This is a genomic window from Apibacter adventoris, from assembly GCF_002964975.1.
Taxonomy (GTDB): Bacteria; Bacteroidota; Bacteroidia; order Flavobacteriales; family Weeksellaceae; genus Apibacter; species Apibacter adventoris.
The window spans coordinates 57,672-115,342 of record NZ_PSZM01000045.1 but is presented as its reverse complement, the minus strand read 5'-3'; the positions used below and the strand labels follow the sequence as shown (position 1 = coordinate 115,342).

Genomic DNA, 57,671 nt, shown 5'->3' with positions numbered 1-57,671 from the left:
TCCGGTTTCATCCAAAACAAAAGCACCATGCACTATATCTCTGTTTTTTTGTAATAAAGATTTTAATATTTCTTTATCGTCGTTATGTAAGGTGAATATGTATTGTTCTAAAACGACTATAGGTGGAGCAATTCCTATTATGAGGTTTTTAATGCCATCTTCTTCATTTTCAATACAAAATATACTTTGTTTTTCATCTTTATAGGAAATTGTATGTCCCAGTTCGGAAATGAAATTTTCTATTTTTTTGAAATACATGCGAGTGAGTTTTAGTTATCTCAAATATATGTAATATATTTGCTAATAGTTTTAGCAAATATAGCTAAATATTTTTTAATTGCAAAAAAATTTAGCATTTTTATGAGCAAAGTAGGAAGGAATATAAAAAAAATTAGAAGCGTTAAAGGTTTAAGCCAGCAAGCATTTGCAGATATATTTAGTCTTACAAGGGGAAATATCAGTTCTTATGAGGAATTGAGGGCAGAACCTAAAATCGAAATTATTGTTAATATTGCTAAATATTTTGGCATTCCATTAAATGATTTTATTTTAAAAGATTTATCTGTAAATGAATTATTGCATTTTGATACCAGCTTAGTACTGGATATGGAAAAATTGAAGAAAAAGGATAGGTTTGTAGAGATTCCGTATGTTTCTTCAGTAAATTTTAATGATTATATCAGTAATTTTCTTGAACCTGAATTTTTAGAGACTTTGCCTAAAATTAGTATACCTAATAGTTCGCCATTTAATCTCTTAGCTATAGAAGTTGATAATTCTCAAAATTTTCCGGAAGGATTTACTTATAAAAATGGAGATGTACTTATTTTTGAATCCGTCAGTAAAGAAAATATTCATAGAATATTAGGAAGGTTTGGTATTATGGTTAATAGAGAAGGAATGAGGATGGGAATTTTCGAGAAAAAAGAAGAGAATATGGTTTTAGCCTTAAATGAACTTGTTTTTTACTCATTCACTTTAGATTCTGACTTTAGATATTGGGTATTAAGAGCTTTGTATTCACAAGAAGTTTAAAAATCCGGTAAGTAGAAAATGAATAAATTATTACCGGATTTATGAGGATATTTATCTCTGAGAATAAAAAATTAAAGAAGCTTTTTTTATGGTATGTTGCTGTAAATAGAATCCGACTAAAGCAGGTGAGGCATCTTTATCTAAATCTAAGTGTGGAATATTTAAAGCATATACAGTAATAATGTATTGATGTGGATGATCTCCTATTGGCGGGCAAGGTCCCCCAAAACCATAGGTGCCAAAGTCTGTTTTACTTTGGATAGCCTCAGTTGGAGCAAGATGGCTTGAAATATCTCCTGCATTTGCTTTCAATTCCTTTATTTTAGATGGAATATTAAACACAATCCAATGCCACCATCCGCTTCCGGTAGGAGCATCAGGGTCGTAGATGGTTATTGCAAAACTTTGTGTATTTAGAGGAATATTTTCCCAAGATAACTGGGGTGAAATATTTTTTCCATTACATCCCATTCCGTTAAACATTAGGTTATTTTCTGCTTGTCCCTGGATAGTCTTGCTCTTTAATGTAAAATTTTGTGCCTGTATTGAACAGTATACACATGTCATTAGGATTAAAAATACTTTTTCCATATTTCTGTTTTTATTTTCAACAAAATTAAGGTTATACTCGGGAATAAGATTATTTTTAAGATTTTATTTTTTATCCTGAACTTTTAAATCTAAGAATTGATATTATAACTATGTTCCTTAGGCGAATTTTCGAAATATTTTTTTAAACCTTACTTAAAAATGGTAAATGTAGGTATTGAAATTCTCCAATTCTATTTTTAAAAGTATATAATATCTCAATATTTTATATCAGATTTATTTAATTTTCAGATACAGCTTGGTTTTATTTAAGAATTTTCATTATAAATTAAAAAATTAATCTTCAGAAAAATCTACAATTAGTTTGCGGTATTTTTGGAGCAATTTAGATTTAGAAAGCATTCCTAAATATTTAGAATTATCTATAACTGGAAGATACCAAGCATCCGTTTTATCAAAAACTTTAAATATTGACTCATTATCCTGATTAAGAGATATAGTTGCCGGAGGAGGAATCACCAAATCTGCTACACGTAGATTTTCATATTTAGATTTATCTAATAAAATATCTAAAATATCATCTATTTGTATAATTCCTACAAATTCTCCGGTGTTTTTTTCTACTACAAATAGATTTTTATTAGAATTAGGTAAAACGGTTTTTACTAATTCGCTCAAAGTAAGAGTAAGTGGAATAGTTGTAAAACTTTGATCTATCAAATCATAAATATTTAATCTTCTTATAGCTTCTTTATCTTTATTATGGGTGATGAGTTGATTATTTTTCCTTAAAGAGTAGGTATATACAGAATATTTGTCGAATTTATATTTTACTAAATATGCAATAGTAGAGACAACAATGAGAGGAAATAATAGAGTATAACCTCCGGTTATTTCTGCAATCAAAAAAATCGAGGTAAAAGGAGCATGCATAATTCCTGACATAACGCCAGCCATACCTACCAAAGTAAAGTTATGTTCGGAAAGTTTAAACCACTGAAGTAAATTTATGATTTTTGCAAAAATGTAACCTAAAATTCCTCCTGTAAATAATGCTGGGGCAAAAACGCCACCTATTCCCCCGGAAGCAGTGGTTAAACTGCTCGCTATGACTTTAATAAATAATAAAATTAATAAGAAACAAATTAAGGAAAAGGAATTATCATCTAAACTGAAAAATATAGAATTACTCATAATTGTATTGGGATAATTTCCCATAAGGTGTTGTAATCCTACATAACCCTCTCCGAATAAAGGAGGCAATATAAAAATCAAAATACCTAAACCAAGCCCCCCTAAACAAGCCTTGAAATAAATATTTTTTTGTTCTGATAGTTTTTTTTCAATTACCCGGTTAATTTTTACAAAATATAAAGAAAACAAACCGCAAAATATTCCTAAAACTATATAAAATGGAATTTTAGTTTTGTCAAATGGTTCGAAAACTGCAAAATAAAAAGATATTTTATCTCCCATAAAAAAATAAGATATTAATGCTCCTGTAGTTGATGATATTAAAATGGGTATTAAAGACCACATACTTAAATCAAGCATAATTACTTCTAAAGAAAAAATGATGGCAGCAATGGGAGCTTTGAAGATTCCTGCAATAGCTGCTGAACAGCCACAGGCAATAAAAAGAGTTCTTAATTTAAGTGTAAGGTTTAATTGCTGAGCAATATTAGAACCTATTGCAGCACCTGTATAAACTATAGGAGCTTCTAATCCTACAGACCCTCCAAACCCCACGGTTAAACTACTGGAAATTATAGAACTGTATGTATTCTGTTTTTCAATTTTACTTCTATTTTTTGAAATTGCATATAAAACTTTTGCTACTCCGTGGCTAATATCATTTTTTACAAAATATTTTATAAAAAGTATAGTTAATAGAATTCCTATAGCCGGAAAAAAAATTGTCCAATAATTAAAACGAATTTTACTGTTATGATATACTAGTTCTTCCGTTAGTGTAACCATATTTTTAATAACAACGGCACTTATACCTCCTATAATTCCTATGAGAGTACTTGTTAGGTATATAAAAATTTGTGGATTCTGATAACGAAATTTCCGAATGAATATATAGAGTTTTATTTTACTTTTTTTTAACATGATATTATTTAATAATCATTTTTCATTCGCTTCCGCAGAGGATTTATAAAAAAAATTGTATCCTATTATTTTTTTGTAAATAATATAAATTATAACTAAAGAAAAAGGAATCGTAAATATAAAAGCGTATATACTCATAAGAAGGGTTCCTAAGAAATTTCCTGTTAAAAAAATAATAAAAGTAAGGAAAAACATTTTCCCAAAATTAATATAAGCAATTTTTGTACTATACTTAATAGCTTTAAATGCAGATATATTATGTATAGCAACAAAAGCTCCTGCTAATGTAAAAGCGGGAGCAAAAAATATCATAGGAATATACATAAAAATAATACTGCAAATCATAATTATAAGGTATATGGTATTTAATACAATTAAATTTAAAAATCTTTTACCTTCAAACCCAGATATAAGATCATTAAAAGAGGCTTTTCCAAAATTATCATATTTATAAGCGCAATATATAACTCCGGAATATAAAGGAGAAATTAATATTTTTATAACTAATAAGATAAGGAATCTAATTATTATATAAGGATTTGAGAAATAATTGTAATAAATATTCCATATCTCTTTTGAAGAATTAATATTATTATAATAAGTGTTTTTTAATGGAATATTTTTTAAAGCTATTAAAAATTCATTATCTATTGAAGAGATGTTCCAATAATTATTACAAAGTAACATTCCTAAAGAAATTAAACTAAATGTAAACAACATGGAAAATATTCCTAAAAATAGAATTTTAGACCAAATTTGAAAAGATTCAGTTAAAATATCTTTTACAGGAAAAGAAAAATTTTTTGGTTTTAACTTTTGTACACAATTTTCAAGAGTATTCATAAATTAATTACATTCAAATTGCTAAAATACATAATTTATTCTTTCATATTTTCAGGATACTTAAGTTTTTAATGTATAAAGAATTATCATATTTTTATTTAAATTAATTAAAAAAAGAAATAGAGATTTTAATAATTTGAAAATAAATTATATATCTAAATCCTTTAGGAAAAGGATTATTTTTCGTAAAAATAAAATAAAAATATATATTTTTGTAAGTTTAATTTCATAATTATGTCAAAAGAAAAAAATTTAATAAAAGAAGCTCTAGAATATCATAGTTCAAAACCAGAAGGAAAAATTGAAGTTATACCCACTAAACCCCATTCTACGCAAAGAGATTTATCTTTAGCATATTCACCAGGCGTAGCAGAGCCTTGCATAGAAATTAATAAAAAACCGGCAGATAGTTATAAATATACTTCTAAAGGAAATTTAGTGGCCGTAATTTCTAACGGAACAGCAGTTCTAGGTTTGGGAAATATAGGTGCAGAAGCATCTAAACCGGTTATGGAAGGAAAAGGACTTTTATTTAAAATATTTGCAGGAATAAATGTTTTTGATATAGAAGTAAATGAAACAGATCCAAATAAATTTATTGAAATTGTAAAATCTATAGCTCCTACATTTGGAGGAATTAATTTAGAAGATATTAAAGCTCCGGAAGCTTTTGAAATAGAGAAAAGATTAAAAGCTGAGCTAGACATTCCGGTAATGCATGATGACCAACATGGAACAGCAATTATTTCTGCAGCAGCACTTTTAAATGCATTAGAATTATCTTCTAAAGATATATCAAAGGTAAAAATAGTTGTTAGCGGAGCAGGAGCAGCTGCCATTTCATGTACTCGCTTATATAAAGCTTTAGGGGCTAGTCCTGAAAATATTTTAATGTGCGATAGTAAAGGAGTTATTTATAAAGGAAGAACAGATATAAATGAGGAAAAAAAAGAGTTTGCAGTAGAAACATCTGATCGAACATTGGAAGATGCGATGAAAGACAGTGATGTGTTTATTGGTCTTTCTAAAGGAAATATAGTTTCACCGGCTATGTTGATGTCCATGAACGCTAATCCAATTGTTTTTGCGATGGCTAATCCAACACCGGAAATTGATTATAATTTAGCAATTAAGACTCGGAAAGATGTCATTATGGCTACAGGTAGAAGTGATTATCCTAATCAGGTAAATAATGTATTAGGTTTTCCATACATTTTTAGAGGAGCATTGGATGTTAGGGCAAAAGATATAAATTCAGAAATGCAGTTGGCTGCTGTAAGAGCATTAGCCGATTTAGCAAAAGAAAGCGTTCCGGAACAAGTGAGCTTGGCTTATAATGTAAAGAATATGAAATTTGGAAGAGATTATATTATTCCTAAACCTTTTGATAATCGATTAATAACAAGGGTTTCAATGGCTGTAGCTAAAGCAGCTATGGAAACTGGAGTTGCTCAAAAACAAATTACTGATTGGAAAGCATATGAAGAAGAATTGTTAGATAGAATGGAAGGTGCAGATCAAAAATTAATGAGATTGATGCAAACCCGTGCTAAAGCAAATCCGAAAAAATTATTATTAAATAATGCTGAAGAATATAATGTTTTGAAAGCTGCTCAAATCCTTGCAGAAGAAGGTATTGCTAAGCCCATATTATTAGGGAAAAGATCTAAAATAGAAGCTACTAAAAAAGAATATAACTTAGAATTTGATCTTCCTATTCTCGATATGGATGATATAGAAAATAAGGAAAAATTTGAAAAATATGCTCAATACCTTTATAATAAAAGACAAAGGAATGGAATAAGCTCTATCTATCATGCTAATAGATTATTGAAAAGTAGAGATTATTATGGTCCTTTAGCTGTAGAAATGGGTGATGCAGATGCATTACTTACAGGTTTTTCAAAAAGTTATAAAAGTTCCTTGCAGCCAATTTTAGAAGTCATTGACAAAGATAAAGATTCTAAAAAGGTTGCATCATCTATGATTTTAATAACAAAGAAAGGTCCTATATTCATAGCAGATACATCTATTAATGTAGAACCTAATTCAGAAGATTTAGTTGAGATTACCCAGCTTACGGCTAAATTAGCTAAAGCTTTAGCTATTAAACCAAGAGTCGCTTTATTATCCTATGAAAATTTTTCTAATTGTTCACCCATTTCAAAAAAAGTAGCTAAAGCTGTAGAAATTTTACATGAAACGGAACCTAATTTAATAGTTGATGGAGAAATGCAACCAGATTTTGCTTTAGATGAAGAATTATTAAATGCATTTCCATTTTCTAAAATTGGAAATAAAACAGCAAATATTTTAATTTTTCCGGATCTAACTTCTGCTAATTTAAGCTATAAACTAGTTAAAGGATTAAAATATGCTCAGGTAATAGGTCCTGTATTAATGGGATTAAGCCAGCCCATTCATATTATGAGCATGCGCTCAAGCGTAGAAGAAATTATAAGTATAGCAACTATTGCAGTATTAGATGCTCAAATAAGGAAATAATAAGATAACTTCTTATATCTAAACTTTTGTAATAATGATTAATCATCTGTCTGGAATCATTTTTGAAATTTCACCTTCTAGCGTTGTTATAGAATGCAACGGAGTTGGATATTTTGCAACCATAAGTATTCAAACTTATACTGACATCCAGAAATTAAAACAAACTCTTTTATTCGTACAGGAAATAATAAGAGAAGATGCTCATTTGTTGTTTGGCTTTTCAACTAAAGTAGAAAGAAACTTATTTAATTTTTTGATAAGCGTTAATGGGGTAGGTCCTGCTTCTGCAATTATGATGTTATCTTCTATGTCAGTTTCAGAAATTTTATCAGCAATTCAAAATGGAGATAATGTTTCTTTACAAAAAATAAAAGGCATAGGAGCTAAAACAGCGCAAAGAATTATTATTGATTTGAGAGATAAATTAATCACTTCTTTTAATATTTCAGAAATATTAGATGAAAATTTAAATAATAAAAATAAAAATGAAGCGTTAAGAGCATTAGAGGTTTTAGGTATATCCAAAAAAATTACAGAAAAAATAGTTGATAAAATTTTGGATTCCAACCCTGAAATAGAAGTAGAGCTCATAGTTAAAGAAGTTCTTAAAAAACTATAAACTTTTGTAAAATTGAAGAAAATTCATATTTGTTTACTGCTTATATTTATATTTATTTTTGGAAATAATATATTATTAGCACAGGAAAATAAAGAAGAGCAAGGGTTGACCCTAGATGATCCTGTTAAATATGAAGCATATTATGATTATAAAACAGGAACTTATATTTTGTATCCTAAAGTAGGCGGGGTAGTGGTAGGAACCCCTATAACTATGACAGCAGATGACTATACAAAATATGTGTTACAAAAAAAATTTGATGAATATTACAGAGAAAAATCCAGATTACAAGAAGAAACAAATAAGAAAAAATCAGATGCTACTAAAGAAAATAAAAGTTTTATTCCTGGTGTAACAATAAATTCAAAAGTTTTTGAAAAAATTTTTGGAGGGAATAGAATCGAAATGAAACCTTCTGGGTTTGCTTCATTTGATTTAGGTATTTTATATCAGAAAATTGATAATCCGCAAATTTTACCTCAAAATAGAAAAAACTTTACCATAGATTTACGTCAGAGAATACAGATGAGCCTTATGGGAAGTGTTGGAAAAAATATTCAGCTAGGGGTAAATTATGATACTCAAGCAGGTTTTGACTTTGAAAATAAAATTAAACTTGCTTGGAAACCTGGAGGAATAGATTTAAGCGGAGGTAACCAAGAGGCAACAGGAGGAGAAGATAATATAATAAAGAGTATTGAGTTTGGAAATGTTAGTATGCCACTAAGTACTAGTTTAATTACAGGAGCTCAATCTCTTTTTGGTATAAAAGGTGAATTTCAATTTGGAAAAACATATTTAACTACAGTCTTTTCAGAACAACAATCCGAAGCAAGGAATATTACTGTACAGGGTGGAGGAATTGTAAATACTTATAAATTAAAAGTTGCAGATTATGAAGATAATCAACATTATTTTCTTGCACACTATTTCAGAAATAATTATGATAATGCAGTAGAAAATTATCCGGTAATAAATTCTACTATCAATATAACACGGTTGGAAGTATGGAGGATAGATTTAGGAAACTCAAATCTACAGGATCAGCGGCCTATACTTGCTTTAAGAGATCTAGGTGAAGCAAAAGGATATACAACGCGACCGGACAATAATAATAAAGTAGATTTATCAAACCCAACATCTAAAAGTGTATATGCAGCAGTAGATGGCTTAGGTAACGTAGTAAGAGAATCATCGACTGTTTACAATGCAGTTAATGGAGTATCATTACCCAGTATAACTAGTACTACTTCTAATAATGAAGAAAATTATTTAAGTGGACAAAATTTTGCAGCCCATAAAAGAGTAAAAAAATTAGCAGAATCAGAATATTCTTTTAATTCCCAATTAGGGTATATATCTTTAAATCAGAAACTTAATAACGATCAATTACTTGCAGTTGCATTTCAATATACAGATTCCAAAACTCCCGGGACAATATATAAAGTTGGAGAATTTTCCAATGATAGATCTAATGTTTTAATAGTTAAGCTTTTAAAACCCAATGAAATAGTTTCCACCACTTCGCCAATGTGGGATTTAATGATGAAAAACATTTATTCTATCGAAGGATCTCAAATAAACTCTGAAGATTTTGTATTAAATGTAATGTATCAAGATCCCTCACAAGGAAAAATTAATTATTTACCAGATCCGAATGTAAAAGACAGATCATTAATACAAGTCCTAAACTGGGATAGATTAAATCAAAATAATGATGTCTCACCATCAGGTAAAGGAGATGGAATTTTTGACTTTGTAGATGGAATTACTATAAATCCGGAAAAAGGTAAATTAATATTTACAAAGGTAGAACCTTTTGGTGAGTATTTAGCAAGTAAATCTGTAGCTAATCAGTATATATTCAGAGATTTATATAAAAATTTAAAAAATAGTATTCAAGTAACTTCTAATCCCTTATCTGATAGATATATTATTGAAGGTAGGTTTAAAGGAACCATAGGTAACGGAATTTCCTTGGGAGCATTTAATGTACCCAAAGGGTCTGTAAAAGTAACAGCTAATGGACAGACTTTAATGGAAGGTGTAGATTATATAGTAGATTACCAAATGGGAATGGTGACTATTATTAATGAAACTTATAAAAGTTCAGGAGTACCTATCAATATAAGTCTTGAAAATCAGTTTGCTTTTAACATGCAGAAAAAAAGATTTATGGGTTTAAATGTAGAGCACAAATTTAGTGAAGAATTTGTGGTTGGGGCTACATTTTTAAATTATAAAGAAAGACCTTTAACCCAAAAAGTTCAATATGGGTCCGAACCGGTAAATAATTCAATGGTGGGGTTCAATATGATGTTAAATAAACAAGCTCCTTTTCTGACAAAGCTAGCAAACTGGATACCTGGAATAAAAACAGAGGCTGAATCCAATCTGAGTTTAAAGATAGAAGGAGCAGCTTTAATCCCAGGACAAAATAAAACGATTAATGATGAATCTTATATTGATGATTTCGAAACCACAGCTTCTAAAATAAGCTTAAAAGATCCCAATTATTGGGGGATTGCAAGTAGACCTGAGTTATATGGGGATTTTGATATTAAACCAGCAACAAATGATCCTTTGCAAAATGGCTATGGAAGAGGATTAACAAGTTGGTATAATATTGATCCACGTTTTTTTGGTATAGGAGGGGGAAAACCTTCAGGCATAGACAACAATACATTATCCCGTCACTTACAAAGAAGAGTAGAATATAAAGAATTATTTCCAAATAAAGATTATATTGCAGGAGAACAAGTATTTATGAATACTTTTGATGTATCTTTCTATCCTCAAGAAAGAGGACCTTATAACTTCAATGTAAATGAAAACTCACCTTCTTTCGAGATAAACAAGCGTTGGGGAGGGCTTATGAGACCTATTACAGTTACCAATTTTGTAGAGGCTAATATAGAATATTTAGAATTTTGGATGATGGACCCTTATGCAGATAGTTCTTCTCCTAGTTCCAATCCATTAGGTAATAATCCCGAATTGATTATTCAATTAGGAAATGTTTCAGAAGATGTATTAAAAGATGGGCAATTACTGTATGAAAATGGAATCACTGAGAATAAATCAGAATTGACCTCTACTATATGGGGATATCAACCTAAAAATTATCCCTTAGTATATGCCTTTGATACTGAGGGAGAAGCACGAAGAAAGCAAGATATAGGATATGATGGATTGTCTAGCATAGATGAAATTATGCATTTTGGATCCTATTTAAACATAAATGACTTACCTAATTTAGTAAATCCTATTACAGGAGAAACAGACCCTTCGGCAGATGATTTTGTATTTTATTTGAACAAAGGATGGGATTCAACCTCCAGTAAAGGTTCAATTATAGACCGTTACAAATATTATAGAAATTTGGAAGGTAATTCACCATCCAATTCATTAGATGCATCTTCGGCTGTACCTGATTCAGAAGATTTAAATAAAGATTATAACTTAGACGAAACAGAAAATTATAACCAATACCGATTATCTTTAACCAATACCGAATTACAAAACTCTACAAATTCATATATTGCTGATAGAAAAAAAGTAGAAGTATCTCTTCCCAATGGAAAAAAAGAAAATACGACCTGGTATTTAGTCAGAATTCCTGTTTCCAGTTTTGAAGCGGGTAAAGGTAAGACTGAAATTTTAAATAATGTACGATATATACGTATGTTGATGAGAGGGTTTACAAATACTGCTACCCTTCGTTTTGCAACTTTCGATTTAGTAAGAAGTGACTGGAGGAAATATGAAAGAAATATTTCTCCGTTACAAATCACGGGAAAGGATACCAATGAGGGAGGAACTCCCTTAACTCCTGTGAATAATATAGCATTAAGTGCAGTAAATTTAGAAGAAAATTCGACTTCAAATCCTCCTTATGTATTGCCTCCGGGAATTTCTAGAGAAATATTAGGAAATACTACAGGAACACAAATGCAGAATGAATCTTCTTTAAAATTAGAGATCACTGATTTAGATAATAAAGATCCGCGGGGTATTTATAAGAACATACATTTAGATATGAGAAGATATAAAAAAATGAAAATGTTTGTTCATGCTGAAAATCTTCAAAATCCATCAGATAATAAATTAGATGAAAACGCAAAATTTTTCATAAGAATAGGAAGTGATTTATCAGATAATTATTATGAATATGAAATACCTTTAAAATATACTTCCAATACAGCAAAATCACCTTTAGACATTTGGCCAATTGAGAATTTTGTAGAATTAGATCTTAAAGATTTAGTAGCTGCTAAAAATGAAAAAGATAAGCTCAATTCTTATAATAGTGATATTAGATATAGAAGTAATGTAACAGGAGATCCTAATAAAATTATTTATGTAAAAGGAAGACCTTCAATAGGAAATGTTTCTTCCATTATGATGGGGGTAAGAAATACAGATAATCTAACAGGAGCTAAAAAAAATATAATACTTTGGTTAAATGAATTACGTCTGACAGATATTGATAATGACGGTGGTTATGCAGCCAATGCAAGCATAAGTTTCAATTTAGCAGATTTTGCAGAGGTTACAGCTTCCGGAACCTATAAGTCAGTGGGTTTTGGAGCCTTAGATAGTAAACCTAGTGAAAGAAGTCAGGATGAGACTAAACAATACATGGTAAGTACTTCTGTAAATGTAGACAAAGTATTGCCAGAAAATTGGGGGATAAAAATTCCGGTAAGTGTAGGAATTTCAGAAACTTTCATAGATCCTAAGTATAATCCTTTAGATAATGATGTAAAATTTAAGAATGATCCGAGAAAAAATGAATTAAAAAAAATAGTTAGGACCTATTCCTCTCAAAAGAATTTTGCGGTAACTAATTTAAGAAAGGATAGAACAACCAATAAAAAACCTAGTTTTTATGATATAGAAAACTTATCTGTTTCTTTTGCTTATTCAGATGATTATTATAGAGATATTTATACTTCATATAGTATTAAACAAAATTTACAAGCCTCATTAGATTATAATTTTACTCCTAAGGGTAAATTTTATCAACCATTTAATGGTTGGCCTGCAGCACAAGATACGAGCAGATTTGCTAAGTATTTAAAACTACTTAAAGAAATTAACTTTAATCCAATACCTACAAAATTATCATTTAGAACAGAAATAGCCAGAACATATAATGAATTTCAATATAGAGATGTAGAAGCATATATAAATGGAAATCCGAGTAGTTATTTCCCTACCTATGCAAATAATTTCTTATTTGGATGGCAATATAATATAGGTTTTAATCTAACACGTTCTTTAAAACTTGATTTTACTACAGCAACTCGAACAATTTTGGATGATCCGGGAAATGGAATAGCAGATGATGGAATGATTTGGGACGGGCTTTTTAAATCAGGAAGACCCATAAATTATAATCAAAAGTTTCAGGCTAATTATAAAGTTCCTGTGCATTTTTTACCTTATATGGACTTTACGTCTGTGGAATTAGGATATACAGGGCAATATGATTGGCAGGCAAATTCAAACTCTTTAACCAATTATATAGATCCTAATACCCAATTAAGCAGAAGTTTAGGTAATACAGCTCAGAATTCCCAAACAATAACTGTTATTGGGAATGCAGATTTTAATAAACTATACAGTTACTTTACAGGATATAATAATTTTGAAGAAAGAAAACAAAAACGACAAAGAGAAATAGATTCCTTAAATCAAGCATACGAAGCTAATTTTACATTGAAAAAACCTAAAACGTTTAAAAAATATAACTTAAAGAACAAATTAAAACCTACCGATTATTTATGGATGGTTTTAGGAAGCATAAAAAGAGGTCAGGTTCAAGTAAATGAAAATAAAGGAACAATATTACCTGGATTTTTGCCCGAACCTAGTTTCTTTGGAGTAGGAAGTTATAGAGGCTCTTCTACTGGTCCTACTTTTGGGTTTCTCTTTGGTTCTCAATTTGATTTAAGAAATAAAGCTGTAACAGAAGGTTGGATTTCTACGGATGAATTAATGACAAGTCCTTATGTAAAAACTAATAATTCGCAATTAACGGCAAATCTTCAATTAGAACCAGTAGATCAATTACTGATTGATTTAAATATAATGAGAAATCATCAACAAACCCTTTCTCAATCAGGATTTAACTTAATAGATCCCATAACTAATCAGCGAAAAAATACATATGAAAATAGAACAGCCATGTTTAGTTCTACAGTAATATCTATTTCCACAGCTTTTAAATCAAAAGAATTTGTTTACAATAAAATGGTTCAAAATTCAAAAATTATATCAGAAAGGATAGCTATACGTCAAGGACAACCACTTATTGATGCAAATAATGACGGTTATATAGATGGTTATGGATTAACAAATTCAGAAGTATTAATTCCATCTTTTGTATCTGCTTTTACGGGGAAGAGTCCTGGAAGCCAAAAATTAGGTTATAAAAGAGGAATGCCTATACCAAATTGGAAAATTAGTTATGCAGGATTAAAAAATATTCCATTCATCAATTATTGGTTTAAAGATATCAGGATCAATCACGGTTACATATCCAACTATACTGTAAATGGAGTTCAGTCTAATCCGGATTATTTTGCACAAATCGATGGAGGATCAACTAATATGTTTGATGGTAATGGGAATCGCCTCAATTACAATAATTATGGAACTGTAGTGATGTCTGAAGGCTTTAGTCCGTTAATAGGAGCAGATGTTACCATGAGAAATAATATGCAAATTAGAATAGCATATAATAAAGATAGAGTATCTTCATTGGGGTTAACTAATTATACATTGCAAGAAGATTATGGAGATGAGGTAGTATTTGGACTTGGGTATATATTAAAAGATGTAAAATTAAAATTAAGATATAGAGGAGATTATAAAACTATAAAAGGCGATCTTAATATTAGAGGAGACGTATCAATCAGAGATAATAAAACTACAATACGAAGATTAGTAGAACTAGATTCCCAAGTAACTGGTGGGCAAAATTTAGTATCTGTAAAATTTTCTACAGACTATAACTTTAGCAAAAATTTTAATTTAAAATTCTTCTATGAACAAATGATTACAAAATATAAAATATCTACAGCTTATCCGCTTTCAACCATAAGAGCAGGATTAAGTGCTACATTTACTTTTGGAAATTAATTATATTTGTAGAGTAAAAAAAGAAATTATGGATATTCCAGTAAATTTATTGTATAGCACCGATCATGAATGGGTGAAGATAGAAGGTGATGTTGCTTATGTAGGAATTACAGATTATGCACAAAGAGAGTTAGGAGATATTGTATTTCTAGATGTTGAAACAGTAGGCGAAGATTTAAATTCTGGAGATATTTTTGGTAGCGTAGAAGCAGTAAAAACCGTTTCAGATCTTTTTTTGCCAATTAATGGAAAAATTTTAGAATTAAATCCTTTAGTTGCAACTTCTCCGGATTTGGTGAATACAGATCCTTATGGTAAAGGATGGATAGTTAAAGTTGAACTTAAAAATTTATCAACGACTCATTTATTAAATGCAGAAGAATATAAAAATCTGTTGGGATAAGTACAAATCAAAGATTAAATATTTATTTTTTGTTTATTTTATTATCCTAACATGGCTATTATTAAGAAAATCTGGAGGAGAAAATTATGTTGAAGTTTTTGGTATTAATTTGAAAACAATATATAATGATAAGATAGCTCATGCAAGTGCATTTTTATTATTAACTATTTTAGGTTTTTTATCATATATAAATGTTAGCCCCATAAAACTTATTTTTTTTATTACATTGTATGGTGTATTAATAGAAGTTTTGCAAGAATTTATGCATTTTGGGAGAACTTTTGAATTCTTCGATATTTTAGCAGATTTTACAGGTTCGGTATTAGGAGTCGTTGTATCCGGTTTTTTTATAAAAAAAGTGAAAATTAAACCTGATTAATCAAAAACAATTTTTTTGCATTGGAAGAATCTATAATTTTACAAATTTGATATTAGAATATGAAGAAGAAGCTAAAGATTCCAAAAATCAATTTAAAATATCAAACTTAAATAAATAAAAAGCTTTATTAGACTTTATTAATTCATTATAGAAATAAAAGATAAAATTAATTTCTTTTATATAAAAAAAACGTATATTAGCACATTGAGAATTTTATTATTCTTGTTTCTAATTTCATAAAACAAAATAGGTCTAAGTCTAGTTTATTTTCTCAAAAAAAACATATCAATTTTTTAATCTTTTATATGAACATTTTTATTTCAAACCTGAATTACAGGTTAACAAGTGATGACTTACAAGACTTATTTTCAAAGTACGGGGAAGTACAATCTGCTAAAATAATACAAGACAGAGAAACTGGGCGTTCCAGAGGATTTGGTTTTGTAGAGATGGCAGATGATGAAGCTAATAAAGCTATAGAAGAATTAAACCAGAAAGAATTTGATGGTAAAGTAATCAATGTATCTCAAGCTAGAGAAAGAGAAGAAAGACCTAGAAATAATTTTAGAAGAAATTATTAATAATTTTATAATTAAATTAGGTATAAGTAAAAAAGCTGAAGTTTAACTTCAGCTTTTTTACTTTAATTTAAATTATATTTAGAAAATAAATCATTTATAATTTAAGATCAATTCCCATATAATACATAGCAGGTATTGTTGGTGCATACACGTTAGATGTATCAAAATAAGAACCAAAAGGATTTTCAGCATCTATAATTGGATTTTTTTGTTTATAACTACCTAAATTTTCTACCCCTATATAAGCTCTTAACTTATCTGAGAAATGTCTTGAGATTTGTGCATTCATTAAAGCATAATTTGGGGAATAAAGTTTTCTTTGATATTCAACGGGATTATCATAAGTATCGGGCAATCTTTGCTCTCCAATATACTGTAAAGTAAAATCAAAAGTCCATTTTCTCTTTTTATCAGTTTCAGGAGTGGAGTAAGAAGCTGTAAATAATCCCCGGTTTTTAGCTGTAAATGGTACCTGTCTTTTGCCATCTGCATAATCAGCTTTAATATCATAATTCTTATAAGCGAGATGAAACTCTAAATTGGAAATAGGAAAAATGTCCCATACAACCTGAAAAGAATTGGAATAAGAATTTCCACCCATATTGTAAAACCATAATTCATGAGAAGATTTATTCAAATCAACCAAAACTTGTTTTTCAAAATCCGTTCTGTAGAAATCAACAGTAAAAGTATTCTTTATATTTCCAATTCTGAGATCTTGGATTAAACTGGCACCATAATTCCAGGCAATTTCAGGATCTAACCCATAAATATCACCTCCGTTAGATTTAATATGTACTTGTCTTGAAGAAGCAAAATACTGCATATTTTCAGCAAAAATATTAGCAGTTCGCATTCCCCTTCCAGCAGCAAGCCTTAAAGTAGTTTTAGGCAGAATGGAATATTTGATATTTAAACGAGGGAGAATCTGAGTTCCCACTAAGTTATGAATGTCTGTTCTTATACCAGCTACAATAGTTAAATTTTTAAAAGAAGTATTTGTATACTCTGCAAAAATACCAGGCACATTTTCTTTTCTTTTATAATTTGTATTTTCAAAATCCTCATTATAAGCATTATGTAGATAACTTGCTCCTATAGTGTATTTATGGTTAGTGTTTCCGATGATACTTTCAAAAAGTAAGTTGGTAAAAAACGAATTTTCGTTACCATTATATAGTCGTTGACCAAAATAACTGTCAATATTATGATGTATGAATTTAGTTTGTAAACCCATACTTTGATAAGGTTTATTTAAAAAAACGTATCCTGTTTTGTTCCATATCTCAAAATGAGTATTTTCAATTCCTAAGCCATAATAATTTTGAGTTAAACGATCGGTAGATTCTCTGAAATGTTTATTACCTCCGGTTTGTTTATCATACAAAGCCTGTATAGCAAAAATAGATCCCCATCCGTTCTTTTGTATTCCGTCATATCTTAAAATATTCATAGCATTTACCTGCTTGGAAAGAGGAATATCTAAAAAACCGTCATGATTCATATCTTCCTTGGATAATCTTCCATCCAAATGAACTAAAGAAGTATTGCTCCAGTTATTTTCTAATTGAGTTCCATTAACTAAATTAAATTCTAAACGAGCATTATCACTGGCATAAAAATTAAGATTAGTAAAATTCTTATCTTGAAATTTTACCAATTCCGTATTAATTTGTCCGGTTATAGCCTCATATCCGTTGTTTACAGTACTTCCTCCCTTAGTAAGTTGTATAGAATTAATCCAGGTACCGGGAAGGAAATTTATTCCGCTTGCAGATGTTAAGCCTCTTACTTCAGGCATATTTTCAACAGTTATAGAAGTATATTTCTGATCTAAACCTAACATTTTTATTTGCTTAGACCCGGTTACAGCATTATTGGTGGAAACATCTACGGTAGGATTGGTTTCAAAGCTTTCTGCCAGATTACAACATGCCGCTTTAAGTAATTCTGTTTTATTAATATTGTAAGTAAGGGCTGCTGAGTTTGCTTTAATTTTTACGGCCTGTGCTCTTTGCCTGATTATTACTTCTTCAATTTCTTTTACATTAGAATCTTTTTCAGGTTGGGGTTCCAAATAAATTTCGGCTATTTTATTTATATCATCAATTTTAATTTCCTGAGAAATAAACCCCTCTTTAGAGGCTATTATATTATAAAGTCCAGCGTGATACATTATTTCAAAATTTCCTAAACTATCTGTTAAAGTTTTCATTACAGGATGTTCCTTCCAAATAACTTCTGCTCCGTTAATTGGAATGATATTGCCACTTTCAGTAGCTGCTAGTAAACGACCTTTTAAAATTTGATGTTGAGAAAATACCAGAATTCCGGTAAATATTAATAAAAAAGTTAAATATATTTTCATCTTTATTTAAAATTTGAGTTATTAAAAAATTACAAGGTAATTTTTAGTTATTCAATAACTTGAATAACATAATAATAGATAAATTCATATAAGGTTTTTATATGAACAATCTTATAAAAATAAAAATGAAAAATTTAACAGTAATAGGTATAACGACAATAATATTGATATAGTTTTACCTTATCAGGAGGAGGTTTTGAATAAAGCTGCGGTATTTTTTTATCCTTTGTTAAAAAAGTATAATGTAAATCGAAATTAAATTCATTAAAAATTCCGTTAAAAGATAACAAAGAAATCTGTAAAGTTTTTTCAAAAGAGAAAAATGAATTATTATTATTAGATTTAATTAATACATCTTTACAACATTTATCTTTGCTAAATATAGGATAACTTTTTAAAGGAATAGAATTATTATAAAAATTAAATCTTTTAGTATTAATTGTATAGCCTATATTTTCTCCATTACACCAATTTTGGTAAATATGGATATTTTGATTCACTAATAGAATCAAAATAATTAAAAATATAGACAAACTTTTTTTCACATAACAAAAGTAAATAAATAATAAAAAACATTGTAAATATTTGAGAATCTATTTTTTATTTAACATATATGTAATTTTATATAGATACACAATATATCAAATAGTTTTAAAGAATTAAACAATAAAACTATAGACCTTAAAATAACATAAAGCTGAAAACAATAAAAGCTATAGAAATTAAATCCAATAATTTCATCAGTTTATATAGAAAACTTAATTCTTGTAAAAATAATTCAGTAAAATACTAAGAATTTAAATTTATAAATAAGTTATTAAAAAAAATAATATAAAAAAACTAAAAAGCATCATATAATTTAATCAGCTACGATTGATAAGCTTTATGAATTCATTTTGTCCTTTATCAGTTAAATATGGAAAAATAGAATATAAAAAAATTTCAGAATGTTTCTTTATATGATTATGTGTAATTCCTTTTTGAGAAATTTCAACTGAAGATAAATAAAAATCAAATAATATTTCCAAGCGTTTATATAGATATTCATATTCATTAGGAAGTTTTTCATTTTGTAAAATTTCTGCATCTAACAAACTATTATAAATTTGTAAAAATCTTTTTTTTCGGTTTTTAATAAGTCTTTTGTAATCATCAGAAATTTTTGGATTACTCCTGATTAAATACACAATATCTAAAAAAACAAAACGATAGGTATGAATATAAGTGAACACCTGATTCATTAATGTAAGGATAAAAGACAAATTAATCTCATCCGTATCTATTTTTTTAAAATCAGCACTGATATTAGTTGTTAACTGAAAATATAAAGTTTCTTCAATATCTTCTTTCTTTTTAAAATGATAAGTAAGGTTTCCCGGACTTATTGAAAGACATTTTGCGATTTTTCTTTGGCTTACTTTAGATATCCCGAATTCATTAAATAGTTGTAAACTTTTTTGTAATATTTTTTCTTTAGTATCCATCATAAAACAAAAATAAAAAAATTAGTACTAATGAACTAAATCTGTATAATTTTAGTACATTTGTACTAAAATGCAAATGAATGAAAGTAAAAAAAGAAATACCGTTTATATCTTCTTTGGCATTTCAAAGTCTGGATCATATAGATTTTAGTGATACATTTTCAATTACAAATCATAAAAATACTCTGAAAGAAATATCAATACTTATTTTTGGAACTTCTAAAAAATGGGTAAAAAAGTTATTTGATTTACGAAATTTTATTGTAAAAATAATAGGGATAAAAGAACAAAAACCTAAAGATTATAATAATGAATTTAAAGTAGGAGGATATATAGGTTTATTCAAAATTTATGATATTTCAAAAGATGAAATAATATTAGGGTTAAACGATTCTCATTTGAATTTTCGTGTTAGTGTTTATAATAATAAAAATATTAAGTATAATATAAAAATTACAACTTTAGTTAAATATAATAATACTAAGGGGAAAATATATATGAAATTGATTAAACCTTTTCATGAATGCGTAATAAAAAGCATGGTTAAACAAGCCTATAGTAAACCATAAGCAAACAATAATCTAGGGCAAAATAAGCTTAAAAGATATAAAATAATTTATAAATCCTTTATTAATTATTTATAAAGAAATCATAGTTGGATAATAATAAGAAAGATAACTGTGAAAAAGAGAAATTAGAATTGTTTCAGTTTTGTTTTCATATAACTATCTTTTAATAAGATATCAATATATTAAAACTAAAATTTTTTTCTATACAAAAAATACTTAGAAAATTAAAATATCAGAAATTATTAGTCTAAGTATAAACGTAAGGTAAAAATATGATTAAACAAAAAAATTAAAATTCCTATCTTTGAATTTGGTATGAAAGATTTATTTGAAGATTTAAACGAAGTTCAAAAGCAGGCGGTCAGTACAACCGAAGGACCTTTAATGATAATAGCTGGAGCCGGTTCTGGAAAAACAAGAGTGTTAACTTACCGTATAGCACATTTAATAGATAAAGGAATCGATTCATTTAACATTTTGGCTCTTACTTTTACCAATAAGGCGGCAAGAGAAATGAAAGAAAGAATTTCTTCATTGATAGGAGGAACAGAAGCTAAAAATTTATGGATGGGAACCTTCCACTCCGTTTTTGCAAGGATTCTTCGTGCAGAAGCACAAAAATTAGGATTTCCTAGTAACTTTACAATATATGATACCCAGGATAGTGTTAATGTTATCAAGAAAGTAATTGCTGAAATGCAGTTAGATACAGATATATATAAACCTAAACAAGTATTAGGAAGAATATCTACCTATAAAAATAATTTAATTACAGTTCGTTCTTATTTTAATAATCCAGAATTGATTGAAGCTGATGCTTCAGCAATGCGTCCTAAAACCGGAGAAATTTATAGAGCATATGTAGAAAGATGTTTTAAATCGGGGGCGATGGATTTTGATGATTTATTATTAAGAACCAATGAATTACTAACACGTTTTCCTGAAGTTTTGGCTAAGTATCAGGATCGATTTCGGTATATTATGGTAGATGAGTATCAAGACACAAATCATTCTCAGTATTTGATTGTAAAAGCATTAGCTTCACGATTTGAAAATATATGTGTAGTAGGAGATGATGCACAATCCATTTATGCTTTTAGAGGAGCGAATATAAAAAATATACTAAATTTTAAAAAAGACTATTCGGATGCAAAAGTCATTCCATTAGAACAAAATTATCGTTCAACCCAAATTATAGTAGAAGCGGCAAATACCGTAATTTCGCAAAATAAAGAACAATTAGATAAAAATGTATGGACAAGTAATCCACCCGGCGATAAAATTCCGGTATATAGAGCTCTTTCAGATGCAGATGAAGCCAATTATGTAGCAGCAGAAATTTTTAATCTTAAAGTATCACAACAAAAAAAGAATAAAAATTTTGCGGTTTTATATAGGACAAATGCCCAATCACGAGCAATAGAAGAAGCATTAAGAAAAAAAAATATAGGTTATAAAGTATACGGAGGTTTATCTTTTTATCAAAGAAAAGAAATTAAAGATTTATTAGCATATTTAAGAATATTGGTCAACCCCAAAGACCAGGAAGCACTTTTACGTATTATTAATTATCCGACAAGAGGAATAGGGGATACTACTGTAAATAAATTAATTGTAGGAGCAGATAAATTAGGAAAATCTTTAGATGAATTATTAGAAAACTTAGAACTGTACTTTCCATCTTTGGGATTAAATAAAGCTGCTTTTGATAAATTAATAAATTTCTGGACAATGATTCAGAGTTTTCAAGTTTTACTCAAAACTGAAGATGTTTATGAAGTAGCTATGAAAGTAGCAGTAACCTCAGGTATATTAAGGTCATTAAAAGAAGATGATACGCCAGAAGGAATTTCCAGAGTAGAAAATATTCAGGAATTAATGAATAGCTTACAAGGTTTTGTAGAAGAGCAAAAACAATTAGATGAAGGTGATCCTAGCTTAAATCATTTTTTGGAGAACATTGCTTTGGCTTCGGATTTGGATTCAGGTGAAGAAGAGGATGACAAAGTATCTTTAATGACTATCCATTTAGCGAAAGGATTAGAATTTCCTGTAGTGTTTCTTGTAGGGCTGGAAGAAAATTTATTTCCTTCACAAATGTCTATGAATACAAGACAAGAGCTAGAAGAAGAAAGAAGACTATTTTATGTAGCATTGACCAGAGCTGAAGAAAAAGCCTATTTTACTTATGCAATTACTCGATTTCGTTGGGGGAAAATTGTAGATGGAGAACCTAGTAGATTTATGGAAGAAGTAGGCGAAAAATATATGGAAGTTCTTAACGTAAATTTTGTTAATTCATTTAAAAATAATACAGGTCTCGATTCTGATATATTTGATGATGATTTTACACCGAGAAATAGAAAATCTTTGAAACCAGCAGATTCTTCTACTAGTGGAATAAGTAATTCGCCTAAAAAATTAAAACCTATTTCAAATGCAACAATAGCCAATCCTATAGAAGGATCTATTTCAGCTTTAAATGTTGGTAATCAAGTTTTGCATGATCGTTTTGGAAGAGGTGAAGTTATTTCCATAGAAGGCGATCCTGATAATGCTAAAGCAGTAATTAAATTTGAGAATGAAGGAGAAAAAAAGCTTTTATTAAAATTTGCTAAACTAAAAGTTTTATAACGATAAATTTTATTTAAAGAGAATTTAAAACATTAAAAAACATAAAAATGTGAATAATATTTAATCAAAAAAATAAAGTATATTGATTTTTTAATATATTTACTTATTGTGAATACAGAGAATCTAGAAAAATTAGAAAAAATTTTAAGCATAACAGGAGAAAGAAACCTTTTGTTAAATTTAATAAAATATGGGCGAAGAGGTTTTGATAATTCCATTGAGTTTATTGATTTTCTAACAGAAGCAATAGAGACTAATCCCATAGTAAAAGAGAAATTATTAGAGCAATTAAATCCTATTTTCTGCAACATTTATATGCAGAAATTTATGACTGATCTAGGTATTTTTTCAGATGATAAATTAGTCACATTGTTCTTTCGTCAAATATGGAATAATTTATTACCCCAAATATCCGATGATCAAACCTTGTTGTCTCTTTCTAATGAAGTATTATATTCAAAAGCCAATCATAACTTTGTAAAAATAATCCCCGTTGACCGATGGTTTAAATTTTATGAAGCCTTATTTAATACTGATATAATAATATGTAACAAAGAATATGTAAAAAAACAAATAAGAGAAGGAGCTCTTATATTGATAGATAGGATAGTAGGAGGAGCAGTAGATGCTGAAATTTTTAAAATGAGTTATATAAAAAATATAGAAGATACTCCTTTCCAAAAATTAGCCAAAAGTTTGATAGGTGTACTTCAAAATCATGAATTTATAGATGCTCAAAAAATAAAATCACTGGAAAATGAAGTTAAAAATTGCCAGATTTATTTAGATAACATTCTTAATCAAAAAGAAAAAAAAGGAATTTCTTTAAGAATTACTATTAAAATAACCAGAATCAGACAACAATTAGAAAGAATTTCAGTATTGTTAAATGCATTATATTTGTTAGATAGTAAAACTTTAGCCTATGCTATGGCTGATATAACAAAGAATTGGATAAATTTTTATTCACCTAAAAGTAATGTAACCAATTCTTTTCAAAGTACCCTTTATATTGTCACATTTTTAATTACATGGCATAATCGGCAAACAGGAAAAAAATATATAACCAGTACTCCGAAAGAGTATCTTAAAATGTTTTATTCCGCTGCAGGAGGAGGAAGTTTGGTGGCCATATTATGTTTTATAAAAACACAAATGGGAATGGGAGATCATACTCCTTTTGGACAAGCAGCCTTATACAGTTTCAATTATTCCTGGGGCTTTGTAACTATATATTTGATGCACTGGACTTTAGCGACAAAACAACCGGCGATGACTGCTGCTACTTTAGCTCATATATTAAATCAAGATGAAAAATCTTCAAATGATTATAAAGAATTTGGATTATTTTTTAGCAGATTATTCAGAAGTCAGTTTATATCCTTTATAGGAAATGTGTTAGCCGCTTTTATTGTAGGAATATTAATTTATTATTTTTTATCTTACTTTACAACTATTGAAATAATTAACAATCACAAAGCATCTGGTTTTAAAGATGAAGTGGTAAATTTAGATATTAAAATTTTCTGGTTCGGAGCTATAGCAGGAGTTTTCTTATTTTTGTCAGGATTAGTTTCGGGTATCACAGAAAACCATACCAAGTATCATAATATTCCGCAAAGGTTATACAATCATCCTGTAATTAAAAAATTTGTAAAAGAAAAAAAACGCAAAAAACTAGTACAATGGTATGAAAATAAAATAGGAGGAATTGCAGGGAATGTATTTTTAGGCTGTTGTTTAGGGTGTGCCTTTTTAATTGGAAATTTTTTAGGTATTCCTTTTGATATAAGACATATCACTTTTTCTGCCGGTAACTATGCACTTGCTCTATGTCATTTTAATTTTGATATTTCCTGGCAGAATTTAGCCGTAGGTTTTATAGGTATTTTTGGAATCGGGATATCAAATTTTTTAGTTAGTTTTTCTTTATCTTTATGGGTAGCTATGAAATCGGTTAATGTACCTACTAAAGAAATAAGTAAAATATTATATTCAGCATTCAAATTATTTCTTAAAAGACCTATGAGTTTTTTTATACCCATAAAATAAAAAGATTTGAAATTTTCAAATCTTTTTATTTTATGGGGCTTAGATTTTATTCAATGCTTTCTGCAATATTTAAAATAACCTCTGTGGCTTTAATCATAGATTCTAAAGGTACAAACTCATATGGACCATGAAAATTTAATCCTCCAGCAAAAATATTAGGGCATGGTAATCCCATGTAAGACAATCTGGCTCCATCAGTTCCTCCCCGAATAGCTTTAATATTGGCTTTTATCTTAGCTTTTTCCATAGCTTTTTCAGCAATATCAATAATAAACATTTTATTTTCAATTTGTTTTTTCATATTAAAATATTGATCTGTTATTTCAATATGAAAAACACCTTCTCCATATTTTTTATTAAGCTTTTCTGCCGTTTCTATCATAAAAGCTTTTCTATTTTCATATTTTTTAAAATCATGATCTCTGATAATATATTGGAGTTTTGCTTTTTCGACACTTCCCGAAATATGTGTTAAATGATAAAATCCTTCATAACCTTCTGTGGTAGAAGGGGTTTCCTTATGAGGCATTTGGTTAGAGAATTCTACAGCCAGTAAGGCTGCATTAATCATTTTTCCTTTAGCAGAACCAGGATGAACACTTTTTCCAATTATAGATATTGTTGCTCCACCGGCATTAAAATTCTCAAATTCAAGTTCACCTACTTCCCCTCCATCCATAGTATAGGCCCAGTCAGCATTAAATTTTTTCACATCAAATAAATCAGCCCCTTTTCCTACTTCTTCATCAGGAGTAAAGCCAATAGCTATTTTTCCATGTTTAATTTCAGGATGAGAAATTAAATATTCAGCAGCTGTAACAATTTCTGCTACACCAGACTTATCATCTGATCCAAGTAAAGTTGTTCCATCTGTTGTTATAAGAGTTTCTCCTATATGGTTTTTTAATTCAGGAAATTCAGAAACTTTTAAAATAAAATTTGTTTCACTATTCAATAATAGATCAGAACCATCATAATTTTCCCATATTTTAGGTTTAACATTTTCGCCAGAAAAATCCGGAGATGTATCATAGTGTGCTATAAACCCTACTGTAGGAATACTTTTATCTTTATTAGAAGGAATATTTCCCATAACATAGCCATTTTTATCAATAGAGACATCTTCTACGCCTATATTTTTTAATTCTTCATATAAATATTTGGCAATATTCCATTGTTTTTCAGTACTGGGTATTGTATCAATGCCAGGTTTACTTGTTGAGTGAAAGCTTATATATTTTAAAAATCTTTTTAGTAATTTTTCTTGCCATTCATTTGATAATATTGTCTGCATATTTTAAATTATTTTTTCAAATGTAAGAAAAAGCGAAAATAAATATACTTTAAAAAGCTATATTAAGTAAAAAATAGAAGTTTTGATTATAAAAAATTATCTAGTAAATAAATAAGAATAATATGAGTTTGATAGGGGAAAGAGAAACAATAAGTTATAGAATAAGAAAATAAAATTAAACTATTAGTAAGTATTTAGCTGATGAGAATCATTTTTTATTTATGCCTTAAATAATTTAATTTTATGACATTAAATAAAGTTATATATGGAATGGCTGTATGACCTTTTAAATAACCACGAATCTGTTGCTTATACGGTGCTTATTTATAGTGTAGTAATTTGTGTCGGAGTAATTTTAGGAAAAATAAAATTCTTTGGAATTTCTTTCGGAATTACATTTGTTTTATTTATGGGGATTTTAGTCTCCCATTTTGGTTATGTAGTGAATGAACATATTTTACATTTTATAAAAGAATTCGGATTAATTCTTTTTGTTTACACTATTGGGTTACAAGTGGGGCCGGGATTTTTTGCTTCTTTTAAAAAAGAAGGAATTACTTTAAATATATTAGCAATTATTATTGTTTTATTTGGTGGGATAGTTACTGTCCTCATTCATTATATTACAAAAACTCCTATTACAACTATGGTAGGAATTATGTCGGGAGCAGTAACTAATACTCCCGGACTGGGAGCTGCACAACAAACCATTAAAGATTTAGTGCAAGATAACTCAGAACATGGGACATATATGCAAACCCTTTCAACAGGATATGCTATTGCTTATCCTTTTGGAGTCATGGGTATTATTTTTAGCATGTTGTTTATGAAAAAGTTATTTCACGTAAATATAGAAGCAGAAACAAGGTTAAATGCATGGAAACATAAAACAGGAAGTACATTAAGCAAAATTGTTTTGGAAGTAACTAACCCAGCTATTGTAGGTAAAGAATTAAGAGTATTATGGAAAATATTGAAATCTAATTTTGTAGTATCAAGAGTAATGAATGGTGAACAGATATTAATTCCTAATAAAAATTATTTACTACAAAAAGGAGATAAAATATTAGTAGTAACTACAAATGATGAACATGAAGCCTTGGAAAGTATTGTTGGAAAAAAAGTTGATATAGATTTATCTTCCCAGAACATAAGTAAAAAAGTTATCTCTCTTAAAATAAATATTACCAAACCATTTGCTTATTCTAAAAAAATATCTGAATTAGGAATAAGTAGTAAATATGGTGTTACAATTTCAAGAGTTATGCGTGCTGGAATTGAATTTATTCCTAACGGAGATACAAAACTTCAGTTTGGTGATCTAATAACGGCAATAGGTGAAGATTCAGATGTAATGTCCTTAGCAAAAGATTTTGGTAACTCCAAAAAAGAATTAAGCCATCCGCATGTAGCAGAACTTTTTTTAGGAATTATTTTAGGAGTTTTAATTGGAAGCATTCCATTTCATTTTCCAGGTATTCCGGTTCCTGTAAAATTAGGTTTAGCAGGAGGACCTTTAATTATAGCAATTTTGATAAGCAGATATGGAGGACGTTTTTCTGTAACTCCTTATGTATCTAATAGTGCAAATTTAATGGTTAGGGAAATAGGAATAGTTTTATTTTTAGCAAGTGTAGGCTTAGGAGCTGGAGGAAATTTTTGGGATACTTTGACTAATGGTCCTGGGTTGAGTTGGATGTTATATGGTATATTTATTACCATAATTCCTCTTTTGTTAGGAGCATTAATAGCTAGATTTTTTTATAAACTAACCTTTTTAGAAATTTGTGGATTGTTGGCTGGAGCTTCAACGGATCCCCCAGCATTAGCTTTTGCCAATCAATCGGCAGGTTCAGATGCTCCGGCAATTACTTATGCCACCGTATATCCATTGACAACATTTTTAAGAATTATGGCAGCTCAATTAATCTTATTATTATTTTTTTAATAAGGATAAAACTAATTTTATAAAGATTATTTTAGATCAAGAAAATGACCAAAATAATCTTTTTTAGTTTTAAGATAATTTTTATTTTCTTTATTAGGATATATTTCCAGTGGAATTCTTTTTTTTAATGTAATATAGCTTTTTTCAATATATTTAATCTTTTCTGGATTATTTGTAAGAAGGTTTATAGATGTTATTCCTAAATCTGTAAGAATATCTGTAGCAATTGAAAAATCACGAGCATCAGCAGGGAATCCCAATTTAAGGTTAGCCTCTACTGTATCCATTCCTTCATCTTGTAAATTGTAAGCCTTTAGTTTATTAATAATACCAATACTTCTGCCTTCTTGTCTTAAATAAAGAAGTATTCCTCCATATTTGTGTATATATTTCATAGCAGCATCTAATTGTTTACCACAGTCACACTTTTTAGAATGGAATAAATCTCCGGTTATACATTCTGAATGTATCCTTACATTAACATCTTTAGAAAAATCAGTATTATCACTTACCATTACTAAATGAGGCATCCAATCATTTTCGTTATCAGCGTAAGCCATTATAGTAAATTTACCCCATTCCGTAGGAAGTTTTGCCTCTATCTGTTTTTTCATTATCCTTATATACTATCTTAGCTACAAAATTACTATAATTTAATTTATTATTTACTAGAAGTAACTTACAGATATTAAAAGTTCAAAAGAATGATATTATATAAACATTGATAAGTAAATGACCTTAGAAATTTATTTAAAATTCAGTATATTAGCTGAAATTTATGAAAATTTATGGCAAAAATATTAATTGTTGAAGATGAAGAAACAATAAGAAGAGTATTAAAAAATATACTCTTAGATGAGAATAAAGATTTTGAAGTAGATGAAGCAGCGGATGGAGTAGAAGCAAAAGAATTAATAGGTAAATTTGATTATGATTTGGTTTTATGTGATATAAAGATGCCTAAGATGGATGGAGAGGAATTACTAAATGCTGTAATGATAGATAAACCTACACTCCCTTTTATTATGATTTCAGGGCATGGAACCATAGAAATTGCAGTAAATTGTATCAAAAAAGGAGCCTTTGATTATATTTCCAAACCTCCAGATTTAGGACGATTGTTAAGTGCTGTAAGAAATGCTCTAGATAAAAAAAATTTAATACATGAAAATCAAAAACTTTCAAGTCAAAACAAAATTTTGAAAAGAAAGGTAAACAAGAAATATGAAATGGTAGGAACATCCAAAAAACTGGATGATATAAAAGTTATAATAGATAAAGTGGCTCCAACAGATGCAAGAGTATTAATTACTGGCCCTAATGGTACAGGAAAAGAATTAGTAGCTCATTCTATTCATGAAAAGAGTTTACGAGCAGCAATGCCAATGATTGAGGTAAATTGTGCGGCAATTCCTTCTGAACTAATCGAAAGTGAATTGTTTGGACATATGAAAGGATCTTTTACCGGAGCTGTAAAAGATAAACAAGGTAAATTTGAACTAGCACACAAAGGAACTTTATTCTTGGATGAAGTTGGAGATATGAGCCTTTCTGCACAGGCAAAGGTATTGAGAGTATTGCAGGAAGGAAAAGTAAGTCGAGTAGGTAGTGATAGTGAAATATCTGTAGATGTAAGAGTTTTAGCTGCTACCAATAAAGATTTGAAAGAACAAATAAAAATGGGAGCTTTTCGTGAAGATTTATTTCACAGACTTTCAGTAATTGAGTTGAGAGTTCCGTCCTTAAAGGATAGAAAAGAAGACATTCCCTTACTTATTGAGCATTTTTCAAAAATAATTGCAGAAGAACAAGGAAATAAACCTAAAGAATTTGGAAAAAAAGCAATAGAAACCTTACAAAATCTAGATTGGACAGGAAATATTAGAGAATTACGTAATGTAGTAGAAAGGCTTATTATCTTAGGAGGAAATCCTGTAACTCCCGAAGATGTAAAACGCTTTTGTTAAAATATTTTATTATTAAACCAATACGAGTGTAGCATAAAAATTATTTACATACTCAATGTATAAATTGTAATGGAAAAAGGAATAATAATTTTAGATTTTGGATCACAATATAATCAATTAATTGGTAGAAGGATAAGGGAATTTGGGGTATATACGGAAATTTTACCTTTTCAAACTTCAATAGAAGAAATAATATCGCATAATCCTCAAGGAATTATTCTTTCTGGAGGACCTTCTTCTGTTAATGCCAAAGAGGCTCACTTAATAGATGAAAAAATATTTCGGTTGGGAATTCCCATTCTGGGTATTTGTTATGGAATGCAATTAACAACTAAATTACTAGGTGGGAATGTTTCCAAAGGTATTAAAGGTGAGTATGGAAAATCTGAACTAAAAGTAATAAAGCAAAATGTTTTAATTCAGGGCATTCCAGAAAAATCAACTATTTGGATGAGTCATTTTGATGAAGTAACCACTATGCCTCCCGGATTTGAATTAATTGCTAAATCTACTCATTCAATTGCCTGCATAGCTAATGATAAAAATAAAATTTATGCCGTTCAGTTTCATCCGGAAGTTTCACATACAGAATATGGAACAGAAATATTAAAGAATTTTGTTTTTGATATTTGTAAATGTCATAAAAATTGGAAACTAACAGATTTTATTCATTCAGAAATAAAAAAAATAAAAGAAAAAGTAGGGGATAAAAAAGTAATTTTGGGGCTTTCCGGAGGAGTAGATTCATCTGTAGCCGCAGTATTGATACATAAAGCAATAGGAGAACAATTAACTTGTATTTTTGTGGATACAGGCTTATTAAGGAAAGATGAAGGTGATCAGGTAATGAAAATTTATGGTGAGCATTTTAAAATGAATATAAAAAGAGTAAATGCACAAAATAGATTTTTTTCAAAGCTAAAAGGTATAAGTAATCCAGAAAAGAAAAGAAAAATAATAGGAAATGAATTTATTCATGTGTTTGACGAAGAGTCTCATAAAATTAAAGGAGTAGATTTTTTAGCCCAAGGAACTATTTATCCGGATATAATAGAATCGCAGTCAGTAAAAGGACCCTCTGCAGTTATAAAATCTCATCATAATGTAGGAGGATTACCTGAAAATATGAAATTTCAATTATTAGAACCATTAAGAGAATTATTTAAAGATGAAGTTAGGAAAGTTGGAATGGAATTAGGAATTCCTAAAGAATTAGTTTATAGACATCCTTTTCCGGGACCAGGTTTAGGAATTCGTGTATTAGGAGAAGTAGATCAAGATAAAGTAAAAATATTACAGGAAGCTGATGCTATTTTTATACAGGAATTATATAAAAATAATTTGTATGATAAAGTAAATCAGGCTTTTGTTGTATTACTTCCCGTAAAATCAGTTGGTGTTATGGGAGATGAAAGAACTTATGAATATACTGCAGTTGTTCGTTCCGCTAATACTTTAGATTTTATGACGGCTACTTGGTCAAAATTACCTTACGAATTTTTAGAAATTGTTTCTAACAGAATTATTAATGAAGTAAAAGGTATTAATAGAGTGGCTTATGATATTTCATCGAAACCTCCGGCTACTATTGAATGGGAGTAGTAATTAATAAGTAAAAAATGCACACATATAATTTTTTGTAAATTATAATTTTTTTTATTTTAATAATTTTAACATGGAGTATATTTTTTTGACTGGAAATATAAATTAGTTTTTAATTTTAGATAATTTAATTATGTTACAAAAAAATACTTATAAGTTTTTACAAACTTTACAAAAAAATAATAACAGAGAATGGTTTACCGAGAATAAATCTTGGTACGAACAATCTCGTGCAGATTTTGAAAAACTAGTTTCACAACTTATTCCAGCTATGTCCGAATTTGATCCGAATATTCAATATTTACAACCTAAAAAATGTATTTTTCGTATTTATAGAGATATTCGATTTTCTCAAGATAAAACTCCTTATAAAACACATTTTGGAGCTGTATTTAGTCCTGTTTTAAATAAAAAAAACGCTGGATATTATATTCACATAGATCCAAAGGGTAATTTTTTGACCTGCGGACATTATATGCTGATGCCTGAGGAATTAAAAAAAATAAGAAAAGGGATTTATGAAGATTTTGATACATTTCAATCTATTATCAATCAGGAAAAATTTAAAAAAGAATTTGGAAATTTATGTATGGAAGAAAATATGTTGAAAAGAGTACCTAATGGTTTTGATAAGAATCATCCGGCTGCTGAATATTTGAAACTAAAAAATTTTTACGTTATGAAATCCTTTTCCGATAAAAAATTATTTACTGATAATTTTATTGACTATGCTGCTTCAATTTTTAAAGAAATGCAACCTTTAAATGATTTTTTAAATAATTTATTAGAAGAATAATATTTCTTTATTGTATGGTAAAAAGGTTTATTTCATTAAGTGAAGATTCTGTAACTAATAGGAGATGAAAAATTAAAATATATAACCGTTCATAGTCTTATAAAAAATACATTAAATTCAAAAAATATATCTCTTCTTTATTTACTATCATTTAAAGTGATAGAGAGTAGTAGTTTCTATTGTTTATAGTTAATATAAGCCTTTATTCTAAATTTTAAATTAATAGACCTTTATAATTTATTTTTAGATTAAAATTAAGGGTAAAGTAAATATTTTTCACGTATAATTTTAAATTTATCAAGATCTTTTTTCCATGTTTTTTTAATTTCTTTTTCAGATTTTCCGGCTATTATTTGTTCTCTTAATTGGTTTGTTCCAGCCAGTTTATCAAAAAATATATTTTTATTTGATAAAATATTTTTATTAAAAAAAGAATATCCGGCAGGTAAATCTGTACTGTTAGTACTATTATAATATATAGTAAGTAACCATTCCAGGTTTATTTCAGAAAGAAAAGGCGTATTTCTCAAATCATGACCGTAACAACCCATCCCATTATATAAAGGATTCTTATTTCCATGGTTAGGTTTAGGAATAAATTCATAAGAATAAGCTGAATTATATGGAGAACCAAATACTTCAAAAGGAAAATCGGTACCTCTTCCAACACTTACATTAGTACCTTCAAAAAAACATAAGCTGGGATATAAATTTATGGCATGGTCTGTTTTCAAATTTGGTGAGGGGGCTATTGGTAAAGAATATCTTAACTTATGATTATAATTCTGAAGTTTGATTATAGTTAAGTCACAAGAAATTTTGTTTTTCAACCACTTTTCACCATTGATCATTAAAGCATATTCACCAATAGTCATTCCATAAACTACTGGAACATTATGCATACCCACAAAAGAACGATATTCATCTTTTAAAACAGGTCCATCTATATAGTGAGCATTAGGATTAGGTCTGTCCAATACAATCACTGGTATGTTATTTTCAGCTGCTGCTTCCATAACATAATGTAAAGTAGAAATATAGGTGTAAAATCTTACTCCTACATCCTGAATATCAAATAGAATAACATCAATATTTTTTAATTGCTTCGCGGTTGGTTTTTTATTTTCTCCGTATAAAGAAATTATTTCTATATTAGTTTTTGGGTCTATTTCATCCTTTATTTGTTCTCCGGCATCTATATTTCCTCGAAAACCGTGCTCAGGGGATAAAATTTTACTTATATTTATTTTTTTTGTTATAAGAAAATCGATAATTGATAAAGTGTCTATTCCTTGAGCCCGAGCACACCCCCCGTTTGTATCTGCATTATATATATACGGTATCATCACTATTCCTGTTTGATTAGTTACAATGGCAATTTTTTTATTTATAAGAAGAGGAAGGTATTTATCTACTTGATCAGCACCCGTAATAATTTTTTCATTTGTATATTTTTCCACAGTTTTTTTGTCCTGTGCAGATAAGGAAATAAAACAAAAACAGAAAAAAATAAGTAACAAATAAGTATATTTGAAGAAAATTGAAAAATTGGGTTTTACTTGGTTCATATCAAAAAGAATTGCCTTTTCCAAAGGTAATAAAAAAAATTTATCACAGATCATTATTCGTATTGGACAGACGGCGGTAGCTATTGGTATTATTGTATCGGTAATAACTTTAGCTATCGGATTAGGGTCTAAAAAAGCAATTAAGCAGAAAATGGCCGATTTTAACGGACATATTACAATTCGTAGTTATGATAGTAATAATTCATTCAACAGTTCCCGTTTAAATAAAAAAAGTGTTCAGTTAAATCATATAAAAGAGAATGGTGAAGTATCCAAAATTCAAGAATATGCTACAAAAAGTGGAGTTATACGAACTCAAACAAGTTTTGCCGGAGTTATATTGAAAGGGGTTTCATCAGATTTTGATAGGGATAGGTTTGAAAAATTTATGGTTAAAGGGTCTATCCCTCAATACTCTGTAAATGAGATTAGTAATGAAGTAATAATGTCAGAAAAAATAGCTAAAGAATTAAACTTAGATATTAATTCTTCATTTATTATGTTTTTTGTTAAAGAAAATCAAGATCCTGTATACAGAAGGTTTATACTAAAAGGATTGTTTAGAACAGATATTAAACAAATAGATGATGTTTTCCTAATAGGTGATATACAACATATTCAGAAGTTAAATAAATGGAATAGGGAAGATATAGGAGGTTATGATATATATATTAAAGATATTGAGGATTTAGATTCCGTTTTTAATAATATAGAAGAATTTGTGGGATATAATAATTTTGCTGAAAAGGCAACAACCACATTCTCACAAATTAATGACTGGATCCAAATTTTTGATACTAATATTCTTATTATTCTTACCATTATGATGGTAGTAGTCGTAATTAATATAATAATGGTTTTATTAATATTAATTATTGAGCGCACTAATTCTATAGGTATGTTAAAAACACTAGGGGCCTCCAATAGAAAAATTAGAAAAATATTTATTAATTACACTCTTTTTATAATGTTGCCAGGATTAATAATAGGGAATATTATTGCTATAGTTTTGCTTTATATCCAAAAATATTTTGAAATAATAAAGTTAAATCCGGAAAATTATTATGTAAGCACAGTGCCTGTATATATTAATTTTTTCCATATTCTCATTATTTCAGGATCAGCTTTACTTATTAGTGGTTTGGTTTTATTGATCCCTTCTTACCTCATTTCTAAAATAACCCCAATAAAGGCTATAAAATTTCAGTAAAATGAAGAAAAAGATAAAAATGGATAATCAAAAACTTCTTTCAATGTTGTTATTACAGTTTTTCTTTTTCCAGCTTTTAAAAATGAGTAAAAATATTATTGGAAATTGGTATTTCCCTTTATTGATAAAAATAAAATTTTTACAGAATACAGTTTTAGGTTCTATTAAATTTTCAGTAGGGGATGTCTTATATCTTTTATTGGGTATTTTACTTTTATATTGGATAATAAAGATAATCGTTGGTTGGGCAAAAAAGGATAAATTGTCTGTAAAATCTTATACTATAAAAATATTATGGACAGTTAATATATTTTATGGCTTATTTATGCTGTCTATAGGGTTATTGTATGGATATAATAATTTTCCTCAATACCAAGTGAAAGAAGAGAAAATATTTCTTAATGAATATAAGATAGTAGCCAATGTTCTTTTAAATGATTGTAGGGAATTAAGAAAAAAAGTTATCGTAGATAAAAAAAACATTTTTTGGGTAGATGAAAATAAAATGATTCATACATTATATTGGGAACAAAATGCTTTTTACAATTCACCTAAACAAAAACCTAATGTTAAAGAATCTCTTTTTAGTTCTGTAATGAAAAAATTGGGAGTATCAGGGTATTATAATCCGTTTACAGGAGAAGCACAGATTATTAAAGGTTTACCGGGTACATTTTTACCTTTTACTATAGCTCATGAAATGGGCCATCAGGCAGGAGTTGCCCCAGAAAATGAAGCCAATTTTTATTCGTTTTATATGGGGGAATCCTCTTCAAATGTAAACTATCAATATAGTATAAAGTACAAAGCCCTAAAGTATATTTTAAGAGAAATATATCCGTACGATCATGATTTCGTGAAAAGGATACTTAATAATTATTCAGAAGGAATGAAAAGAGATAGAGCATCAGAAAAAAAGTATTATGAAGAAAACCATGGTTGGGGAGCAGATGTTTTTAGCTTTATGAATAATACATATCTAAAATCTAATAATCAGGACGGAATTGTAGCCTATAATCAAGTGGCTGGAATGATTGTCAGTTTTTATAAAAAAAATTATTCTAATCTTTTTATCAAAAAAGAGAATTCAATACCTGACATTTATTAATCAATATTTAATTAAGTAGTATTTTATGATTAAGTGTCAAATAGCGTTGTTTTTTTGTTTACTCTTAATTAAATTTAGAAGTATTTTTTTAATAAGTTATATTTTTTAGCATTTACATTTAATGTTTAAATTTGTTTTTATAATCTAAATTTACTTATGGAATATTTACTCTTATTTATTATTATTTTAGTTTTTTATATAATTTTTTTGAAAATAAATAAAAATGTTAAGTTGTTAAAACAAGACATAAAAAATTTAAATAATAAAATAGATGAGATTTTAAATTTAGTTAAAGAAAAAAATGTATCTAATATTTCAGAAAAAACATCCAAGTTTGAAAATCTAATCCCTTTAGAAATAAAAGAAAAAAAATTAAACCTTTCACAAGCTGATATTTCTACACCAACAAAACCTTTAATTGATGATAAAAAGAAAGATATTCCAAAATATGAAAATAGTCCAATTCTTAAACAAAAAGTAAAAAGAAAAAAATCTTCATTTGACTTAGAGAAGATTTTGGGTGAAAATATTTTAAGTAAAATAGGTATTACTACCTTAATATTAGGAATAGCTTATTTTGTTAAGTATGCAATAGATCGTAATTGGATCGGAGAAAAAGGCCGTGTGGGTATAGGTATTATAATAGGATTAATTATTATAGGTATCGCTCATAAATTAAGAAAAAAATATCTTTATTTTTCAGGGCTTTTAGCAGGTGGTGGAATTTCAGTTTTATATATAACGGTAACCATAGCTTTTAGAGAATACCAACTTTTTTCTCAAAATATGGCATTTATTATTTTAATAGCAATTACTGTTGGAGCAGTTTTTCTTTCAATTTACTATAATCATAAAATTATTGCTATATTTTCCATTTTAGGAGGTTTTGCCTCACCTCTTTTAGTAAGTTCAGATAATGGGAACTATTCAACATTATTTTCATATATACTGATTCTTAATACAGGAATGTTGATTTTAGCATATAAAAAGAAATGGATAGTTGTAAGTGTATTAAGTTATATTTTTACATATCTTTTTTATATTTCATGGATAGTTTTATCATATACCATAAAGGAAAGAAACGGAGCAGTTATTTTTGGGTTATTATTTTTCATACAATTTTATGTATTAGTTTTAATTGAGTATTTTAAAATCAGAACAATAAATTTTTTTCAGGTATTTATTATATTAAGTAATAATTTTTTGTTATATATAGTTCTTTTCTCTCTTTTTGAACCTGCTATGCAAAGTTTGATTACTATCTTTATGGCTGTCATAAATTGTATACCTATATTATTATTGATAAAAATAAAGGAACAAAAAACATTATTTTTCCGTTTATTAATAGGTATTGTTATTTCTTTTATCAGTTTAACTATTCCTGTAAAATTTAATGGTGAAGCAATTACTATGTTTTGGGGAGTAGAAGCTGTTCTTTTAATATGGCTTTTTAGAAAAACACAAATTGAAATTTTTAAATACAGTTTTTTACTTTTACAATTATTAACCTTATTTGCTTTAAGTATAGATTATTATAAAGCTTATATATTAAGTATAGAAAAGTTGCCTATTATCATAAATTCTATATTTATAACAGGAATTTTAGTTATAGGTTATTTATGCATTAGTTTATTTATATTAAAAAAAGTGAAAAATACCTCAATAACAATTTTCCAAATAAATATATGTAATATATGTCAGTTAAGAATGTGTTTAGGAGGAATCTTATTACTTTTGCTTTTTATTATTCCTTTTTCAGAATTAACCTATCAAATTTGTCAATATTACTTTAATAATTACGGATTATACTTAATTCAAGGGGTATATATATATTTATTTATTCTCATATATATACTTGTGAAAAAATATCAATTAAAAAAAGGATTTTATTATTTTTTTCTTATTTTATCCGTAATATACTCTATAGTCTATTTAAGAGGCATTGTTTTTACATATATAGAAAATAAAACATCTGATTTTTTAAATAGTGTTTACATATTACATATATTAACAATACCTGCGTTCATTATTTTACAGAATTATCTTTTTAAGAATAGTATATTCAAAAATAGAGATATAATTTATTGGATAATTTTTTCAATATCAATCTTGGCATTAAGCTTCGAAATAGATAATATTGTTTTATTATTTTATTCAAAAAAGGTATTAGAAAATGTTCATACAATTGTATATTCCTTAATTTGGGGGATCATTGCTTTACTAATGATAATAATTGGTATAAAGCAAAAAAAATTAATTTTCAGAAAAATTTCTATGTTTCTTTTTATTCTGATTATTTTTAAGCTTTATTTATATGATGTTTGGAAAATGCCACAAACAGGTAAGATTATTTCCTTTGTTTTATTAGGTATAATATTATTAACAACTTCATTTTTATATCAGAAATTAAAAGTGTTAGTTAATAGTGAAAAAGAAGAAATTAAAGATGAAAAAAATAATTTGCATTAAAATGAGAATAATTTTTAATATCAATAACTTTGTAAAAACATATTTTAATTTTATGCAAAAAGCTTTTACTTTGCTTATATTATGTCTGTGTATTACATCATGTGCAAGAATGGGTACTCCTAGTGGTGGGCCTAAAGATATTACTCCACCAAAATTTTTAGGCTCAAAACCAGATACTTTATCAACTAAAGTAGATAAATCTATCAAAGAAATTATATTAAATTTTGATGAATATGTCCTTGTAAAGGATATTTCAAAACAAGTAATCATATCCCCACCTCTCAGAACTCCTCCCACTATAGAACCTTCTACAATAGCACGCAAGTATGTTTCTGTAAAATTTTATGAACCCTTGAATGAAAATACCACTTATACGATAAATTTCGGCTCTAGTATACAAGATAACAACGAAGGAAATAAGCTGAATAATTTTTCTTATATTTTTTCGACGGGTGAAGTAATCGATAGTTTATGGCTATCAGGTAAAGTTCAACAAAGTTTAGAACAAACTGTACCTCTTACAACCCTCGTTTCTCTATACAAAATAGAAAAAGATTCATTAGGAAAAGATTCTGTTGATTTAAAAAGAAAACCCTATTATATTACAAAGATTGATTCTGCTGGTAATTTTAAATTAAATCATTTACATGAAGGAAGATACCGTTTAATAGCTTTTAATGATCTTAATTCTAATTTAATTATAGATCCGGATAAAGAAATTGCAGGTTTTTCAGAAGATATAATAAATCCTATATCATCTTCTCAATACAATATAGTATTATCACCTATAAAACAAAAATATAAAGTAATAAGTGCTGAACAATCAGGGCAGGGGATTATTAAGTTTAAATTTAAAGGAAATCCTAAAGAGGTTGAAATAAAATCTTTAGAAAAGGAATTTCCCCCTCTAAAAATACAACATATCAATTTTTCAGATAGTTTATTTGTTTATTTTGACAATAAAGAGATTAAAAGCATTAATAAAAAAGGGCAAATCAAATTTCTTGTTCAATATCAGAACAAATCGGATACCTTAAAAACTATATATGATAAACAACTAAATACTAAATTATCATTTGTTCCTGAAGAAAAAGAAATTACCCCATCTAATTATTTTACACTAAATTCAAGTACATATATTTCAGAAATTAATAAAAGCAAAATAGAAGTCTTTAAAAACAAAGAACCATTAAATTTTACTGTTGAAAAAGATTCCTTAAACTCTGATAAAATCAATATAAAATTTCCTATAAATTTTGATACACAATATAGTATTAAAATTTATGCAAACGCATTTAAAGACTTTTTAGGACAAGAAAATACAGATACTTTATCTTATAACATTCAAACCAAAAAACAAACAGAATTAGGTAATTTAAGCATAAAAATACAAAATAAGCCAACGTCTAAATTCTTTTTTCAACTATTAACAGAAAAATATCAAATTATTGAAAACCTGTATGGTGATAATGATTTGTTTGAATTTAAAAATTTATTACCGGGCAAGTATCTGATACGCATTTTAGTAGATGAAAATAATAACGGGCTTTGGGATACAGTTGATTTAGATGATTTCAAACCTGCAGAAAAAACGTATCTCTATCATAGTCCTATAGATGTTCGTGCATTGTGGAATATTAATGAAACTTGGATATTATAGGTTTTAAATTGGTTTATTTTTTGTAGGGAATAAAAGGATAAACTAATTTAAAATTAAAACGAAATGAAAAAGGTGTTGATCATTATTGTAATTGTATTTGTATTTATGCAGTTCTTTAGGATAGATAAAAATAATCCGATCGTAAAACCAGAAGAAAATTATGTAACTATTACACATGCTCCTAAAGAGGTAGAAAGTATTCTTAAAAGTTCATGTTATGATTGTCATTCAAACGAATCAAAATATCCTTGGTACACAAATATAGCACCCATTTCATGGTATGTAAAAGACCATATAAATGAAGGTAGGTCTTATTTGAATTTTTCTGAATTTGGAAGATATAATAACTATCAAAAAAAACATATTTATGAATCACTCTATGCAGCTGCAAATGAAGGTTGGATGCCTTTAGATAGTTATTTATGGATACATAAAGACGCAAAATTATCGACTAAAGATAAAAAAATACTGAAGGAATGGTTTTCAAAATTCGTATCTGAAGATAAAAAAGGGTAAATAATATGATATCTTTAAAAAAAGGAGATCTTATTGTTATTGTTGCTCCTGCCGGAGTAGTACAATTTGAACAAATAAAATCTACAATAGACAAAATTCTCTCTAAAGGTTGGAACTACGAGATAGGCAAAAATACATTTAATCATTATACATTTGGATATAATTATTCAGGAACACCTCAAGAAAGGGCAGAAGATATGCAATGGGCTCTAGATCATCCTGAGGCAAAAGCTATTTGGTGTGCCAGAGGCGGATATGGAGGCGTGCAAATTATAGATTCATTAAATTTTGATAAATTTAAAAAATATCCTAAATGGTTAATAGGATATTCTGATAATACAGTCTTTCATCAACATATGAATAGAAGAAAGATACAAACATTACATGCAACAGTATGCAAACCCCTTTCTCAGGGGCATTCTGAAGAGTCTTACCTTTCTATCTTTGATGTGTTGGAAGGGAAATCTCTACAATATAATATTCCACCTTCTATTTTTAATCAGATAGGAGAATGTAACGGTATAATTACAGGAGGTAATTTATCTATTTTATATAGTTTGATCGGAAGTAACTCTCAAGATAACTTTAAAAATAAAATACTTTTTATAGAAGATTGGTATGAGAATTATTATCATATAGACAGAATGCTTATAGCTATGGAAAGGGCAGGAATCCTTATGGGAATAAAAGGTTTAATTGTAGGTGGATTTACTAAAATGGATGATGAAAAAAATAATCAGAATTATCATGAATCATTTGATGAAGATGCTTATAAAATAATATCAGACAGATTTAAAAAATATGATATACCAAAAATTTTTGGATTTCCTTCAGGTCATATATATGATAATAGAGCTATAATTTTAGGTGGAATGGTAAATCTTCAAGTAGATAAATTAAAAGTAGTTTTGACTAATAAAATATGAAATTTTAGTTTGAAAATATAATTTTCTTTTTAATTATATAATTTACAGAAGAAACTAAAAATATTGCCATACCTTTACATAACACAATATCTCCTATAGTTATTATTCCAAAGTTTACAGGTTTATAAATAAATGAATGGAAAAAACCAAAAATAGCCCAACTTAAAAACATTGTAATTATAGAAAGAATAATAAATAATGAAAATTCCTTTTTCTTTGAATGTTTACCTCTTTCAAATACAAAGTAAATACTAAAAAAATAATTACTGAGTATACCACTACCCGTAGATAAAATATTTGATAGAGGGTAAGCATTTGTTTTATTTTCAAATGAAAATAAACGAGGAAGTATTTGGGGAAGACTTAGTAACTTCATTAATGAAATTTCAATAATAGCACTTAAAACTCCTGCAATAAAAAATAAAGTAATTTGTTTTTTATGTTTTTTTATAGATTGAATCACGTTTATTATTCTGATAAATGCTTACAAAATTAACTTTTTTAACTTAAAATCCTAGAAAACTAATGATAAAATTTTATATAAAAATAATTAAATTGCAGTTTTTTTAATGTTAAATAGACATTATCATTTACTATGTCCATAAAAGATTATAAAAAATATACACCTGAAAATTTCATAGGAAAAACTCCTAAAGAACTAGGTTATTTTTTTCCAGCAGAATTTACAACTCATAAAGCTACATGGTTATCCTGGCCACATAAAGAATTATCTTGGCCCGGAAAAATAGAAAAAATATATTTACCTTATGCAAAATTTATTGCAGAATTAACAAAAGGTGAATTAGTAAACATTAATGTAGTAAGTGTTGAAATGAAGGAATTTGCACTTACATATATAAAGAAAACAATAGCTAATTTAGATAAAATTAATTTTTATATTCATCCTACCAATGATGCATGGTGTCGAGATCATGGACCCGCATTTCTTATAAATCCAGGTGCTGTTAAATATAAAAAAGCAATAGTGAATTGGGAATATAATGCATGGGGAAATAAATACCCACCATATGATTTGGACAATCAAATACCACTATGTATAGCTAAAGAAAATAGATTACCTGTTTTTTCTCCGGGAATTATTATGGAAGGAGGAGCGGTGGAATTTAATGGGAAAGGTACCGTATTAACTTCCAAATCCTGTTTATTAAATAAAAATAGAAATCCAAAATTGTCACAATCAGAAATTGAAAAATATCTGAAAGATTATTATGGAGTTGAACAAGTTTTATGGATTGAAGAAGGCATAATAGGAGATGATACAGACGGACATATAGATGATACTGTCCGCTTTATTAATGAAGACACCGTTTTAACAGTAGTTGAAGCTAATCCTGAAGATGAAAATTATAATATTCTGCAAAATAATTTATCTCAGTTAAAAAGAATGAAATTACTTAATGGAAAATCTTTAAAAGTAATTGAATTACCAATGCCGAAACCTGTATTTTATCAAGGAGAAAGATTACCAGCTTCTTATGCTAATTTTTATATAGCTAATGCAAGTGTTATCGTTCCTATTTATAATTGTGAAAATGATACAATAGCACTAGAAATCATTCAAGAACATTTTCCAGGTAGAAAAGTAATAGGGATAGATTCTACCGATATTATATGGGGGTTAGGTAGTTTCCATTGTTTGAGTCAGCAAGAACCAGCAATATAAATAAGAGAATTTATTATTATGAGTGTTAGAAAGGCCTATATTTCTGATTATTATAATATTAAAAAATTATTAGATCAGTTAGGTTATCCACAAACAGAATCTTTTGTGAAAAAGAAAATGGAAATCTTATTAAACCATCCCGACGCAGAGTTATTAGTTTACGAAGTAAACGAAAAAGTAGTGGCTTTTATATCTTTACATTACATACCTCAAATAGCAAGAGAAGGAGATTATTTGAGAATAAATTATTTTGCAGTAGATCAAGATTACAGAAGTAGGGGTATTGGAAAAGAAATAGAAGAATATTGTGTAAAATTGGCTCAAGAAAAAAAGTGCGATAGAATAGAGCTACATACTCAGGAACGTAGAAAATTAGCGCAGAAATTTTATGCACGTCAGGGGTATAAAGAAGATCCTAAATACTTAGTTAAGATTTTAAAAAATAAAAATACTTAAATATTAAAAAATATAACTTTATCATTTATATTATCAATATACCCCTATAATGTTATTTATAATAATAATTTTTCAATAATAAATTTACTATTCTCATTTCAATGGTTTTGTTTTAATAAAAGGAGGATGATAATATTAATAATGCGAAAAGTCATGTAATTTTGTCTTTTTTATAAAAGAAGAAATCAATTAAAAATTCAGAGTCTAATAAAACTCAAACATGGATATAAAAAACGGCTACAATACCTATCGATAACTATAATTAAATATAGCCTAATTAAATGTAATATAAATGAGATAATAATGCTATAAAATTTACATTTCGTTTTACCGCCTATAAATAAAAACTTTATATTTATCTTAAAGAAATAAGCTCTAAGCAATTAAATAAAGGTTCAGGATATACACCTAATGCGATAATTAAAACAATAACGATAATAGCAACTAGATTATAGGTAAAAGGAGCTTTTTTTGCCACTGTTAATTCTTTATATTCGGAATTAAAATACATGGCTATAATTATTTTTAGATAATAAGCAATACTTATAGCAGAACCTAAGATAGCAACAATAACCAAAATAGGTTGAGTTTTTAAAGTTTGAGTAAATAAACTAAATTTAGCAATAAATCCGGAAGTTAAAGGAATACCGGCCATTGATAAAAGAGATATAGTTGTAGTTAATGCTAAAATAGGTTGTTTTTTAGCTAAACCATTAAACATACATATATCGCTAATACCGTGAGATACTCTTTCAATATAAATTAAACTGGCAAATACCCCAATAGTAGATAAAGAGTATGCTAATAAATAGAAAGCTAAAATATATATAGAATTGGCATCCGAATTAAAATAAATAAGAAGTAAATATCCGGCATGAGATATACTTGAATAAGCCAACATCCTTTTAGCATTCCTTTGCAAAACACCAATAATATTTGCAGTAAGTAAAGTTATAATTGCTAAGTAGAATATAATGTATTGCCAATCGTTCAGTTGACCTACAAAAACAAATTCTAATAATTTATATAGAGCAACAAAACCGCATATTTTTATTACAGAAGCCATAAAAGCAGTAATTAGAGAAGGGGAACCTTCATAAACATCCGGTGCCCAGAAATGAAAAGGAGCAATAGATATTTTAAAAAGTAAACCTACTAACATAAGAATAATCCCTGTAATATATATTGTAGGAAAATGCAATGTATTGATACTATATTGTCTGATAGTAGAAATGTCAAAAGAACCGGTAGTACCATATATTAAAGCTATTCCAAATAACAAAAAACCTGTAGCAAAAGCCCCCATTAGAAAGTATTTAATTGAAGCTTCATTGGATCGTAAATCTATTTTATTACTTCCGGCTAAAACATATAGAGGAATAGATAAAATTTCTATTCCAAGGAATAAGGTTACAAGATTTTGAAAACTAAAGAGTATAATTCCTCCACAAAGGGAAAATAATAAAAGGCTGTAAATTTCTGCCTGATGGTGGTCTATCAATTTAAAAGCAAATCTCCCTAATGCAAAAATTAATAAAGTAGTGATAATTGAAATTTGTGTAAATATTTGAGCACTATGATCAAAATTGAACATAAACTTATATTGTTCAAAAAAAGAAAAATCTCCATAAAAAGTACCCATAAAAGCTATAATTAAACCCATAATGGATATCGGCTGAGAGTATTTTCCTGTCCCTAAAACTCCTGAATATAATGCTAAAATAGCTGTTATAAATAGTATAATAATAACGCTCATTTAAATTACGATTTACTTTACCTAGTTTGTAGGGGGCAAAGTTAATATATTTCATTCAAAGTGCGAAATTTAAGTAATCAATTTTGTGCTAGTAAAAAAGAATAATTTATCAAATAAAATATATTCATTTACAGACTTTAATAAAAAGCAAATCAGCATCAAATAATAATTGTAAATAACACTTTTAATTTATAATAAAGAAAAAATAATATTGTAAATAAATAAAATTTAAGGGAAGTAAATAAAATTCTTCCACAAACTTATTTGTGGAAGAATAGAAACTTAATTTTAAATTTATTTTAAAAATTCAAAATGAGCTGGCATTACACCAGTTGTTTGCGAATTTTTTAAATTACCGTTTTTATCAAACCAAAATATTTTTCCGGGGTTGACGTAATTTGATGCATCTCCTATAAATATATCGCCATTCTCTTTATTAATAACTAAACCATAAGGAGACTCAATTTTATTTTTATCTGCTTCACTAATAAAACTTCCTGAAATTTTTTCTTTGGTAATAATATTGATTTTACCATAAGTACTTTTAGGTTGGTTTGTAGACCAGTCAACGCTATAATAATAAAGTTCATTTCCATAGAAATCAAAATTGCTTACCGGAATATTTATAGTTTTAATCACAGTATCCGTAGATGGATCAATAGCAGAAATACTTCCTGGTATTGTCTTATAATTTCCTAAGGAAGTTATCCATATTACATTATTCTTATCTTTTTTAACTTTAGAAAGATTAGTAGCCACTTCTATTTTTTTTATTTCTTTAAAACTATCGAGATCAATAATAGATACTCTATTATCATAGTTTGTAAGATATCCTCCAGAGTTAGCTACATAGAGTTTATTATTGGCAATCGTAAGCCCTTCCGGTTGATAACCTACAACAACCTTATCTTCCGTATTCTTTATATTTGCAGTGTCAATTCTATAGACATACCCTAATTGTTTAGAGCCAACCATAGGTCCCGCATAAGAAGTGATGTATGCATATTGATTGTGAAAAGTGATATTTCGTCCATTTGCTATACCCTCAATTTTTCCTATATGCTCTCCGGTTTTTAAATTGATAACCTCTACATAATTAGAAGCGTTTACAACAATATATAATCTGTTTCCATAAGCAGCAATATCATTCCCTGTATCTCCTAAACCTGCTTGTTGTGGATTTATTTGAGTAAAAAAAGATAAGGTATATTTGCCGGTATTAAAATTCCAAAAATCTAAAGTAGAATTATTTTGTCCATATACCCCTTCGTTTAAAATATAAATACCGGAAGATTGTTTGTTTATAACTGGAGGAGAATTGTTCCAATCATCATCATCATTACACCCTATTAAGCTAAAGAGTGGTAGTAAAAGAAAAAGTAATTTTTTTAGTTTCATATTATTAATTTTTATATGTTAATTTTAAGTGAAAGCCTGTAATTTCGTCCGGGCATAGGATAGTTTCTTACAATTGCGTATTGTTTATTAAAAATATTATTTATTTCGATTCCTGCTTTTAGGTTCATAATTTTTAAAGAAATATCATGTGTTAATGAGAAATCATGAGTATACCATTCTTTCTCATAATTAGCAGGAATATTAGCCGGCTGGTTATATCTTTCTCCTGTATAAATAAAACTGTAATTCAGATTCCATTTTTTATATAAAATACTTATCAATAAACTTCCACTATTCCATGGTATATATGGAATCTGATTTTTGTAATTATATAGAGTAGGGGAAGATATATCCTGAGCATCTTCATAGGTATATGTTGCTTTTAGATTTAGTAATAGGTTTTTGTATAGTTTGTAGGAGGTTAAGGCCGATATATCGATTCCGCGTATACGAACTTTTCCTAAATTTAACATAGTCCAGCGAAATTGTTGACCTTTAGGATATGCTATAATTTTATCTCTAACTTCGTTATAATAAACATCTGTTTCTAATTCTACCTGATAAAATATCCCAGAGTTAAAATATTTGCTATAATTAATGCCTGCATCATATTGGGTGGTATATTCAGGTCTTAAAAGAGAGTTTCCGAAATCTGTATAATATAAGTCGTTAAATGTAGGCATTCGGAATATTCGCTTATAAAATGCATGAACATCAAAATCTAAAGCTCTGAATGGTTTAAAATAAATAAAAACAGAAGGTGTATATTCCTTTTTGTTTGGAGATGCTTGAGATAAAGAAGTTTTTTTAATTTTTTCCTGAATATAAGTACCTAGCAAACTAGCCTGAAATTTAAATCTAGAGAAATGTAAAGAAGTAGTCGCAGCAATTAGTTCCGAATTTCTATCAGGATAAGCAAAAAAAGGCAGATCTGCATCTAAACTGTTATATTGATAATCTGCAGATAGTGATGCATCCCAAAATGAAAAAAATGAATATTGCTGAACCCATGAAAAATAAAATTCCTTCTGTTTGAAGGTATTGTTTATATATTTGCTTTTAATATCGTTTTGCAGGTAATGTGTATAATCATAGGCATATTTCGCATTAAGAGAAAATTTATATTTAGAAGTAATTTTTTTTTCTAAAGTTCCTTGAATAAAAAAATTTCTGTCCCATTGTTTTTCATATCTGTGGTATACATTTTTAACAATTGCTCCTGGAATTTGTCTTTCAGAATCATAATAATAAGCTTTGATATTCCATATTCCTTTAGATACTTTGCCAAAAAGTCCAGCTTCTGCCCTAAAGGCACTTATATTTCCATTTTGACGAATTGCTGTGGTATCCCATATGATCGATCCATTACTGGCTCTTTCACTTTGGCGGAATTTGTATTTTCCGTTGGAATTAACATATTCAAAATTTAGAGATGAATTTAGAGATTCAGATAATTTCTGTTCCCAAATAATAGAAGGATTTATTAAATTAAAGGACCCGGAACGGTAGTTCATACTTAAATTTGTTTTCTTCTGTTCTTTAAATTGAGGAATTTTGCTTTTTAAATAAATGCTGCTGGCAGATCCAAAATCTTTTGCAGGTTGGAATATTTCGCTTTTTTGTCCATTGTAAAGAGAAATAGATTCTAAATTATCTAAAGAAAACTTTCCTAAATCTACGGTTCCATTTTGAGCGTTACCTAGCTGAATACCATCATAAAAAACTCCCACATGTTGACTTCCCATTCCTCTGATATTTACGGTTTTCATTCCACCGACTCCTCCATAATCTTTGAGTTGAACCCCCGAAAAATATTTAAGCGCATCAGCTACAGATAGGCTGTTTAAAGTTTCCAATTCTTTACCCTCTAATTTTTGATAAGGAATAATTGCATTTTTTTCAATTTTTCCAATAGAAATGACTTCGGGGATTTCAAGTATTTGTGTAGTATCTTTTTTTTCCTGAGAAAATACAATTAAACAAGGAATACAGATACACAGAAATATTAAAAAAAATGTAGAATTGTATTTATTCATTTGTAAGCCAATCTGTTATAATATTAAGTAATATATTATTAAAGGCAAACATGAAATATAAACAGAAAAAGTAATCTGTAAAAAACTTTTAGATGTTTTAGCTTCATTCCACGAAAGCGTTTAACTTATATCATTTTCAGAATTGGCAGGTTTTCTGACTTACTTCATTTTAAGAAAACCTTCCCAAATATTAAGCTATTCAGTGGTTGTTTTTTTATTCTTAAAACTATTTAGAAGCTTACAGCAGCGGGCCTGTTTTGGATTTTCACCAAATTCCCTATTAAGTTTAATATTTTCTATATAAAAAACACCAAAACTCAACAAATATAAAAAAATTATTTAAAAATGTATTTATTTTTCAATTCTTATAAATTTGTTAAATTAGCACATTGCAAAATTTAAAAATATAGAGTTGTTGCATGAATATTCAACTTCCAGATAAATTATATTATTCTATAGGAGAAGTATCTAGAGCTTTTAACGTAAATACATCTCTAATTAGGTTCTGGGAAAAAGAATTTGATATAATTTGTCCTAAAAAAAATAAAAAAGGAGATCGTTTTTTTACGCCAAAAGATATAGATAACCTAAAAATTATTTATCATTTAGTTAAAGAAAAAGGTTATACTTTAGAAGGAGCAAGAACGGTTTTACAAACGGAAAAGAATTTAGAAAAAAAAGTTGAAATTATAACAAGGCTGCAAGCAGTAAAATCCGAATTATTAAAACTTAAAAATTTACTTGAAGATTAACAATATAAATATAAAAATTTATGAAATTACCAAAATTTTTAATTGCAGATAACTCTGATTTTCCTGATGATTTATATGTCGTTCACACCGAGTTTCCTAGGTTTATTTTAAATGTTGAAGAGGAAGAAGTTGAATGGTTTGATGAGTTAGAAGGTGAGGAAGAAGAAATAACTAATGAAGTAAATCATCTTATACAACAAGCATTTGACTTTTGTGATGATGAAATTGATAAATATGAAGAAGAAGAGGAATAATTTATTTTAATATATCCAATCAAAAAGCTGTATCTTATTGATACAGTTTTTTTATAAATAAAAAATTATATTGCAATTTAATTATTTTACTTTAAATTAATTACACGAAATTTTGTTTTTGTTATAGTATAATCTCATGCTCATATAGATATTTATATAAGAAACAATTGTTTTAATTTCTTATATATTCATATATTATATTAAAAATTTTTGTTAGTTATAATAATGATAACTCTTTAGAATTCTGTTCTATAAATTTTACATGTTAAAGTTTAATAAATATTTTTCAATATAATTAAAAATATATAAAATAAAATTTATAACTTTGTATTTCAAAGTACTTTATATATGAATAGTGATTTAAACCCTTTAGAAAGTATTCAGGAGATTAGAACTTATATTAAGAAATCTTCTCAATTTTTAAGTATGAGTGGCTGGAGCGGGATTTGGATAGGTTCATGCGGTCTAATATCTGGTTTTATGGCTATTTATTTAGTAAAAACAACTTTCATTCCGCCATCCCAATCTAGTTCTTATAATGTTTTATTATACTTAGCATTGATCACTTTATTTTTAGCCGTTATCGGAGGAATTTATTTTTCAATAAGAAAAGTTATAAGAAAGGGAGAAAAACTAATAACCCATGTATTTAAAAGAATGTTTATAAATTTTTCTATACCCTTGTTTACTGGTGGGATGGCTTCTATTGCTCTTATAAATTATAATTGTACAATTTTAGTACCTTCAGCTACTTTAATTTTTTATGGATTGTCTTTATTTACAGTATCTAGAGATACTTTAGATGAAGTAAGAATAGTCGGAATATTAGAAATAATGTTGGGTATATTATCCACTTTTTTTATCACATATTCTTTGATATTTTGGATTATAGGTTTTGGGGTATTACATATAATTTATGGTTTAATTTTGTGGAAAAAATATGATTGAAAAGAAAATATATAATGGAGCCTATTAATATAAATAGTTTAAATAAAATATTTGATAATCGTATTCGTGTTGGAATTATGAGTATACTTTCAGTAAATTCAGTCTTGGCATTTAATGATTTGAAAGAATTATTACAATTAACAGATGGAAATTTGGCCTCTCATTTGAAAAACTTAGAAGAAAATGAATATATATCTGTAAAAAAAGGATTTATAGGAAGGAAACCTCATACAACTTATAGTGCAACAAGTAAAGGTAAAGAAGCTTTTCTCAAACATTTAGATGCATTAGAAAAAATAATAAAAAAAATGAAATAATTTTTTTTGACTAAATACTTTGTAATTCAAAGTACTTTTATATATAATATTTAAAATTAATACTTATAACCATGGAAAATCAAAATCAACCAGAAGATCAAAAATTACAAACCAAAAATGAATTATTTGCTAATAAGAATTCAGAAACTAAAAAGACATTACAAAAAAAGAAACAAAAAATAAATGAAAATACATTGGTTAAAGGACTTATTGTTATAGTACTTATTTTAATCATGCTTATTCCTACTCCTTTTATACTCAATTTAATAAAAGAAAGAAAAGAAAGAAAAGAAATAGTAATAAATGAAGTAGGAGCAAAATTTGGTACAGAGCAAACATTATATGGACCATTTATAAAAGTTCCCTATAAAATTATAGACCCCGATAAAAAGATAAAAATAGATTATGTGTATCTTTCTCCTAATAAATTATCTATTATGGGTAATTTAGATGCATTGCCAAAATATAGAGGAATTTTTGATGTTATGCTTTACCAAGCGAAAATGAATATAAGTGCCGATTTTAATTATAAAAATTTAATAGAAGCAGACAATGATATAAATTATGAATGGGAAAAAGCAAAAATAGTATTTGGAATAAGTGACAGTAACGGATTGAATGAAAATTTGAATTTTATTATAAAAGGGAAAACATATTTAGCAGAAGTAGATGGTACTATAGATACTGGTGAAAAAATATTTTCAAATGATTCAGAAGAGCCTATTCAAATTAAATGGATTGACGAATTTGCAGTTCCGGTAAATCTTGCAGATACTAATAATATTAAAATAAATATACCTCTATCTGTAAAAGGAATGAACTCTCTGAATTTTTTACCTATCTCTAAAAATACAAAAATTAGTTTACAAACAGATATTAAAGATTTAAAATTTGATGGAAACGAATCTCCCATAGTAAAAAATATAAATAATAAAACTAAAAAAATAGAATGGACAGTTCCGGCTCGGAAATCAGAAGAAATTTTAAAAAGTACAAATAATCTTCAAAAAGCTAAGTTTTGGGTACAAATTATACAGCCTAATGATGAATATGGCAAAACAAATCGAGTAGCTAAATATTCAATACTCTTTATAGGATTAACCTTTGTAACCTTTTTCTTTATAGAAATTATTAATAAATTAAAAATACATCCTATACAATATATATTGGTAGGATTGGCCCTAACAGTATTTTATCTTTTGCTTCTTTCACTTTCAGAATATATAGGATTTAATAAATCTTACATTATTTCAGCAACAGCTACTGAATTGTTAATTTGTTGGTTTATAAAAGGAATTGTGAAAAATACAAAAATAATGGGAGGCGTTTTTATGGTGCTAACTTTATTGTATGGCTATATATTTATAATTATTCAATTAGATGAATTAGCTTTATTGGCAGGAAGTATAGGGCTCTTCATTATTATTGGTTTATTAATGTATTTTTCACGAAAAATAGAAATAAAAATAGTTGAATGACAGATATTTAAACAATACAGATCTAAAAGCTATCCATTAACGGATAGCTTTTTTGGTTTAAATTTTGCAATTACATTAATCACATAAAAAGTTTTAATAAAATGAAAAAAGAATATAATATTTTAACTCCTGAAGAAGAAGCGGTTATATTACATAAAGGAACAGAATATCCTTTTACAGGAGAATATTTAAACAATAAGAGAAAAGGTACTTACGTATGCAGACGCTGTGGAACACCTTTATACAGATCTTCGGATAAATTTGATTCTCATTGTGGTTGGCCTTCTTTTGATGATGAAATACCCGGAGCTATAAAAAGAGTTTTAGATGCAGACGGACATAGAATAGAAATCGTTTGTAATAATTGTGGGGCTCATTTAGGGCATGTTTTTGAAGGTGAGAGACTTACTCCTAAAAATACACGCCACTGTGTGAATTCTATTTCTTTAAAATTTATTCCTGAAACAGATGAGTAACAACCTAAAAAAAACATATTTTGCCTCCGGATGTTTTTGGGGAACAGAATATTATTTTATGAAAGCTCATGGAGTGGTTCATACAGCAGTAGGATTTATGGGAGGACATGTAGATAACCCAACTTATGAACAAGTATGTAAAAAAAATACTGGGCATTTGGAGACGACGGAAGTTTCTTATGATCCTTATAAGACCTCCTATGAAGAATTAGTAAAATTATTTTTCGAAACTCATGATTTTACTCAAACCAATGGTCAAGGTCCAGATATTGGCCCACAATATCTTTCATGTATATTTTATTCAGATGAAAAGGAAAAAGAAATTGCAGAAAAATATATAAATATATTACTTAATAAAGGTTATAAAGTAGCAACATTGTTAAAACCGGCGAGTACGTTTTGGAAAGCAGAAGAATATCATCAACAATATTATGAACATAAAGGAAGCCTACCATATTGTCATAGATATAAGAAAATATTTGATTAATAAAGTAGGCAATATCTCTAATCTTTTTGTAAGAGAAGAAGCGAAGTATATTTAAATATTTCGCTTCTTTACTTCATTTATGGATAATTAAAAGAAATACTATTTCAAAAATTAACTTATAAAAATTATATTAATATTTTTATTTTTGATCCATTGAGATTGAGATAAAGTTTCAAGATTAATACTACCTATAAAATAGTTACCATAAGGACTGGTAAATTTTTCTTCAATAGAACTAAAGTCTTCAAAATTTGAGAAAGTATCATTATATCTTACATATACCTTATAAGTACCATTATTAACTAACTTCAGATTTTTATCAACATGCTTATATTTTTTATTTTCATATTTATAATCATAAGTTAAGGCAGATATATCTGATAATACTGCAGAACCAGTAGGTTTATCACCTGCTCCTTTTCCTATCATAAGTTGATTTTCAGAAAAAGCACTCTCCAAAACCACTCCATTATATTCATATTTCACATGCGCCAAAGGGTCTTCTTTTTCTATAAAAGTAGGAGCACAAAAGCCGGTTATTTCATTACCGTTTTTATTACATTTGGCTATTAATTTGATGGCATAATTCCTTTGTTGGGCAAAATTAAGATCAAAATCACTAATTCTGGAAATACCAAAATTGAAAATATCTTTGGGCTGAGTTATAAGTCCAAAAGCATGAAAAAGTATTATACATAATTTATATTTAGGATCAATTCCCTCAACATCCAATGTTGGATCAGATTCTGCAAATCCCTTTTCTTGGGCTTCTTTTAAAACAACCGGATAAGATACATGATCATTTATCATTTTAGTAAGAATGAAATTAGTTGATCCATTAAAAATACCGGATACAGAGGTTAATAAATCATTATCATAATATTCTTCAAGATTTCTTATGATGGGGATACTGGCACATACTGAGGCTTCATATAAAAAAGGAACTTTATAGGTTTGTTCCAGTTTTAATAACTCTGGCAGACGTTCCGCTATCATCTTTTTATTTGCTGAAACTACTGCTTTTCCGTTTTTCATAGCTTTAGAAACTATTTCAAAAGCAGCTTTCGCATCATCAATTAATTCTACAATTACATTAATTTCAGGGTCTAAAAGTAATTCTTCCTTATCGGTTGTAAAATATTTTTTATTTATTGGTCTGGGTTTATCGGCATGTTTAATACATATTTTTTTGATATTGGCTTCTACACTTCCGGCTTCTTCCAAAACTTTATATAAACCGGTACCCACACAACCAAAACCGAAAATGCCCAGTTTTAATCTTTTTTTTGTCATAATCTATAATTAGAACCTAAGTTTTTTAAGATAAAGCTTGTTTTAAATCTTCCAGTAAATCTTCTATATCTTCTATACCTACAGATAAACGAATAAGAGAATCTTGTATTCCTGAGGCTTTTCGCACTTCTATAGGGGTAGATTTATGAGTCATACTTACAGGATGGCTTACTAAACTTCTTACATCACCTAAATTTTCCGCCAAAAGAAAGATTTTTGTACGGGTTAAAAAATCTGTAGCAGCAGCAATAGTATCATCTTTCAAACTAAATGAAACCATACCTCCAAAAGCTTTTTGTTGATTTGCTGCAATTTCATGATTTTTATGTCCTTTTAACCCCGGATAATATACTTTATCTACCTTAGGATGATTAACCAGAAATTCTGCTACTTTTAGCCCATTTTCAGAATGCTTTTTCATTCTCAAAGGGAGTGTTTGTATTCCCCTTAGGGTAAGCCAACTATCAAAAGGCGACAAAACTCCTCCGGTTGTGTTTTGTATATATTTTAGTTCTTCAGCTAGTTTGGGATCTTTTACAACTAGAAAACCACTTAATACATCTCCATGTCCGGATAAATATTTAGTTCCGCTGTGTACCACTATATCTGCACCTAATTCTATAGGGTTTTGGAGTACAGGTGATAAAAAAGTATTATCTACTATCAGCAAAGCACCTACACTTTTAGCTAATTTTGAAATTTCGGCAATATCTGAAATTTTTAAAGTCGGATTTGTAGGAGATTCCAACCATATAAAGCGGGTTTTTGAAGAAATCGCATTTTTAACATTTTCAATATCTGTAGTATCAATAAATTTAGAAGTGATTCCCAAACGATTATATATAGTAGTTAATACTCTGTAAGTACCCCCATAAACATCGTTTACCGCTACTACTTCATCTCCTTGTTTTAATAATTTCAACACGCAATCTGTTGCAGCTAATCCCGAGGCAAAAGCAAACCCGTTAGTACCCATTTCCAATTCAGCAATAGCCTCTTCTACTACTTTCCGAGTGGGGTTTCCGGTACGTGTATAAGCAAAACCTTTATTTACATCGGGTGCTTCCTGTACATAAGAAGATGTTTGGTAAATAGGAGTAGAGATTGCTCCCGTTAATTCATCTGGTTTAGAAATGTGTACAATTTTTGTTTCTAATTTCATGATGTGGTTGTTTTTTACAATTAATAAATTAAATTCATTAATCACAACAAAACAACTTATACAAGATTTTCCTATTTTTTTCAGAAGAAGCTAAAAAAGCTTCTTCCGATAGGTCGAAAGAAGCTTAATATATTTAAATCGGGTTATAAAGCTATTCTCGACTTATCTTTCCCATAATGGGGTTGGATGCAGCACCTTCTCATATAAGAGGGTTGCTAAGGTATCATTGGGCCAATTCCCTCCACCTTTCTTGATAAGTAATTTTATTAATGATCCAGTTAATATGCAAATATATATTTATTTTTTGAAATTTCAATAAAAAATAAGAGATAATATTATTATAGTTTTTTTAAAATAATTTAAATCTGCATTATTAACAAGGATATGAGTGCACAAACAAACTAACATAATAAAGCTTATGAACAATTAAAGCATCTATCTAAAGAATTTATCTATTGATAGAATTGGAAAATGAAAAGGATAATATTTTATTTTTCATCAGATTCTTCATCAAAATTCAGCTTTTTCAAAGCGCTTTCAATCATTTGCATTCTGCTTTCCAGTTTTTTTGCTGAAGCATCTAAAGTATATCCTTCTTCTAGCAATTCTTTAATAAGTAATATTTTTTTGATGTTTTCATAATTATATCTCCTGTTTTTTCCCTCTTCTTCTGTAAGGCTTTTTATTATTCCTTTGTCTTCCCAATACCTGATTTGACGACAAGGGATTCCGGTTATTTGAGAAACCTCTCCAATACCTATAATTAATTTCTCTAAAAATTTAAAATCAAAAGAAAGATTTTTATTAGCACTCATTTTGTAAATA

Annotated in this window: 46 protein-coding genes and 2 riboswitches (1 of these 48 only partly in view); of the genes, 29 read left to right on the top strand and 17 right to left on the bottom strand. The window is 27.9% G+C overall.

Annotated features, from left to right (window positions below):
- Positions 1 to 258: the 5' portion of a type III secretion system chaperone family protein gene (locus C4S77_RS10150; protein ID WP_105247444.1), read on the bottom strand. Its footprint begins 132 nt before the window's first position; 258 of the gene's 390 nt are visible here — the first part of the coding sequence; it begins with the start codon at positions 256 to 258; its stop codon lies off the left edge, out of view.
- Positions 259 to 360: 102 nt separating this feature from the next.
- Between C4S77_RS10150 and C4S77_RS10145 the strand changes: the two genes are divergently transcribed.
- Positions 361 to 1,035, top strand: a complete 675-nt coding sequence (locus C4S77_RS10145; RefSeq protein ID WP_105247515.1) for a helix-turn-helix domain-containing protein — start codon at positions 361 to 363, stop codon at positions 1,033 to 1,035.
- 51 nt (positions 1,036 to 1,086) lie between these two features.
- On the opposite strand, the gene C4S77_RS10140 is transcribed toward C4S77_RS10145, so the two are convergent.
- The 3 genes from C4S77_RS10140 to C4S77_RS10130 all read right to left on the bottom strand — a co-directional run bounded on the left by C4S77_RS10140 (position 1,087) and on the right by C4S77_RS10130 (position 4,542).
- Positions 1,087 to 1,626: a YbhB/YbcL family Raf kinase inhibitor-like protein gene (locus C4S77_RS10140; protein WP_105192793.1), complete on the bottom strand. Its 540-nt coding sequence runs from the start codon at positions 1,624 to 1,626 to the stop codon at positions 1,087 to 1,089.
- Positions 1,627 to 1,920: 294 nt separating this feature from the next.
- The gene (locus C4S77_RS10135; RefSeq protein WP_181042870.1) at positions 1,921 to 3,564 is read right to left on the bottom strand and encodes a chloride channel protein; all 1,644 of its coding nucleotides are present in this window, start codon (positions 3,562 to 3,564) and stop codon (positions 1,921 to 1,923) included.
- A gap of 150 nt (positions 3,565 to 3,714) precedes the next feature.
- Positions 3,715 to 4,542 (bottom strand): hypothetical protein, encoded by an 828-nt coding sequence (locus C4S77_RS10130; RefSeq protein ID WP_105247442.1) that lies wholly within the window; start codon positions 4,540 to 4,542, stop codon positions 3,715 to 3,717.
- Between the two features lie 234 nt (positions 4,543 to 4,776).
- Between C4S77_RS10130 and C4S77_RS10125 the strand changes: the two genes are divergently transcribed.
- The 6 genes from C4S77_RS10125 (at position 4,777) to C4S77_RS10100 (ending at position 16,178) form a co-directional block, all read left to right on the top strand.
- The gene (locus C4S77_RS10125; RefSeq protein WP_105247441.1) at positions 4,777 to 7,047 is read left to right on the top strand and encodes an NADP-dependent malic enzyme; all 2,271 of its coding nucleotides are present in this window, start codon (positions 4,777 to 4,779) and stop codon (positions 7,045 to 7,047) included.
- A gap of 34 nt (positions 7,048 to 7,081) precedes the next feature.
- Positions 7,082 to 7,666 carry a Holliday junction branch migration protein RuvA gene (gene ruvA / locus C4S77_RS10120; RefSeq protein WP_105247440.1) on the top strand — a complete coding sequence of 195 codons (585 nt, stop codon included), beginning with the start codon at positions 7,082 to 7,084 and terminating at the stop codon, positions 7,664 to 7,666.
- A gap of 12 nt (positions 7,667 to 7,678) precedes the next feature.
- Positions 7,679 to 14,815: a T9SS outer membrane translocon Sov/SprA gene (gene sov / locus C4S77_RS10115; RefSeq protein ID WP_260209808.1), complete on the top strand. Its 7,137-nt coding sequence runs from the start codon at positions 7,679 to 7,681 to the stop codon at positions 14,813 to 14,815.
- 28 nt (positions 14,816 to 14,843) lie between these two features.
- Complete coding sequence (gcvH, locus tag C4S77_RS10110) at positions 14,844 to 15,218, top strand: glycine cleavage system protein GcvH (RefSeq protein WP_105247513.1); 375 nt, start codon at positions 14,844 to 14,846, stop codon at positions 15,216 to 15,218.
- Complete coding sequence (locus tag C4S77_RS10105; RefSeq protein WP_105247439.1) at positions 15,187 to 15,597, top strand: VanZ family protein; 411 nt, start codon at positions 15,187 to 15,189, stop codon at positions 15,595 to 15,597. Before gcvH ends, C4S77_RS10105 begins: the two co-directional genes overlap by 32 nt.
- A gap of 305 nt (positions 15,598 to 15,902) precedes the next feature.
- Positions 15,903 to 16,178, top strand: a complete 276-nt coding sequence (locus tag C4S77_RS10100) for an RNA recognition motif domain-containing protein (RefSeq protein ID WP_105193488.1) — start codon at positions 15,903 to 15,905, stop codon at positions 16,176 to 16,178.
- Positions 16,179 to 16,272: 94 nt separating this feature from the next.
- Here the strand turns inward: C4S77_RS10100 and C4S77_RS10095 are convergent, their stop codons facing one another.
- The 3 genes from C4S77_RS10095 to C4S77_RS10085 form a co-directional block, all read right to left on the bottom strand.
- Positions 16,273 to 18,546: a TonB-dependent receptor plug domain-containing protein gene (locus C4S77_RS10095; RefSeq protein WP_105247438.1), complete on the bottom strand. Its 2,274-nt coding sequence runs from the start codon at positions 18,544 to 18,546 to the stop codon at positions 16,273 to 16,275.
- Between the two features lie 134 nt (positions 18,547 to 18,680).
- The gene (locus C4S77_RS10090; RefSeq protein ID WP_105247437.1) at positions 18,681 to 19,091 is read right to left on the bottom strand and encodes an HYC_CC_PP family protein; all 411 of its coding nucleotides are present in this window, start codon (positions 19,089 to 19,091) and stop codon (positions 18,681 to 18,683) included.
- Positions 19,092 to 19,409: 318 nt separating this feature from the next.
- The gene (locus C4S77_RS10085) at positions 19,410 to 20,033 is read right to left on the bottom strand and encodes a TetR/AcrR family transcriptional regulator (protein ID WP_105247436.1); all 624 of its coding nucleotides are present in this window, start codon (positions 20,031 to 20,033) and stop codon (positions 19,410 to 19,412) included.
- A gap of 77 nt (positions 20,034 to 20,110) precedes the next feature.
- Here C4S77_RS10085 and C4S77_RS10080 point away from each other — a divergent pair, with 77 nt between their 5' ends.
- The 3 genes from C4S77_RS10080 to C4S77_RS10070 all read left to right on the top strand — a co-directional run bounded on the left by C4S77_RS10080 (position 20,111) and on the right by C4S77_RS10070 (position 25,285).
- Positions 20,111 to 20,599: a DUF2867 domain-containing protein gene (locus tag C4S77_RS10080; protein ID WP_105247435.1), complete on the top strand. Its 489-nt coding sequence runs from the start codon at positions 20,111 to 20,113 to the stop codon at positions 20,597 to 20,599.
- Between the two features lie 315 nt (positions 20,600 to 20,914).
- The gene (locus tag C4S77_RS10075) at positions 20,915 to 23,233 is read left to right on the top strand and encodes an ATP-dependent helicase (RefSeq protein ID WP_105247434.1); all 2,319 of its coding nucleotides are present in this window, start codon (positions 20,915 to 20,917) and stop codon (positions 23,231 to 23,233) included.
- A gap of 108 nt (positions 23,234 to 23,341) precedes the next feature.
- Positions 23,342 to 25,285 carry a site-specific recombinase Gcr gene (locus C4S77_RS10070; protein WP_181042869.1) on the top strand — a complete coding sequence of 648 codons (1,944 nt, stop codon included), beginning with the start codon at positions 23,342 to 23,344 and terminating at the stop codon, positions 25,283 to 25,285.
- Positions 25,286 to 25,331: 46 nt separating this feature from the next.
- Here C4S77_RS10070 and pepT read toward each other — a convergent pair whose 3' ends face one another.
- A complete protein-coding gene (gene pepT / locus C4S77_RS10065) occupies positions 25,332 to 26,579 on the bottom strand; it encodes a peptidase T (RefSeq protein ID WP_105247432.1) in 1,248 nt (415 codons plus the stop codon).
- Between the two features lie 265 nt (positions 26,580 to 26,844).
- Between pepT and C4S77_RS10060 the strand changes: the two genes are divergently transcribed.
- Positions 26,845 to 28,527 (top strand): putative transporter, encoded by a 1,683-nt coding sequence (locus tag C4S77_RS10060; protein WP_105193472.1) that lies wholly within the window; start codon positions 26,845 to 26,847, stop codon positions 28,525 to 28,527.
- A gap of 26 nt (positions 28,528 to 28,553) precedes the next feature.
- Here the strand turns inward: C4S77_RS10060 and ribA are convergent, their stop codons facing one another.
- Positions 28,554 to 29,144: a GTP cyclohydrolase II gene (gene ribA, locus C4S77_RS10055; RefSeq protein WP_105247431.1), complete on the bottom strand. Its 591-nt coding sequence runs from the start codon at positions 29,142 to 29,144 to the stop codon at positions 28,554 to 28,556.
- Positions 29,145 to 29,315: 171 nt separating this feature from the next.
- Between ribA and C4S77_RS10050 the strand changes: the two genes are divergently transcribed.
- From C4S77_RS10050 to C4S77_RS10040, 3 genes are all read left to right on the top strand, one after another.
- Positions 29,316 to 30,494: a sigma-54-dependent transcriptional regulator gene (locus C4S77_RS10050; protein ID WP_105193468.1), complete on the top strand. Its 1,179-nt coding sequence runs from the start codon at positions 29,316 to 29,318 to the stop codon at positions 30,492 to 30,494.
- A 69-nt stretch (positions 30,495 to 30,563) separates the two neighbouring features.
- Complete coding sequence (guaA, locus tag C4S77_RS10045; protein ID WP_105247430.1) at positions 30,564 to 32,096, top strand: glutamine-hydrolyzing GMP synthase; 1,533 nt, start codon at positions 30,564 to 30,566, stop codon at positions 32,094 to 32,096.
- A 133-nt stretch (positions 32,097 to 32,229) separates the two neighbouring features.
- The gene (locus C4S77_RS10040) at positions 32,230 to 32,892 is read left to right on the top strand and encodes a DUF2461 domain-containing protein (RefSeq protein WP_105247429.1); all 663 of its coding nucleotides are present in this window, start codon (positions 32,230 to 32,232) and stop codon (positions 32,890 to 32,892) included.
- Positions 32,893 to 33,146: 254 nt separating this feature from the next.
- Here C4S77_RS10040 and C4S77_RS10035 read toward each other — a convergent pair whose 3' ends face one another.
- Positions 33,147 to 34,460 carry an exo-beta-N-acetylmuramidase NamZ family protein gene (locus C4S77_RS10035; RefSeq protein ID WP_395856366.1) on the bottom strand — a complete coding sequence of 438 codons (1,314 nt, stop codon included), beginning with the start codon at positions 34,458 to 34,460 and terminating at the stop codon, positions 33,147 to 33,149.
- Between C4S77_RS10035 and C4S77_RS10030 the strand changes: the two genes are divergently transcribed.
- The 6 genes from C4S77_RS10030 to C4S77_RS10005 all read left to right on the top strand — a co-directional run bounded on the left by C4S77_RS10030 (position 34,441) and on the right by C4S77_RS10005 (position 42,349).
- On the top strand, positions 34,441 to 35,670 hold the full coding sequence (locus tag C4S77_RS10030; RefSeq protein ID WP_105247427.1) for an ABC transporter permease: 1,230 nt from the start codon (positions 34,441 to 34,443) through the stop codon (positions 35,668 to 35,670). The two genes, C4S77_RS10035 and C4S77_RS10030, sit on opposite strands and share 20 nt — an antisense overlap.
- Before the next feature lies 1 nt (position 35,671).
- On the top strand, positions 35,672 to 36,778 hold the full coding sequence (locus C4S77_RS10025) for a DUF3810 family protein (protein ID WP_105247426.1): 1,107 nt from the start codon (positions 35,672 to 35,674) through the stop codon (positions 36,776 to 36,778).
- 231 nt (positions 36,779 to 37,009) lie between these two features.
- Positions 37,010 to 39,247: a DUF2339 domain-containing protein gene (locus C4S77_RS10020; RefSeq protein ID WP_181042868.1), complete on the top strand. Its 2,238-nt coding sequence runs from the start codon at positions 37,010 to 37,012 to the stop codon at positions 39,245 to 39,247.
- Positions 39,248 to 39,299: 52 nt separating this feature from the next.
- Positions 39,300 to 40,907 (top strand): Ig-like domain-containing protein, encoded by a 1,608-nt coding sequence (locus C4S77_RS10015; protein ID WP_181042867.1) that lies wholly within the window; start codon positions 39,300 to 39,302, stop codon positions 40,905 to 40,907.
- A 63-nt stretch (positions 40,908 to 40,970) separates the two neighbouring features.
- The gene (locus C4S77_RS10010; RefSeq protein ID WP_105247423.1) at positions 40,971 to 41,423 is read left to right on the top strand and encodes a heme-binding domain-containing protein; all 453 of its coding nucleotides are present in this window, start codon (positions 40,971 to 40,973) and stop codon (positions 41,421 to 41,423) included.
- Between the two features lie 5 nt (positions 41,424 to 41,428).
- A complete protein-coding gene (locus tag C4S77_RS10005) occupies positions 41,429 to 42,349 on the top strand; it encodes a S66 peptidase family protein (protein WP_105247422.1) in 921 nt (306 codons plus the stop codon).
- 4 nt (positions 42,350 to 42,353) lie between these two features.
- Here the strand turns inward: C4S77_RS10005 and C4S77_RS10000 are convergent, their stop codons facing one another.
- Complete coding sequence (locus C4S77_RS10000) at positions 42,354 to 42,812, bottom strand: GtrA family protein (protein WP_260209795.1); 459 nt, start codon at positions 42,810 to 42,812, stop codon at positions 42,354 to 42,356.
- A 132-nt stretch (positions 42,813 to 42,944) separates the two neighbouring features.
- Here C4S77_RS10000 and C4S77_RS09995 point away from each other — a divergent pair, with 132 nt between their 5' ends.
- Both C4S77_RS09995 and C4S77_RS09990 read left to right on the top strand, forming a co-directional pair.
- The gene (locus C4S77_RS09995; RefSeq protein WP_105247421.1) at positions 42,945 to 44,033 is read left to right on the top strand and encodes an agmatine deiminase family protein; all 1,089 of its coding nucleotides are present in this window, start codon (positions 42,945 to 42,947) and stop codon (positions 44,031 to 44,033) included.
- 18 nt (positions 44,034 to 44,051) lie between these two features.
- Entirely contained in the window at positions 44,052 to 44,489 is a 438-nt protein-coding gene (locus C4S77_RS09990; protein ID WP_105247420.1) for a GNAT family N-acetyltransferase, read from the top strand.
- A gap of 355 nt (positions 44,490 to 44,844) precedes the next feature.
- Here C4S77_RS09990 and C4S77_RS09985 read toward each other — a convergent pair whose 3' ends face one another.
- The 3 genes from C4S77_RS09985 to C4S77_RS09975 form a co-directional block, all read right to left on the bottom strand.
- Complete coding sequence (locus C4S77_RS09985) at positions 44,845 to 46,245, bottom strand: NADH-quinone oxidoreductase subunit N (RefSeq protein ID WP_105247419.1); 1,401 nt, start codon at positions 46,243 to 46,245, stop codon at positions 44,845 to 44,847.
- A 294-nt stretch (positions 46,246 to 46,539) separates the two neighbouring features.
- Positions 46,540 to 47,643 carry a YncE family protein gene (locus tag C4S77_RS09980; protein WP_105247418.1) on the bottom strand — a complete coding sequence of 368 codons (1,104 nt, stop codon included), beginning with the start codon at positions 47,641 to 47,643 and terminating at the stop codon, positions 46,540 to 46,542.
- A gap of 11 nt (positions 47,644 to 47,654) precedes the next feature.
- Positions 47,655 to 49,679 carry a TonB-dependent receptor gene (locus tag C4S77_RS09975; RefSeq protein ID WP_105247417.1) on the bottom strand — a complete coding sequence of 675 codons (2,025 nt, stop codon included), beginning with the start codon at positions 49,677 to 49,679 and terminating at the stop codon, positions 47,655 to 47,657.
- Positions 49,680 to 49,806: 127 nt separating this feature from the next.
- Positions 49,807 to 50,009, bottom strand: a riboswitch (cobalamin riboswitch).
- 89 nt (positions 50,010 to 50,098) lie between these two features.
- Between C4S77_RS09975 and C4S77_RS09970 the strand changes: the two genes are divergently transcribed.
- The 7 genes from C4S77_RS09970 to msrA all read left to right on the top strand — a co-directional run bounded on the left by C4S77_RS09970 (position 50,099) and on the right by msrA (position 54,391).
- The gene (locus C4S77_RS09970; RefSeq protein WP_105247416.1) at positions 50,099 to 50,431 is read left to right on the top strand and encodes a MerR family transcriptional regulator; all 333 of its coding nucleotides are present in this window, start codon (positions 50,099 to 50,101) and stop codon (positions 50,429 to 50,431) included.
- 20 nt (positions 50,432 to 50,451) lie between these two features.
- On the top strand, positions 50,452 to 50,685 hold the full coding sequence (locus C4S77_RS09965; RefSeq protein WP_105247415.1) for a hypothetical protein: 234 nt from the start codon (positions 50,452 to 50,454) through the stop codon (positions 50,683 to 50,685).
- Between the two features lie 348 nt (positions 50,686 to 51,033).
- The gene (locus C4S77_RS09960; RefSeq protein WP_105247414.1) at positions 51,034 to 51,633 is read left to right on the top strand and encodes a hypothetical protein; all 600 of its coding nucleotides are present in this window, start codon (positions 51,034 to 51,036) and stop codon (positions 51,631 to 51,633) included.
- A 14-nt stretch (positions 51,634 to 51,647) separates the two neighbouring features.
- The gene (locus C4S77_RS09955) at positions 51,648 to 51,950 is read left to right on the top strand and encodes a winged helix-turn-helix domain-containing protein (RefSeq protein ID WP_105193434.1); all 303 of its coding nucleotides are present in this window, start codon (positions 51,648 to 51,650) and stop codon (positions 51,948 to 51,950) included.
- Positions 51,951 to 52,021: 71 nt separating this feature from the next.
- Positions 52,022 to 53,428, top strand: a complete 1,407-nt coding sequence (gene creD, locus C4S77_RS09950; protein WP_105247413.1) for a cell envelope integrity protein CreD — start codon at positions 52,022 to 52,024, stop codon at positions 53,426 to 53,428.
- Between the two features lie 101 nt (positions 53,429 to 53,529).
- Positions 53,530 to 53,904: a methionine-R-sulfoxide reductase gene (locus C4S77_RS09945; protein ID WP_105193430.1), complete on the top strand. Its 375-nt coding sequence runs from the start codon at positions 53,530 to 53,532 to the stop codon at positions 53,902 to 53,904.
- Complete coding sequence (msrA, locus tag C4S77_RS09940) at positions 53,897 to 54,391, top strand: peptide-methionine (S)-S-oxide reductase MsrA (protein WP_105247412.1); 495 nt, start codon at positions 53,897 to 53,899, stop codon at positions 54,389 to 54,391. The genes C4S77_RS09945 and msrA overlap by 8 nt, the downstream gene beginning before the upstream one ends.
- 111 nt (positions 54,392 to 54,502) lie before the next feature.
- On the opposite strand, the gene C4S77_RS09935 is transcribed toward msrA, so the two are convergent.
- From C4S77_RS09935 to C4S77_RS09925, 3 genes are all read right to left on the bottom strand, one after another.
- Positions 54,503 to 55,684: a homoserine dehydrogenase gene (locus C4S77_RS09935; RefSeq protein ID WP_105247411.1), complete on the bottom strand. Its 1,182-nt coding sequence runs from the start codon at positions 55,682 to 55,684 to the stop codon at positions 54,503 to 54,505.
- Positions 55,685 to 55,709: 25 nt separating this feature from the next.
- Positions 55,710 to 56,846 (bottom strand): trans-sulfuration enzyme family protein, encoded by a 1,137-nt coding sequence (locus tag C4S77_RS09930; protein ID WP_105247410.1) that lies wholly within the window; start codon positions 56,844 to 56,846, stop codon positions 55,710 to 55,712.
- Between the two features lie 159 nt (positions 56,847 to 57,005).
- Positions 57,006 to 57,106: riboswitch (SAM riboswitch) on the bottom strand.
- A gap of 228 nt (positions 57,107 to 57,334) precedes the next feature.
- On the bottom strand, positions 57,335 to 57,661 hold the full coding sequence (locus C4S77_RS09925) for a MerR family transcriptional regulator (protein ID WP_105247409.1): 327 nt from the start codon (positions 57,659 to 57,661) through the stop codon (positions 57,335 to 57,337).
- Positions 57,662 to 57,671: the final 10 nt, after the last annotated feature.

Coding starts and splice junctions, on each gene's coding strand:
- C4S77_RS10145 (WP_105247515.1), top strand. CDS start 361: ATGAGCAAAGTAGGAAGGAATATAAAAAAAATTAGAAGCGTTAAAGGT.
- C4S77_RS10140 (WP_105192793.1), bottom strand. CDS start 1,626: ATGGAAAAAGTATTTTTAATCCTAATGACATGTGTATACTGTTCAATA.
- C4S77_RS10135 (WP_181042870.1), bottom strand. CDS start 3,564: ATGGTTACACTAACGGAAGAACTAGTATATCATAACAGTAAAATTCGT.
- C4S77_RS10130 (WP_105247442.1), bottom strand. CDS start 4,542: ATGAATACTCTTGAAAATTGTGTACAAAAGTTAAAACCAAAAAATTTT.
- C4S77_RS10125 (WP_105247441.1), top strand. CDS start 4,777: ATGTCAAAAGAAAAAAATTTAATAAAAGAAGCTCTAGAATATCATAGT.
- ruvA (WP_105247440.1), top strand. CDS start 7,082: ATGATTAATCATCTGTCTGGAATCATTTTTGAAATTTCACCTTCTAGC.
- gcvH (WP_105247513.1), top strand. CDS start 14,844: ATGGATATTCCAGTAAATTTATTGTATAGCACCGATCATGAATGGGTG.
- C4S77_RS10105 (WP_105247439.1), top strand. CDS start 15,187: ATGCAGAAGAATATAAAAATCTGTTGGGATAAGTACAAATCAAAGATT.
- C4S77_RS10100 (WP_105193488.1), top strand. CDS start 15,903: ATGAACATTTTTATTTCAAACCTGAATTACAGGTTAACAAGTGATGAC.
- C4S77_RS10095 (WP_105247438.1), bottom strand. CDS start 18,546: ATGAAAATATATTTAACTTTTTTATTAATATTTACCGGAATTCTGGTA.
- C4S77_RS10085 (WP_105247436.1), bottom strand. CDS start 20,033: ATGATGGATACTAAAGAAAAAATATTACAAAAAAGTTTACAACTATTT.
- C4S77_RS10080 (WP_105247435.1), top strand. CDS start 20,111: ATGAAAGTAAAAAAAGAAATACCGTTTATATCTTCTTTGGCATTTCAA.
- C4S77_RS10075 (WP_105247434.1), top strand. CDS start 20,915: ATGAAAGATTTATTTGAAGATTTAAACGAAGTTCAAAAGCAGGCGGTC.
- pepT (WP_105247432.1), bottom strand. CDS start 26,579: ATGCAGACAATATTATCAAATGAATGGCAAGAAAAATTACTAAAAAGA.
- C4S77_RS10060 (WP_105193472.1), top strand. CDS start 26,845: ATGGAATGGCTGTATGACCTTTTAAATAACCACGAATCTGTTGCTTAT.
- C4S77_RS10050 (WP_105193468.1), top strand. CDS start 29,316: ATGGCAAAAATATTAATTGTTGAAGATGAAGAAACAATAAGAAGAGTA.
- guaA (WP_105247430.1), top strand. CDS start 30,564: ATGGAAAAAGGAATAATAATTTTAGATTTTGGATCACAATATAATCAA.
- C4S77_RS10040 (WP_105247429.1), top strand. CDS start 32,230: ATGTTACAAAAAAATACTTATAAGTTTTTACAAACTTTACAAAAAAAT.
- C4S77_RS10035 (WP_395856366.1), bottom strand. CDS start 34,460: ATGAACCAAGTAAAACCCAATTTTTCAATTTTCTTCAAATATACTTAT.
- C4S77_RS10025 (WP_105247426.1), top strand. CDS start 35,672: ATGAAGAAAAAGATAAAAATGGATAATCAAAAACTTCTTTCAATGTTG.
- C4S77_RS10015 (WP_181042867.1), top strand. CDS start 39,300: ATGCAAAAAGCTTTTACTTTGCTTATATTATGTCTGTGTATTACATCA.
- C4S77_RS10010 (WP_105247423.1), top strand. CDS start 40,971: ATGAAAAAGGTGTTGATCATTATTGTAATTGTATTTGTATTTATGCAG.
- C4S77_RS10005 (WP_105247422.1), top strand. CDS start 41,429: ATGATATCTTTAAAAAAAGGAGATCTTATTGTTATTGTTGCTCCTGCC.
- C4S77_RS09995 (WP_105247421.1), top strand. CDS start 42,945: ATGTCCATAAAAGATTATAAAAAATATACACCTGAAAATTTCATAGGA.
- C4S77_RS09990 (WP_105247420.1), top strand. CDS start 44,052: ATGAGTGTTAGAAAGGCCTATATTTCTGATTATTATAATATTAAAAAA.
- C4S77_RS09985 (WP_105247419.1), bottom strand. CDS start 46,245: ATGAGCGTTATTATTATACTATTTATAACAGCTATTTTAGCATTATAT.
- C4S77_RS09980 (WP_105247418.1), bottom strand. CDS start 47,643: ATGAAACTAAAAAAATTACTTTTTCTTTTACTACCACTCTTTAGCTTA.
- C4S77_RS09975 (WP_105247417.1), bottom strand. CDS start 49,679: ATGAATAAATACAATTCTACATTTTTTTTAATATTTCTGTGTATCTGT.
- C4S77_RS09970 (WP_105247416.1), top strand. CDS start 50,099: ATGAATATTCAACTTCCAGATAAATTATATTATTCTATAGGAGAAGTA.
- C4S77_RS09965 (WP_105247415.1), top strand. CDS start 50,452: ATGAAATTACCAAAATTTTTAATTGCAGATAACTCTGATTTTCCTGAT.
- C4S77_RS09960 (WP_105247414.1), top strand. CDS start 51,034: ATGAATAGTGATTTAAACCCTTTAGAAAGTATTCAGGAGATTAGAACT.
- C4S77_RS09955 (WP_105193434.1), top strand. CDS start 51,648: ATGGAGCCTATTAATATAAATAGTTTAAATAAAATATTTGATAATCGT.
- creD (WP_105247413.1), top strand. CDS start 52,022: ATGGAAAATCAAAATCAACCAGAAGATCAAAAATTACAAACCAAAAAT.
- C4S77_RS09945 (WP_105193430.1), top strand. CDS start 53,530: ATGAAAAAAGAATATAATATTTTAACTCCTGAAGAAGAAGCGGTTATA.
- msrA (WP_105247412.1), top strand. CDS start 53,897: ATGAGTAACAACCTAAAAAAAACATATTTTGCCTCCGGATGTTTTTGG.
- C4S77_RS09935 (WP_105247411.1), bottom strand. CDS start 55,684: ATGACAAAAAAAAGATTAAAACTGGGCATTTTCGGTTTTGGTTGTGTG.
- C4S77_RS09930 (WP_105247410.1), bottom strand. CDS start 56,846: ATGAAATTAGAAACAAAAATTGTACACATTTCTAAACCAGATGAATTA.
- C4S77_RS09925 (WP_105247409.1), bottom strand. CDS start 57,661: ATGAGTGCTAATAAAAATCTTTCTTTTGATTTTAAATTTTTAGAGAAA.